Below are 52,554 nucleotides of genomic sequence, written 5' to 3'. Positions count from 1 at the left end.
CCTAATTTCACCGTAACGATGGACAAAGGAAATGTTATCGTCTCACCCGGCATGGTAAAAATAGATAAAGATAATAACTTGGTGCCTGATACGGCGAAGTCCGATCAAGCGAAACAAAAATGATACTGATCTATTCGGCCGCCTTTTTTCTCGCCGCTTCCATTGTCTCCTTTTTCAATCTTTACGATGACAGGCGCCGGCGCGGCGAAAATTGGATCAAGGGAAGAAGCCGCTGCGAATCCTGCGGCTGCAGTATTCCCTGGCCCTATTTAATTCCCGTCATCGGCTTCGGTCTCTGTCGGGGAAGATGTACTTGCGGTGAAAAAATTTCCCAATTCCATCCGCTGAGCGAGGGGATCGGGGGTGCACTCGCTGTCTTTTGCTTACACTACATGGGGGTGGCGACAAATTCTATATCGTTTGTCGTCGCCCTATTTGCCATGTACCTTTTGGCGCTGGAAGACATTCGCCATCGGGATGTGTTTACAAAAGACCTCGTCGCCTGCGGCATGATTTTTGTTTCGGTTCTGATTTTCAACGGATCCTTTCACCCCTTAAGCGGCGCATTTATGCTTTGCCTCATAGGTGCCCTTTATTTACTTTTTCCCAAGGCGGTGGGGGAGGGGGACATCTATTACGCCGCCATGCTCGCTTCGGGCATCCACGGAATTTGGAGAAGCTATTTATTTTTTACCACAAGCTTCGTTTCGGCTGCCCTCATCGGCGGCGGACTCTATTTTTTAAATATCTGCAGGCAAAAGGCCGTGCCCATGTTTCCCTTTTTCCTATGGGCTTTTTTACTTGTCGTACTGTTGTTGTAAAGAAAAAACTTTAAATTACATAAAAATTACGCATTCGTGGGATATAATGCCGTTAGGAGGGCGAAATGAAATTATTTAATAAGCGCGAAACGATAATTTACTTCGAAGATCGACGCTGCTATATAGCAAATTTAGACGAAAACAAAACAATAAGCGAGCTTCATTCTTTTGACATTCCGATGAATGTCGTAAGCAATGGCGAGATTTTAGACAGTGCACAATTACATTATCTCTTAAAAAAGACCTTGGAAGAAAATGAGCTGACCAAGAGCCACGCTTTGTTTGTCATTAATTCCGATTTGGCAGTTAATCGCACCATGCACGTGCCGTCGATGACGGATAAGGAAAGGGCGTCGCTGATCGAGAACGAATGCCCGTCTCTTTTTCCTCAGGATTTAGAGGAATACACCTTGGACTCGGTGGATTTAAAAACCGACGATGACATTCATCATTTATTGATTACCATATGTCCCGACGAAATCCTTGACGGCTACAGAGATTTGGCGAAAAAATGCGAAATCAAGTTTCGCGGCGTAATTCCCTTTTCCACCCTTTGTTTGGAATATGCCCATTGGATGGGTGGTGCAAGGGTGAATTTCGTCGGCACCGGCCATTTGGGCTTTTACTACGGCCATGAAAATCGCTTCTTTGACCGCACGGAGATTAACGATTCCGTCTTGGATTTCATGAACAGAAATGAGCTGGAAGCGGAAGATGTCCTGCGGATCAACGACGATCATTTTGACGAGCGCATGAGCGATGTGGATCCCGCCACCATCAAAAGAGAGATGCAATCGGCCTATTACGAAGCCTTGGGCCATGTCGAACACATGGGTGGCGATTTCGCTCTGGACGACAGGCAATTAATCGCAGGTTCCTTTGTAGAAAGCGGCCTTTTCGCCGCATTGATGGACGAAGAAGTCTATAAGCCCCTGGCTTTAAAAGATCTTTTCGCCGTCGTGGCGGAACATGGCGATGTCACCGCCCTGTTTACGAAAGGCAATCGCACCGTCGGTATCGACAAAAATTATTATCTGCCCATTGCAGCTGTTGTGGCGGCCTTTGCCATTCTCATCGGCTCCTTTGTCTACGGTGAAAAAATAAAACAACAAAACCGCGATCTCATCGTCAAGACCCACGAACAGGAAATGGCGCAAGAGGACTCGAATACCTCCGATGACAGCAGTGGGGCACAAGTGAGCGCCGACATTGCCAATGCCATTACGAAAGTGAAATCTTCGGCCCCCGACACCTTGACGGTAACGGGAATAGACTACCAAGGAGGCACCTTATCCATTCGCGGGGAAACGAAAGATGCCGAAGTGGTAAAGACCTGGTGCAGTCAATTGGAAGATGTATTGAATGTGAAAGTTGAAGAAGAGCCCACGGCAACGGTGGCCGATGTGGTTTATTTCCAATTAACGGCCCACTTAACCGGCGAGGATACAAGCGACGATGCGTCCGCATCCGGCGAAACCGAAGGGGCTAATAATGCTGCGGAAAGCGGCAACGCGGCCAACAGCACCGCCGGCAACGGCGCCAGCATATAGGAGTCATTCATGAAAGTTTACAAGGATGTAGGAAAACTGTCCAACGAAGAATTAGATGCATTGATCCTTTCTAAAATAAAATCGAAGCGAAAAGAAGTCCTGGGCGCCTCTTCCATCGGCGAAGACACGGCCATGCTGGACTTCGGCGGAGATTTAATCGTCTTAAGCAGCGATCCCATTACCGGTGCGGCGGAAAACTTAGGTGCACTGGCCATTCATATCAGCGTCAACGATGTGGCCACGAAATCCGCTGATGCCGTAGGGGTTCTGCTCACCTTACTCCTTCCCGTCAACACCACGTCGGAAGACATTGAAACCATTATGGCCGATGCGCAAAAGGCCGCCGATGCGGTCAATATGGATATTATTGGCGGCCACACGGAGATTACCGACACGGTGTCAAAACCCATTATGATTTCCACCGTCGTCGGGCGCGTCAGCAAAGACAAAGTGCCCGATCCGTCGAAAGTGCGTATCGGCGATGTGGTAGCCATGAGCAAGTATGCCGGGCTGGAAGGCACGGCGATCCTCACCACGGATTGTGCCGACGCCCTGAAAGACATCGGTGAGGCGCTGCTTCGAGAAGGGCAGGCGCTGGTGGATCAACTCAGTGTTCAGGCGGAAGGCGAAGTGGCAGCGGATTTTTCCATTCGTGCCATGCACGATGTCACTGAAGGCGGGGTAGAAGGTGCGATTTGGGAAATGGCACAGGCCCTGAAGGTGGGCATGGCCATCGACAAAGAGGCGATTCCCGTATTAGAATCCACAAAAGCCGTGGCAAAAAAGGCCGAAGTGGATTTGTACCGGCTTATTTCCAGCGGATCCATGCTGGTTGTCTTAGCCAAAGACGACTTTGAAGCCATGGAAAAGAAATTGCATGATCGAGGCATTTTATTTACGAAAATCGGCGAAGTCACGGAAGGTGACAGAGTGGTTTATAAAAACAGCCGCGGAGGCGAAGAAGAAATTGCCGCACCCGGGCCCGATGCCCTTTACGGCGCCTTGGTAAAATTACAGTAAAATTACAAAGACGCTGGAGCGTTTGACTTTTAAGAGGTCGGGAACCATAATATTAGTGACAAAGTGTTACCAATTTGAAGGAGGTTCCCTTGAAACGTTTATTACAAAGTTTCGCCCTATGCTTTTCATTCCTTTTCATACTTACAGGTTATTCGGAAGCGGCCGGCGCGACGATGCGCGTAAAAACCAACGGAAGCAATCGAAATGTCAGTGTCGCCAATGTAAAAGTAAATGGCTTTGACTTATACAGTGACTATAAACCCTATGTGGACAACGGCCGCACCTTCGTTCCCATTCGAGAACTCACGGAGCTTATGGGCGCCAATGTCACTTGGAATCAAAAGACCCAATCGGTAAGCATCTCCATGATGGACAAAGACGTGAAGCTGAAGATTAACAGCTCCGTCGTCTACGTGAACGGAAAGAAAATGCGAATCGACGCGGCCTCCGTTCCCAGATTGACGCAATACGTGGCTCAAAACAACGACAGCAAGACCATGGTACCTCTTCGTTTCCTGTCGGAGTCCTTGGGTTTCAGTGTGAAATGGGAACAAGATAAAAGGCTGGCCATGATCGACAACGGCCTGGCACGGGCACCGCAGCCCTTGGAAAAGGCAAAGCCTGTTCAAGAGGCGAAGAAGCCTGCGGAAAAAACGAAAGCGCCCATGCCTTCGCCGAAAGTCAATGAAGCGAAGCCGCAGCCCATGGAGCCGGGTCAAAAGAAAAACCTGACCATCGTTTTAGACCCTGGTCACGGCGGTAAAGATTCCGGTGCCGTCGCCGAAGATAAAACCACGGAAAAATCACTGACACTTCGCTTGGCACCCAGAGTAGAAGCCATGCTTAGGGCGAAAGGTTATAATGTCATTATGACCCGCACCACCGATGAATTTATCGCATTAAGTGAGCGGGCGGACATTGCCAATCGTAACAATGCGGATCTGTTCGTGAGCATGCATTTTAACTCTGCAGGCGGCCCTTCGGCCTACGGTATCGAAGTGCTTTATGCATCGGAAAATGATGTCGCGCTGAAAAAAGATTGCGGCGATCAAACGAAACTGGCTAGAGAAATTTTAAACGCCGTGCTGAAGGAAACCGGTGCAAACAGTCGCGGCATTAAAAATCGTCCCGAACTGGCCGTGCTTCGTCGCACGAATATGACAGCCTGCTTAATCGAAGGCGGTTTTATGTCCAATCCCGACGAGCTCGAACAAATAAAAAGCGACAGCTATTTGGACAAATTGGCCAATGGCATCGTCAAGGGAATCGAAAACTACAATCGCAAATACATGTAAGGAAGGCGGGAGCCTTCCTTTTTTAAAGGAGAACGCATGAACATCATCCTATCCACAGACAACGCACACAAGCTAAAAGAAATCCGCGAATTGGTCGACGGGAAGTTTCGCGTTTTAACAAAGACCGAGGCCGGGTACGGCGACATTCATCCCGTGGAAGACGGCGATACCCTTCAAGCCAATGCCATGAAAAAAATTGAGTCCTTGGAAGGTGAAATCGTCATTGGCGACGACACGGGCCTATTCGTGAGCGCTCTTCAAGGGCGCCCCGGCGTCTATTCCGCCCGCTACGCCGGTGAAGAGGGAAATGACGAAAAAAATCGCGAGAAACTCTTGCGGGAAATGGAAGGAAAAATCGATCGCAGCGCTTATTTTAAAACCGTTATCGCCGTAAAAAGAGGCGATGAAATCTATACGGTGGAAGGAATCTGTCCGGGACATATCACCGAGTCGCCTCGAGGCGAGGGCGGATTCGGCTACGATCCCCTCTTTATTCCCGAAGGTTACGACAAAACCTTCGCAGAAATGGCCGATGCCGAGAAGAATGCCGTCAGTCACCGCGGTCGGGCTTTGCGGGCATTTGTCGAAACCTTAAAAAGCTAAAAAACATTTGACATGGGTATTAAATGATGTTAATATGTATCCATCGTCAAATTTTGTGGTGGGTATGGCCTAGTCGGTTAAGGCGCCAGATTGTGGTCCTGGAGATCGTGGGTTCGATTCCCACTATCCACCCCATAATCCTTCGGGATTTCAACTCGCTTTGCGAGTATGCGGGAATGGCGGAATTGGCAGACGCGCTAGACTTAGGATCTAGTGTCAACGACGTGGGGGTTCAAGTCCTCTTTCCCGCACCATCCCTATTCCCATTGGATAAGATTTCCGGATTAATCATCCGCATCTTAATCTGTATAGAGGAATGACGATAAACGATACTTTCTATGAACATGGAGAGTATCGTTTTTTGTTTTTCGGGGGAGAAGTCCTCGATGGAAGAATGGCTGTTGAGGAAGTCCTCAATTTGCTTTCTTAGAACTTTATCTTGATCTTCATAAGAAATGATCTTTTCCATGTCGCTTAATAAAGCGGCTTTTTTATTTTCAAGGTCTTTTAGCTTCTCGTACATTGCCGGGGTAGAAGCACCGTTGGCGATGGCATCGACGATACGGTTAATTTGGTTTGTCGTTGTGAGCAATTCGGCGTTATAGTCTACCTTGTTCTTATTGGCGTCGCTGTCTCTGTAAATTCGGCTGTATTGTTCGATGGCTTCGGCCACGATCTTTTTGTTATGTTCGGTGAAAATGGCCCGATCAAAGCGTTTTTTCACCGCCGTTTCGATCTTGTCGGCATTTACGGAAGAACAGTAATCAGTCTTCCTGTTCGATGTGCAGCGGTAGTAGTAGTATTCACGCCCCGTGGATGACCGTCTCATGCATCCGGACATTTTCTCGCCGCAAGAATCGCATACGAGAATCCCGGACAATATATACGTTCTTTTCGCTTTAAGGCCTCCGCCAACGTGTTTGTTTTTTTCTCTTCTCATTTGTACAATCTCCCATGCATCCTTAGAAATAATTGACGGTATCTTTCCTTCCAGTACGATCATATCTTTTCGATCACGTTCAGCATGATTGTTTCTTTTCTTCGCAAAGCCGTCGTAATCCTCCCGGCGATAAACATAGTTGCCAATGTATTTTTCGTTGCGTAAGATCTCATAGAGTGAGTTTCTTCCGAAAGGGCGTCCTTTTTTCGTCTTATAACCATCATGGTTTAGTTTCTTTATAATGTCGTTATAAGAGTGCCCGTTTCCGTACATCTCGAAGATGATTCGAATGGCCCGTGCTTCCCATTCGTTGATGATGTAATCCCCGGCATGGTCAATATCATAACCTAATGGGGGAGTACCGCCGTTGAATTTTCCTTTGTAGGCATTTTCGCTCATTCCCTTTTTAACTTCACGGGAAAGGTTCCTGGAGTAATATTCACTCATGCCTTCTAGCACAGATTCCAATATAAGGCTCTCAGGGCTATCGTCCAGGTTTTCAAGCACAGATAGGACTCGTACCCCGTTTTCTTTCAATCGGCGCTTGTAAATGGCGCTGTCGTACTTAGAACGTGTAAAGCGATCCAGCTTATGGACGACAACGTAATCAAAAGCGTGCGCGTCGCTTGCATCAATCATGGATTGGAATTCCGGACGTTCATCAGACGTGCCGGAAATACCCTCATCTTTGTATTTGTGTATAAGTAAAATGTCGTTACGGTAGCAGTAATCCTCGATAGCCCTAAATTGAGCATCGATCGATTCTTCCCGCTGCATATCCGTCGAATATCTGGCGTATGCCACGGCTTTCTTCATCATTGCCTCCTACTTGAGGCCATGGTATAATATAACCATCTGCGGGCTTACCATAGCCTGATCTACGACCCCTGTTCTCATGCCCGAGAGCGGGGGTTTTGTTATTTAATCTTCATCTGCGTAGTCGCCACTATCGTCCGGCCATTCTACTTCATCAAAAAGCCCCATATCGTTTAGCTTGTCTTCCTCTTCTTGAACCATGCTGTAACAATCTTCAAATCGACGATCTTGTTTTTCATAGTTAGCATACGAATCCATGTGTATCAATTGGAAGCCCTCGTCATTGACGACTGATCGATCCTTACCGTATACATAAAACGCATGGCAAAACGTCATGTAATCAAAGTAGGCCTTTTTAAGGGCGTCGATGGATTCCGTATTCAGCTGAATAGCCTTTTCAAATTCTTCAGATTGAATTTCCTCGGTGTATTCCTCTGCGCTCTCTAGCATGTTGAAAAAGATTTGGTGCATACTTCCGCCGCTATCGTCCTCAAAATCAATTCCGTTCGTATTTATCGGACGTTCAAGCATGGCATAGTACTCTTCCGTTGCTTGATTAATGTAGGATTTCATGTAGATATAGGATTGAGCATCTTTCTTCAGCTTGGCTTCATGGCCGATCTCGCATCCGGTTAGAGCGAATAAAGAAAGAAGAATCACTAGGGTATAGACCATGCGCCTAATTGTTTTATTCATACATACCTCCATTTACAAGCCCTCGAATGTTTGTTCTGTTCCGCTTAAAAAAATTTAAAAGAATGGCTTCATCAATTCCTGACAATGCGCTGATTTGCTTTATGTTTAGGTGTTCAATTTCCCCTCGGTCGAATGACAGCAGCTTTAATGCACACGCAAAGTCATCGGCTTCATTTTCATACCTATTTACAACTTGTGATGTGTTGTTCAGAAGAAAGATTGCATTGTCGTCATGACCGCAAACAATATGTCCAATCTCATGCAGACAAGTAAAATCTTGTTCATTTTTGCTATAGAGATCATTTATATAAATGACCGGCATTCTATATTTCTTCAAAGTAAACCCTTTGAGCTGGCATGGCATCTTTTTGCGTACGATTACATAGTCTTTATATTCGGCAATAAGAAGCGGATCAGCCGAACCGCACTCTCTAAATATTTTATTTGCCTTTTTTAAAGCTATTCCCATGGCACGCTCACTTAAATTTTTTAGGCGTAAACTTTTCTTTAGATTTAATCTTCGCCAATGTTAGAGTGTTTTCGATTTGATCTAAAATAAATTCCTTTACTTCATCAGTGATTTCTTCGCCGTCAAGGGACATTCTCAAAGATCCGTTTTCCAGGCTCTGTTTCATTTCTTCAACATTGCGAGCAATGTCTCTTTCGTTGGTGCGCGTTAACATTGGATTTGAAGAGCGCCCAATAAGATAATCAGCGCTCACGTTGAGTTGCTTTGCGATTTCTCTTAATTCGTCATCTCTGACGGCCCTATCGCCTTTTTCAATACGGCTCATAACACTTTTATTGATATTCGCCATCTTAGCTAGGTCTGCCTGGAAAATTCCTTTGCTTTCTCTAGCGTCACGTATTCTGTGACCAGTACACATAAATCTACACCTCCACGAAATAAAACCTTACTTGTTGTTTTTCGGAGTAAATTTACCCTTGACCTTGATTTCCGCAATAATTAAAGTATTCTCCAATTGGTCAAGTATGAATTCTTTTACTTCTTCGCTAATTTCTTCTCCATCCAAAGTTATTCGTAGCATCTCGCTTTCTAGCTTGTTGCGAATATCCCTAAATTCAGAAGCTACATCGATCTCGTTGCTGGTTTTCAATCGTGTCGTATTACTTCCTCCCAATAGGTAATCAACAGATACGTCATATAGATCCGCTAAAAATACAAGGGTTTTAGCATTTGGTATCGTCTTTCCTTGTTCATAGAATCCATAGGCACTTGTAGATATGCCTAGCTTTATAGCGATGTCTTCCTGTGAAAATCTATTTAAGCGTCGGAGTTCTCTCATTCTGTTAGGTAGCTTCATAGTCGACCACCCCTCGACGTTCTTAGAGACATCTGTTTCATCCTTACGGTTGAGTGACGGGTTCGAAGATCTTCCTTGAAGATAGTCGATAGTGACGCCATAGAAATCTGCGAATAGTGACATTGTGGCGAGGTCCGGTGTCCGAGTCCCCTGTTCATAGTTCCCTAAAGTTGATCTCGAAAACCCGAGCGTATCTGCGACGGCTTGTTGAGATAAGTCTTCCTTGGCTCGTAGTTTTTTAAGAGTATACGGTAATCCAGATGCCATTATAACCCCCTAAAATTTTAGCCTCGCCTCTATAACCTTCCCAATAATTTGTACGGGAAGGTTTTTTATATCATTATTAGTGTAAAAGTGCGGAGGATATACCGTCGGGTTAAACGCAATAAGCGTTATACCATCAGGTCCTTTCTGAACCTTTTTAAACGTAGCCTCATCGCCGTTTATAAGCACAATAGCAAGTTCTCCGTTATTAACGTCATTTTGTTTCTTCACGATCACTACGTCGCCTTCGGAGATCCGCGGCTCCATGCTTGATCCTTTTACACGTAGACCATAAAAAACGCCATGATTTTCCCATTTTTTTGGGAGTTCTTCCCATTCGATAATATCTTCCATGGCAATAAGTGGATTCCCGGCAGAAACAGATCCAAATACTGGTACTTTAAAAGAATTTTTTTCGCCGTCAGAAATAATCGACTCGACAGTCGTTTCGAGAGCGGTTGCTATGTCGTTCAGTGTTTCAAGGCTGGGGTTATAACGCCCCCTTTCGACGTCGGCAAAATATGTTCTTGATATCTTGGCCCTTTTTGCCGTTTCGGCCTGCGTTAGTTTTAGATTGTTTCTAATCGTTTTAATTCGTTGGCCTATCACATTCGTCACAGGGCACCTCCTAAAAGTACGGTCATACCGTCCTTGTGGGTATATTATACCCCAACATTCTTCAAAATGTCGGAAATACTTTGAAAAAGTGCTTGACGATGTGACGGTTATACACTACAATGTAATTAAGTTTGAAAGGGGGGATAGAATGACATTGGGAGAAGCTATAAAAGAAAAACGCATTCAAAAGGGAATGACGCAACTCGAATTGTCGCAGGAAATTGACGTTTCAAGGACATTTCTTGGAGATTTAGAATGCGACAGATATACGCCGAGTTATAAAACACTTAAAAAATTAGCGTTAACACTAGATTTGGACGTAAATTTTTTATTAAGAAATGACGGAAATACAATTCATGATTAAACGCAAGCGGTGTCGAAAGTGAGAGTGAAATCATGCAAGTTGAAGTAATCAACGCCGGATTGATTGATTCGGACGCGTTCAAAGGCTTTATTCGGTTGATCGGGATTGAATTCGAAAACTGGAAGGAGAAAAGAAATGAGACGGAAGAAGAGACTGATTTGTAGGAGCTTCTACTATAACGATCCGGAAGCGGTCGCTAATCGAATCGCACTTATAGCCGCCATATTAGTAATCACGTTTCTTGCTGGCATGGCCGCTGGAAGTAAAGCGGACGTTTATGCAGATAGCGTGAGTATGCAACCCGTTAAAAAAGCAGAATGGGCTGTGGAATATAGCAAAGAAAATGGAGAATATCCATTCCAATAAAAAAGCCCCACGACAAGGCAACTGTCATGGGACTGCGAAATGTAACACCATCATTATACCACATACCACAAAAGGAGATCAAAGATGGATTTAACCAGAATAACAACTCAATTGCACGGATGTGCAGCAGATATCAACCGTTGCATGGAAAAGATCGAATCTGGAAAGAAGGCTGAAGCAACACTTCCGGATTTAATAAACAAACAAGCAACACTAATATTGAGTCTTAAATACGTGACAGACATGGAGTCCGACAATCCGATGCCATTCGACGAATTCGTTGAGAACATCCGTGAAACGCTGAAAAGGGGAGTATAAAAATGACTGAATTACAAGCCGTTGAACAACAAGCACCAGAGCAAAACGAAGCGTGGAAAATTCGCTCACTTGAAGATGCAGATTGGGCAATTAGAACAATCCGAGATGCAGAAAAGAACAGAGACCAAAAACTCGAATACATCAAGCGTGAAAAAGAACGCTTGAAAGCCTTCGAGGACAAAGTGAAAAAAGACGAAATCGAAGAGACAGCCTTTCTTCGAACTTGCCTATCCGATTATATCGCCGAACAAAAGGAAGAAAATCCGAAATTCAAACTTCAAACGCTGAACGGATCCGCCAGCGTACGGACAACAAAGAGATGGACGTACGACGACGATGCCGTAATGGCGTCACTAAAGAAAGATGATGACTTGAAGTCTTATATCCGGATCAAGGAAGAGATTAACAAGGCACAGATGAAGAAGGATTTTGTCGTCACCGGATCAGGAGCCGTGGCAACAAAGGATGGCGAGGTAATTGACGGAATCACCGTAACATTGGAAAAATCCCTGTCGCTGAAATACACAGATTGATAGGGGTACTACATGTACCCCTCTAAAACCTTGAAAGGTGGCTATTATGTGGAACATCAGACCATTACGAGCCGATGAGATAGAGGTTCGGGCTCAAATAGTAAATGCTAACGGATTTTCAGTCCTTCTGTATAAAAACGCAAGGGCTGATATGAATGTCTTAGATGAGACGTTCGGGCCTTCCAACTGGCAACGTCGCCATTTAGTTGTCAAAAATAACTTATTCTGTTCCGTCCTAATTTGGGACGACGAAAAGAAAGAATGGATTGAGAAACAGGATGTAGGAAAGCCCTCCAATGCAGAGGCAGAGAAGGGCGAGGCTTCCGACTCCTTTAAGCGGGCATGTACCAACATCGGCATCGGCAGGGAACTATACACGGCACCCTTTATATGGATTAGATCCTTGAAAGACGAAATTGATTCCAGCAGCGGGAAACCCAGACTAAGTTACAAGGTTAAGATCCATGTTCACAGAATAGAGTATTCAGAAAAGAAGATTTCGTTCTTACAACTTGCAGATGAGGCCGGAAACATTCGGTTTACCTATCCACAAGGCAGTGGAGGAAATGCTCCACAAGAGCCTCAAACGCAAAATCAAGGGCAGCACAACACAAAGCAAGGGCAACAGCGTGAAGGCGTCTTAAGTGAGATCGTAGACTTTGTAAATGCAAAAAAAATCCCACCGCAAGCCGTTAGCGAGATGGTTCACCAAAAATTTAAAAAACAATCGACGGATGCGCTTAATGTTGGAGAACTGAAGGCATTGTTAAACGCCTTGAGACAAGCCTACGGAAGTAGGTGAGTCTGTCGAAAAAAGAATCATCTTTCCTAAAGAAGAGCACGTTTCTAAATTAAGATCACTAATCATTGAATATAAAGAGGAGAATCATGACACAAAACATTAATCAGACTATGAACGATTATCCAGAAGATGAATTCAAACCAATGGCATCCGCTTTTTCTATCCTTCCGGATGCCATTGTAAACGACGAAAGGCTATCTGATGGAGAGATCATTCTATTCGCAAGATTAATGTCGCTCGTCAAAAAAGAAGGCTATTGTTGGGCCACGAATGAATACCTTTCACAGAAATGTAGGAAGTCGAAGAAGACAATCAGCCGGTACTTAACTCACTTAGAAGAATGCGGACACATAAAAAGAGATGTTGTCCGCAACGGAAACAGCGAGGTAGTCATACGTAAAATATTCATTATCACATTCTTTTCTGCACCGACAAATGAGGATCAATCAAAAGATTCAAACATCGCAAATGAAGAAAAAATTCAAACCACTCAATCTGAAAATGGAGAAATTGATGGACAGGCGTGCGGAGAGGTATGGACACCAGCGGGGGGAGGTATGGACACAGACGAGAACCCCCTCTCCCCAAATATGAGGAGAGGTATGGACACAGAGGTTAAAGAGAATAATATAAAAGAATATATAACTGAATATATAAATAATAACTCTTTACACCCGAATGTGCGTGAGGCCCTTCTGGAATTTTGTGCCATGCGATTTGAGATGGAGAAGGGAGATAAAAGTAAGCCGTTCACAGTAAGAGCATTTAAGTTAATCATAAACAGACTGAATGAACTTGCTCAGGATAACGAAACAAAGGTCAAGATATTGAATAACAGCATCATGAACAATTGGCAAGGCGTTTTTCCGCTTCGCGGAAACTATTCAGAGAAAGGGAAAGAAACAGAAGGTATGCGAAATGGAACGTACGACGCCTATTTCAATTCGGCCATAAGCAATTAAGCCTTGCAGAGAGGAGAACGAATGAACGAGTTTCTGAAACGCCTCCAAGAAGAGGAGGAAGCAATAGCGAAAGGAAGGTACCACGAGGCATCGGACATTGCACCTAATTGCGATTTAAACAGTCTAAGCGATGTTGGGAAGAAGTGTACATTCACCATTTTCGGAGGGGAATACACCATCGAAGCAAGTTCGCCACGTCAGCAAGAAATCAATCGCCGACAACGCGAAAAGGATAAAGAGGACGAGATCAGAAGACGTAAGGAATCCCTTAGGCGAAGGGCTTTCACTGATGTGTACAACTATGGATTTTTCAACTTCGAGATTGACGAAGGCAACAAGATGTATCACGAATACGCTCTAAGCTACGTTCGGAATTTCAAAGCAAATAAAGACGAGAACATCGGAATGATTTTCTTCGGAAAGCCGGGGACAGGGAAGAGCCACCTAGCTTTCAGCATCGCAAACAATTTACTGGAATTCGGTTATCACGTCATTGTGTTAAGCCAAACGGGTTTAATGCAAGAAATTAAGCGTGTTTCAAAATTTGGAACGCAAGGGGAAGTAGAATTCTTTGATGAAATTTCGAGGTGTGACTTGCTTGTCCTGGACGACTTAGGTGTTGGTGGCCGAAGCGAATGGGAGCTATCGCAAATATACAAAGCCATCGATGATCGCTATAGGTCAAATCTCCCGACAATTGTCACAACGAATTTAACCATGGCTGAATTATGCAGATATCTAAGCTATGACGGCGTGGATCGGACGTTTGATCGACTTATGGAAATGTGCCCGGTACCTGTTGAATTTACGAATAAACCTAGACGTGTAGGCGCGGCGAAGAAGAAGAGAGATAGCTTCCTGCGGAGGGTCAAAAATGAAAGTAACAGCATCTAAACATAGCCAATATCAAGATCAAGACGGCATCGGCTACATCACCTTCCGTGTAGATAACTTCGGACACTATAAAAAACTTGAAGGGATCGAGGGGAGCGACAAGCTAAGCCTTGATATTGAAAAGGCACGAGGCCATCGAAGCCTGGATCAAAACCGTAAAATGTGGGCACTCATACGAGACATTGACAAGGCGACAAATGGCCATTTATCGAATGACCAAATGACGATATACGCCAATGCACTAAGACAAGCCGGCGTAAAAAGTGAACAGATCATCGTGGACTTAAAAGCGGAAAAGGATCTTCGGAGACTGTTTCGAGCGGTGGAATTCATACAGCCTTATGACAACGAGAAGGCCGTGTTCCGGTGCTACTACGGTTCTTCCACGTTCACCACGAAAGAAATGTCGGACTTGATAGAGGTACTACTCATCATGGCAAGCGAAGCGGGCCTAGATACGGGCTATTGGAGGGCGGTATTCGGGTGAAATTTACGCAAGACGAGAAAGACTTCATGGCCATGATCGGCCATAGCGCAGAGCGAGCGGTGCGGTGTAGGGACTTACCCATCACGCCACGTGAGGCACGGCTTTTAACGGCATCGTTGAGAGAGAAGGGCGTGCCGGTTGTTACAGGGGACAATGGGTACTGGATCGCCACGAAACAGGCAGAGATTGATCGTACCGTGGCTGTGTTGAGGGCAAAAGGAATCAAGACCTTAGCCGCAGCAGAGAATCTAAAGGCATGTAGAATCTCATGACCTATGAAGATGCGAAGAAGGCGTTCAATGACCGCTCTAAGGTGAGACATAAAGGGATCGAGTACCAGCAGATTAACGCCATTATCTTTCGCCGGATTGACGGCGAGAAAGTAATTCAACTGGAATTACAAGATACGAAAGCCAAGTCTGTAACCATTGCAAGACTAGAAGGGGTGAGTTTATGAGTTGCTACTTTTGCGGGAATCCGCAGACGGAGACACACCACCTAATTTTCGGCCGCGGGTTACGAAAATTAAGCGATCTCTATGGATTGGTGATCCAGCTTTGCCGGGCCTGTCATAGGGAACTACACAAAAACCCGAGCATGATGGCATGGAGCAGGGCCGAGGGTCAACGACGATTTGAAGCAGAACACGGTCACGAAGAATACATGAAGATCTTCGGGCGAAATTACCTATAGGGGGAAACATGGAGCCAATTCACATAACACTACGAGGGCGGCCAATCACGAAAAAGAACTCTCAAAGGATCGTGCGAGCTGGTGGGTTTAAAAAAATTATACCGAGCGAGCAGTTTGAAAGGTACGAAGAACAATGCGTGTATCAGCTCATGAGAGTTAAAAAGGTGAAAAATAAGCCACTGAATATGCAGTGTGTTTATTACATGCCGACGAGGCACCGCGTAGACCTCGTGAACCTACTTGAAGCAACATGCGACATATTAGTTTCGGCGAACATAATCGAGGACGATAATTGCAAGATCATTGCCGGGCACGACGGTTCAAGGGTGTTGTACGACAAAGAGGATCCGAGAGTAGAGATAACACTGACGGAGGTAAGCGATGAAGGCTAACGATTTTCTGAAGCTTGATACATGGGTGTTGGTTGAAAAAGAATGGCTTAATCCAACAAATGGAAAATTAAGAAATACGGGAAAAGTCTTAGGGCCATTTGCAAGCGGCGGAGAAGCATTAAGCTACGCAATGGGATTAGGCGGAGGATCGGCATTTTGGCAAGGCGATAACGGAGAGGGTCGGATAGCATACTTAGACAGAAATCAAGCGTTGGAAAACAAAGATTTTGAAGAGGAAGGGTTTCCCGGCTATGCGCGTTATTTTTGGCTCCATGAAAAGCTTGAAAGATAGCTAGATTAAAGAATTGAGGCATCGAAATGAAAGAGAAGATTTCAATGATTCTTCAGATTTTTGTCGGATACATGAAATCTGAAAATCTTGGGCTTGCAATCTTTAAAGACGGAAGCCTTGTGTTTGTGGATCAAGACACCAATGAGCAGTGGAGGATAACGCCTGAAAACTTACAGAGACTTTACGATGATTATGAGGCTTGGATATGAAAGAAACGCTTTATGACCGTGTTTTAAGACTGGCGACTGAAAGCAGAATGACCATAGCGGATGTGGAAAAAGAAGCGAAATTAGGAAACGGATCCATTAGGAGATGGAAAAAATCTATACCATCGGCAGACAAGCTGCATAGAGTATCCAATCTTTTCGGAGTTAGCATGGAAGCGCTTTTAGGCTATGAAGAAACGCCATTACACGATTATCGTACTACGGTTGTTGTCATTGATAAATTCACCTATATGGTAACGGCAGAAAGTGAAGAAAAAGCACAAACAAAAGCGGTTAAGAGGTTTTCACAACTATATCCCGATAACACGGTCTTTTGTATCGAAATAAACAGGTTAGATGACCCGAAATAAATGCGGAGGAGATAACGGATGCTGATTAAGGATTTAATCCACGAATTAAGCTATTTTCCGCCGGATTACGAGATATCCGTTTTTGGATATGTAGACGGCGAAGAGTACGAGTTTGAGATCGACGAGGTTGACGGGGACATAATTCCAATGATTATTATGCACGGAGGGAAAGTTTGAACTACTGGAATAAAAAAATGTATTACTTAATGACTGAAAGCGATGCAAAAGAGCCGAAGTATGGCACCGAAGATTCAGCAGGTGTCGATATTTATTACAACGGAAGCGTACCGGTGACAATCGGCCCCGGTTCATTGGCAGAGCTGGAGACCCACCTGGCGGTTGAAATTCCGCACGGTTGTTTTGGGATGCTGGTCGTGCGGTCGGGCTACGGTTGGCGCGGATTATCGATGTTAAATTCCGTCGGGATAATCGATTGCGATTATCGCGGAGAGATCGGGATTAAGTTGGTTAATCACGGGCATGAAATTATAACCATTGAACCGGGTGTAAGGGTGGCGCAAATGATCGTTATTCCATATTTGCGGGTGGACTTAGAACGTGTTGGAGAGCTTGGAGAGACAGAACGAGGCACCGGCGGCTTTGGGAGTACGGGGGTGCGGTGATGGACAAAGAAAAATTGAGAGCGATCTTAAAAAAACACAAAAAGTGGATTGATTATGATGATGGCGGGGAGCGTGCAGATCTAAGTGATACAGATCTAAGTGGTGAAAATTTAAGTGGTGCAGATTTAAGACATGCAAATTTAGAAGAAGCAGATCTAACACAAGCAGATTTAAGATATGCAAATTTAAGACATGCCATAACAGAACAGATGGTGGGCAAAAGTGTCATATCTGTGCAAGTAGATACATCAAGACCAAATAACACCATTTCTTATTGGGTAGATTTGGGCATTTGGACGACGGGGTGTTTCCAAGGATCACTAGATGAATTAAAAGAAAAAATAGAAGAAACACACAAAGATAATGCGTTTTTAAGAGAACGATACTATCGTGTAATTCACTTTATTTTGCAAGAAGCCGATGAAGATAATGGAAGAATCGAGGGAAAATGATGAGTGATTATTATTTCTTAAATGAATGCCAAGAATTAAAAAAACTGATTGCGGAGAATCCGGACTTACCGCTGATGTTTTTTGCCGAAGACACAGGGTATGACAATGCTTATGTTTATATGTCATGTAGTTTAGTCAAAGCAGAAAAGGGTGAGGTTTTGGACTGCTATCAAGACATAAATGACGAAAAGTTATTTGCAAGTCGTGATGAATTTGAAGAAGAAGTAGAATATGCTTTAGCGTGGATGGATGGAACTAAAGATCTTAGTGATAAAGAGTTTGATGAACTTGTAAAAAGTGAGATTGCTAAATACGACGACAAGTGGAAAGACTGCATAATCGTTTATGTGGGGAATTGAGATAAAGGAGAAAAAATGACAGAATTATCCGACTTAATCAGTCGCAAGAGAATCCGATACGAACTCGGAGAATCGACCATGCCAAAAAAATATAGAGATTTTTGTTTGCGAGTAATTGATGATGTAAGTTTGACACCATCAATAAATATAAACACGCCAAAAGAAGATTTTAGAGATTGGATTATAGATAATTGGACTACCACAGTTTATGACGGTATTGATTACGGATTAGAAACAATGGTGGTCAACGCTAAAAAAGACATGAACGACGTGGTGGATAGAGATGAAACAGTAGATTATATATCAGAAATATTAAAAGAGGGGTTGTTAAATGTGCTAGATACTTATGAGGCGGAATTATGGTGAGGTTTAAAGAAGAAACTAAAATCCAATTAAAAAAGATAATGTGGGATCTTGATTATGAAGCATCTGAATATGATTGGGGAAGTGAAGAATATGAATTTTTATTAGATATTGTATGTGAAATTGAAGATGAAATGAGGAAGAGTAAATGAAAGAATTTAGAATAACATTATTTTTTTGAAACTGATGACGATTGGACTGAAAAAGATGTAAAGGAAATGATCGAAAGAGTTATAGATCCTATATATCATTTAGGCGATGTAAGTATCGGCGAACTAAAAGTGGAAGAAAGAGAGGTGGAAGGACGAAAGTTTTTATAGTGATGGACACAACAGAAAAGACTGGTCGAGAATCAATCATTGGTGTTTTTGAATCATTAAAAGAGGCAAGAGAAGCCCTTGCTGATCATGTTTTAAACACAAAAGCGGATAGAATAGAGCCTTGTTATGTGGATATATTTGAAGAGGAGTTAAAGTAATGAAGACACTAAAACTTAAAGCATTTCACAAAGTTAGAAAAGAAATATATCATGTATCATTCATGAACTTCGACCATAACACAGTTATTTTGGTATGTGAAAAGACGGCTAATGGGGAGTGTTATGAAGTAGAATCTTTAAAGAATGTTGTGATAATGATGTGCACAAATTTAAAGGACAATGAGGGCACAGACATTTATGAGGGCAATGTTGTAGAACATTTTGATGGAGAATACTATTTTACTGGCGTTGTGACATATAGCCCATTTGGTTGGTATGTAAAATCTAAATATGACAACATCTCTTTTGAGCATTTCGCCGACGAAACTAGCGAGACGGCGGACTGCAAGGTAATCGGAAATATATACGAGACGGAAAAAGAGGAAGGAAGCGACAGCTCCGAAGTTTACGCCGATGGATGGCCTGGCCGGGACAGAGAAAAAATTGAAGCGGATAGGCGTGAATTGCGCCAAGCATTTGAAATGATAAAAAAAGGACTTCATATATTCCATGAGCTTGAACATAGCGAAGTTAGCGAAATAGATACGGATTGAATTAGTACTTGACGAAGGGAGAGCGGTCAAGAGTAGCTGACACCAATTAAGAGAAAGGGGTTGGAAATGAAAAAGAAAACTAAACCGATAAAAATAAAAAAGGTGGTCAAGGGACTGATGACCACTGACACAGGGTTCATCGAACATGAATTTTGGGTGCAGCTTACCAAAGACGAAGTTGGCGTGAGTCTTAGCATTGATGATTACACGATCCCGCTGGAACCTTTAGGAATTGATGTTGAGGAAATACGATGAGGTTTTCAGATGGGTTCATCGGAATTGGTGGATTGTAGAAAGACTTCGAGATGAAGAATGAATGTTACGAATGCAAAAATCGGAAGGTAGGATGCCATTCAGATTGTGCCGAATATAAGCAGTATAAAAAGGTTCAAGAATTGGCGAACAAGAAGAGAATAGCTGAAAACATTAATACAGGATACAGCGTTGAAAGTAGAGAAAGAATGAGAAAGAAGGGGATGCTCAAGTGAAAAGTGGAGAAACACCGTCGCATTATGTACTGGAAGGGCTTGACGTAAAGAGCATTGACGTTATTCGGTCAGTGTTAGGCCAGTACGGGTTCATTAAATTTTGCTTAGGGTGTGCGATGAAGTATTTGATTCGTGCCGGGAAGAAAGATTCGTTTTATAAGGACATTGAAAAGGCAGTAAATTTCCTTAACTACATATTGGAGACGAGGGGAGAAGAAGATGCGGAAAGTCATAATATATCACCTGGTCAACGGAAGCACATTTTATGACATTCTTGAAATACCGGAGAGATTATCAAGGTGGTATTCCAATGTAGTATCAAAAAACTTGCACAATTTCACTGATGAAAAAATCATAAGTGCCTATAAACACATTTTTCCATTAAGTGAACCGGCAATAATAAATGCCGATGAAGTTGAATTTGTTGTAATTGAAGATCTGAATGATGAACGAGAAGATCAACAATTCGAGAAAGGCGTGACTTATAGATGAACGGCCATTATGGATTATTCACTTATAACATCTACACGGATAACGAGATAGACCATTATGTTGACAGATACCTATACGGATCCATCGACGGTAGATATCCGGAAAATAACTTGTTAAGAGAATTAGACGAGGAAGAAAGAAATCTACATGCAAGAGAAAGCATTAAAGAAAACCCGCTTCAAATACCGATTGACGTGAGGAAAGTGCTTTTCTATACGAAGGAACTGAACGATGAAGACCTAGAAGGCTATGACATGGTTCTATTGGCGAAGATAGGCGAACCCGTATACGTCGGGTAAGTCGGAAGCAAGGGGAAAATAATGGAGAAGGAACAATTACAGAAAGCTTTGGAAAATCACAAAAAATGGTTAGACAGTGAGTGGAAAGAAGGGGAACCTCTACACTTAATCGGGGAAGATCTAAGGGGTTTAGATTTAAGCAATCTAAACTTGGAGCATGCTTGCTTTGAATGCTCTGATTTAACCGGTGCGAATTTTAAAAACACGAATTTAGCAATCGCGAGTTTAAGTGCTGCATATTTATCGCAGGCAAATTTGAGTGGTGCGAACCTACTTGGTGCAGAATTAATGGAAGCAGATTTGGAAGGGGCAGATTTAAGCGGTGCGTGTTTAGAAGTGGCTTTTATGGAATCAGCAAACCTAAGAAATGCTAATTTAACAGGCGCAAAATTAACAGATGCCGACCTATCGTTTTCTGATTTAAGAGGTGCGGATTTAACAGATACCGACTTAACAGATGCGGATTTTACAAGTGCCGACCTAACAGGTGCGGAACTAAGAAAAAAGAATCATGGGAAAAAGGGGGAACTATGAAATTTGTAGAACAACAGGTGGAATTGCTGAATCACCTTGATTATAAAGAGATGCTAAATAACATCGAAATGGCCGGAAGAATATGCTATCAATCGAAATCAGATTACAGCGTTGAGTCGGGCGAAAAGTTTGTCCGGATGATTATTAAAAGAGGCCATGAGTCCGTTTTAGAACATGGTTCATTAACATTCAAGATTAAAACAAATAGAGCAATTGCCAACGAGATTGTTCGTCATCGATTGGCGAGTTACAGTCAAGAATCCACCAGATACGTTAAGTATGACGACATTGAATTCATCTTAAGGGAAGGTAAGCCATCTGATTTATTTAACGCCATGAACATATTGAAGCAAATAGAAGAGCAATACAAGGCATTCATAGAAAATGGCTATAGGCCCGAAGATGCAAGGGACATTCTTCCGTTATGCACGGCAACAACGTTGGCCATGACAATGAACCTTAGGGAATTAAGACACTTTCTAAAATTAAGACTTGATAAAGCGGCGCACCCTCAAATTAGGGAACTATCAGAAAAGGTCTTAGAAATAGCAAAAAAGGAATTCCCGGTGTTTGTGGAAGATATCAACGAGTAAGAAGGGCGTGAATAGTATGGCGAAGGTAAAGCCTCTAAAGTGCGAGTTATACCGTGACAACTTTCAAAACTACAAGCGTTACGGTATCCCTAAAGCGCAATTAGTTATAGCCGATATACCGTACAGAATCGGCGATGCTGCTTATGCGAGTAATCCGAGCTGGTATAAAGGCGGAGACAATCGAAACGGCGAAAGCAAGTTGGCAAAGTCCTCATTCTTTAAAACCGATGAAACGTTTAGAATCGCAGAATTCATGCACTTTTGTAGCAAGATGCTTGTGAAGGAACCTAAAGAGAGAAACAAGGCTCCGGCGATGATTGTATTCTGTTCCTTTCAACAAATGCCGATGGTAGCGGAGTACGGAAAGAAACATGGATTCAAGAATTCTTATCCGCTTTTCTTTACAAAGAACTATTCGAGCCAGGTTCTAAAAGCGAACATGCGAATTGTAGGGGCCACAGAATTTGCAATGGTGCTTTATCGGGACAAGCTTCCGAAGTTTAATAACGGGAAGGCGGAGACCGGGAAAGGCCGTATGATCTTCAATCATTTTGAATGGCGGAGAGACAACGGAAAAAACTACCCTAAGATCCATCCGACACAAAAACCTATCGGGCTATTAAAAGAACTAATCCAGATTTTCACCGATGAAGGCGATGTTGTGATTGATCCGGTGGCAGGTAGTGGATCAACACTTAGAGCAGCCTATGAACTTAACAAGCCATCTTATGGCTTCGAGGTGGAAAAACAGTTTTATGAAGATGCAGTAGAAAAAATGCTGAAACCAACGATGCAAATTGAATTTCTACGATCAGGCACTTAATGAAAAAGGCGATAACCATGATGTGTAGACGGCTAACGACGTGGGAGGAAATATGTTATTTATTTACGGCATGAGGAATAGACCATTCAGCTTAGGGACTTTTCCGAAAGAAGGTTTTGAACGAGTGGAGCATTTAACAGAATCATCCGACAAAACTTTCGGGGAAAGATACCACGATATTTTAGTTTATACGAGAAAGCTGACAGATCAGGAACTTGACGACTTCGAATTTGATTATATCGGTGGCGTGTGATGGAAGAATGGAGAAGAAGCTATTAGGAGTGGTGAGGAAATGATTCTGGATGCTTGTTGCGGAAGTCAATTATTCTACTTTGACAAAAGCCGAGACGACATAATTACAATGGACATCCGCAAAGAAAAAAACGAAATCCACGGAAAGAAAGTAAATGTAAGCCCGAATATCGTCGGAGATTTTCGAAATATGCCATTCGAAAACGAGACCTTCCACCATGTGATATTCGATCAGCCGCATTTAAAATCTCCCGGAAAGAATTCAATCATGTACGCCCAATATGGCGGGTTAGACAGAAACACATGGGAAGAAGATTTATCCAAAGGATTTTCTGAATGTTGGCGGGTCTTAAAGACGAACGGAACATTAGTCTTTAAATGGTCGGATCACGATGCGAGAGTAGGTGACGTTTTAAAACTGTTTGAAGAGAAACCAATTTATGGCCATCGACGAGGGAAGACAGTATGGGTTGTTTTTGTAAAGCGGGAAGACAACAAATGAAGAAAAAGAAGGTACCCACCTATAACATGACGTGGGATCAGATAGAAAAGATGAAACAGGACGCGAAGACGGAAGGCATCGAGACGGCGGTTGACATGGTTATTGTTCTTTCAATGTTAGTTTTGCGCGATCACTTTGGTTATGGCCGTTTGCGCACCGAACGCTTCGCCGAGCATCTATCCGAACTTATAGAAGACGTAGGGGCGAATAGGCTGAACCTGGACGACATCGCCGATACATTAAGTGAGGAAATGGGAATCGAATTCGAGTGGAGGAAGTAATATTGATTGAAATAAGCGAAAGGAACATATACGAAGTCTTAAGACCGGACCTATTCATTCCAGGTACGAAGCTACTTGGAAAATATCAACTTTGGAGAAATACAGCGGTAACTCCCAATCTTATTTGCTTTAGAAAAGACTTTCACTCGTATGACAGTAACGGCTTCGATCACGGGAATGATGTGTGGTTTGGATTTAATCCAGAAGAAAACACATTAAGACTTAGTTGTTCATCTATGGGTGGAATGTGCGGATTCGTTTTTTCGGAAGAGGATCTAGAAGACAAGCATACAGACTTAGATAGGCAATGTATGGGATTTGCCATAAACCTGGTAAAAGAGTTGATCGAAGAAGGCGTCATAAAAGATAGCAGATCATAGTGCAAGCAGGGAGGCAATAATGGACTACGCAAAGGTTGCAAAGTTACTTAACGAACTGGCTTCGGTCAGTGGTGTAAATATTGACTACTACGGAGATATCAACGGAACGGTTCATTACGGATATTTCACATCTAACTCCGAGGAAATTCCGGAGCAAGCGAATATAAATTACTTCGATATTACAGTGTTTGCAAATTGTAAGCTATGTAATCTTGAAATTTACGATTATAAGACGGTAGGTTTCAGGCTTGACATAACGGACGACGAAGAGATTACGGAAGGTTATTACAGTGAACGGCACTTACTTGAAGCAAGAGATAAATGCGTATCGATTATGAGAAAATTTACGGCCGACAATTTTGAGGCAATCCTATATCGGAGCGAGGAAGAGGGCGGAAAATGACAATAGGGAAGGTTTATTACTTAGCGTGTGTATTTGAAAAAATAAATAAGATGTCGTCCACGATCACTCTTATTTTGTCGGTAGTAGTGCCAATGTTGCTGATTTCACTCTGTTGTTTAAAGTTTGATGAAAGAAAAGGCAAGGTTAACTCTCATGACGTATTGACTGCCACCAAGTACACAAAGTATTCAGTTGTATTGCTTGTTGTAAGTGTTGCTCTAAACGTATTTGTGCCAAGTCGTTCTGATTTTATGATTATAGCAATGACAAAAGATTGCAAGCCAGAACAGATATACAACATGACGAAAGAAGAACTCAAAGGCGGAATTGATTACATTGTAAAGAGCATTGAAGAAGTTAAAAAATATCAGAGGTAAGGCATGAAAGTAATTAACGATAAAGACTTTTTAAAGATAGACTGCTCAAAATACTGGTGGCCATACTGTGCGCTACTAGAGCCTGATATAGCTGAACAATGGTTATAGATGGAGGGATGAAAAATGAGAATAAGTTGCTTTTACAGACTTGAGGACAACGATAATGACAAAAAGGCGGGGCGGCTAGTAGGTTTCGGTACAGAAAGCGAAAAATGCTCAAAAGGAATATTGCATTATAATGTTGCCATTATCGAAACTATTTTGGGAGAACTAAAAACGGTACCTCTTAATTTGGTAGAGACACAGAAGGCTTACCGAATACATCTGAAAGAAAACACAGACTACTTGTTAATCTATAACAAGGAGACAAAACAATATGAAACGGTTGACCGTTTTTCCTTAAACTTATCGTTTGCATTTGGACTCGAATTTGAGCCCGAAGATGCAACGAAGAGATCTGTTTTTAATAATGAACAGCTTAGAATATTGATAAGTGATGGTACGATCGATTTAGAAAAATATACCTTGAAAGAGCTGGGAGTTTAGTAAAACAAACTGAAGTTACGTAAGTTATTATGAGTTGAAAGGAAAGTAGATCATGCAAACGGTAGAACTAGAGAAACTTATTAAGGGATTAGGACTAGACGCTGAATATAAGAGTGACATCGACGATGACGACGAAGAAACTGAAATGATATGTGCGATGAATGGCGACGAATTGGTTGCTCTTGCATATATAGACCATGAGGGATTGTGGGAGTGTAAAGAAAGTGAACTGGAACGCCTAGAAACATATAAACGTCACGCTCTAATTGACGGATTCATTGAGTATGCACAGACGCCGACAAGTGAAAGATGGGTGCCTAAGAAGTACTACCTTAAACATAAATGGATCCTGAAGAACTATGGCGGCTATTTAAGCATCCGGGAAGATACGGGAGAGGTGTTCCTACTGGGTAGCAACTGGGATGACAATGTATATGCGATGACCTTTACGAAAGAGGAGATCGAGAATATCAAAAGAAAGTACGAAACAGACTTGAAAGAGTTTGAAATGATCGAAGCCTAAATGCGAAACGGCGATTATTTGAAATTAGGAGATAAAAAAATCCGTGTAACGAACGAGGAAGAACGTTCCCGGTTAGTGGATTCTATATCTGAATATTCAAAAACGCCAACAGAAAACAGGGATTTTGGTTTAAAAAAGGTAGAAGTAGAAGAATGAAATCGAACAAAAGAAAAACGGTAACTAAACAAGGCGCAATGCTTCTTCTTGAAATGATCACAGAGGATATCTACGACTTAAAAAGACAAATACCAGATCAATTGTGTAACTTTGTTGACGACACTTGTTATGGGCTTGGTGCAATTGCCAAATATGTTGATAGGTATGGCATTGAAGCAAAAGAAGGGGTAGCGAAAAACCTACGCTTAGGAAATCAAGACCTTCAACTGTTATTCATCGCATCCTTCCGGTATGCACTTGGCAGAAGAAGTTATATTACATCGGCAATATCAGACATCATCCAGAACAACGTAGAAGTGTTAACAGACAATACGGTAAAGCTAATGATCAAAGAAATACAAGAATGCGAAAACCTTGGGATGGATTGCGACAAAGAGGTATGGCAGTATCTTGCAGAGTTTTTAGAAGAAAGGGTTTAGATTCGGCATGAGAAGAGAATGCGAATACAGATTAAATTTCGAAGATACAGAGACAAAGACTGGCCACTTGCTAGGATTCTTTGATAGAGATGACGGCACATATGGAATCGTAGAAGATACATTTGGATGCCTTGAAGAGGTGCCGATAAGCTTTATTAAGATAGTAAAGCAATTTCGAATATACAACGCAAAGAATCCGGATCTCATCATGGTCTACGATAACAAAACTTACGATTACAAACTTGTAAAAGAAAGTGGACTCGATATCAAGTCTGAAATTGGTTTAAGTGGTGCACGGATGAAAGTATTATTTGGAGCAAATGAAGTTAGAAGCATGATGGATCGGGAAATCATAGATTTTCAATCATACCTATTAATTGAAATACCGAACGTTTAATTAAAAAAATGCCAATTTCGAGATTTACAGCGAGGAAATGGAGTTGTAATTTCAAAAAAGTCGCATTTTTTAAAATAAGGAAGGAAATTGATGTCTGTAATTTGCGAAAAGTGGCTTTTTCGAGAATAAGGAGAGTGAAGAATGAATTTAGTTGTACTTTACGGGAGATTGACGAGAGATCCGGAACTACGTTATAGCCAAAGCGGCACAGCGAACACCTTCACAACAATTGCCGTTGATAGAGGGTTAAGCAAAGAGAAGCGTCAAGAGGCACAGGCTAATGGACATCCCACAGCCGACTTCATAGGCATTAAAGCGTTTGGAAAGACGGCGGAGATGTTAGGAAACTACTTCCACAAAGGGAATCGTATTGCGGTAGAGGGGAAGATCTCTACCGGGAGTTACGACAAAAACGGCCAGACGATTTATACCACCGATGTAATAGTAAACCGCATCCATTTCATTGAGAGTGCAAAAGAAAATGGAGGCGGAAACAACATGGGCGGTCAAGGGTTTGGTCCGCAAGGATCCGATGCCGGTTATTATCCGGTCAATAATGACGATGTTCCGTTTTAAACCATTTTCCCGACGTCAGGAAAATGGCATATAACAAACACTTTCACGGAGGAAATCTTGAATAAAGAGAAACAAAGAATTAACGCTGAATTAGAAAGAATGAGAGATGCAGGTATTACGAGAAAAGATATTTCGGACGGTTACCATACCTTTGGAGAACTCTGCTATCACAGAATGATTCTCTTTTCGGTGATTCTGAATAAAAATGCAGAAATCGCCTGGAAGGCAAGAAAACACCACGATGGAACAATGTTCGATGGTGATTTTATCTGCGGAATAGAGACGCCACAGGGGCAGTACACCTATCATTATGGGATTGAGTATTGGGGGTTATTTAGGGTTAAAGAATTGGAGTTTGCGCCGGAGTATGACGGCCACAAGCCGGGAGACGTAGTCCGCCTATTGAGTTTATAGCGTTAACGACGGGAGGCACAAAATGTATTCGTATGAATGGGATGATGAAACAGGTGGGCTATTTCTTAACAGCACGCCATTATCTTTCAGCAAAGAGCCGCGGCCGGTCTATTACAAAGAGCTAGATCTGCTAGGTTTCGATAAGTATTGGAATTACGAGAAAGACGATACTTATCCATACATGTGGGCAGAATCAAATAACTACTGGTATCGCGGGCGTAAAGTAGCGAGGACAAAGGGCGGGTCGGTCTATTGTGCTCCGGAAGTAACCATTCTGGAAGAGCCGGAACCGGACAACGCACCGCTGCGATTTGTGGACGTTCCACGCATGGTAGAGAAAAACAAAGACCTATTAGATAGCTTGGTGCAAAATACCATTGCGAGCGTATTCGAGACTTACGCTAAAAACAAAGACAAGATCGACGCATTTTACGTTGCCTTCAGCGGCGGCAAAGACAGCATGGTAACTTTTGATATCGTTCAAAAAACATTGCCCCACGATAAATTCAAGGTGCTTTTCGGCGACACAGGAATGGAGTTTCCGGACACCTACAAAACCGTGGAAGTGGTGGAAGAAATATGCCGCAAGAAAGGAATTGAGTTTATCCGGGCGGCATCGGATTATACGCCGGAAGAAACATGGAAACTATTCGGCCCTCCGGCAAGTGTAATTCGGTGGTGTTGCGGGGTACACAAAACGGCGCCGCAGGTCCTATCGCTAAGAAAGGTGACGGGAAAGACGAATTTTACGGGCATGGCCTTTATCGGGATACGGGCAAGCGAGAGCCTATCTCGTAGCAACTACGATTATTTAAGTGTGGGAACAAAGCACAAAGGGCAATATGCTTGTAATCCAATATTGGAATGGAATTCCGCCGAGCTGTATCTATATATTTTTGCCGAGGATCTTTATCTAAACGAGGCATACAAAAAAGGAAGTAGCCGGGCGGGATGTCTTGTTTGCCCGAAGGCCTCGCAAAAAAGCGGCTACATGACGCGAGCCAACTATACGGAAGAATTTGATGCCTACATCGACACGTTAAAAGAAGCCTATAAAAATAGATTTGAATCGGATAACAAACTGAAAGAATTTATCGACAACGGTGGATGGAAAGCACGGAAGAGCGGGCGAGACATCGACGTGCCATTGAACTACATTGAGATATTAGACGAGGGCCTGCACACGATCAAAATAACTGAGCCGAGAACAAGTTGGAAAGAATGGATAAAGACCATCGGTGTGTTACTGAATGAGGAATCGCCGTACAAGATCCTATTTAGGGGCAAGGTCCATGAGGTAGAGATCGAGGAAATCGGCGATACAATCGAAGTGACATTTGACGAAACGACGAGAAGGAAAAATGCGTCATTTTATAAATTGTTGAAAAATGTTTTTCGGAAGGCCGCTTGTTGTGTTCAGTGCCATGAATGCGAAGCGGATTGCCACAACGGGTGTATGACGATGGAGGGCGGGAGAGTAGAAATTAGCAACGACTGCGTGCACTGCTCTCAATGCCACAATGTTCAAAAAGGATGCTTGGTCTATAAATCGCTAGAGAAGCCGAAGGGATTTTATAAAAAACAAAGCGATAATCAGGAGGTAGAAAATGAATGAAGTATTAGAAAATTTAGCATTTACCACAAACATTATATGCACTGGTGCTATTATTGCTTGCTATATCAAGACAATAAAAAACGAAAGGCGCAGATCAAAGCTGCTCGATGAATTGAAAAAAGAAAGAGAAGAACAAGAAGCGACATACAAGAAATGGAAAGAGATTGTCCAAAACGACATAATAGCCCGAGGCCAAGGCACAGATTGAGAGATATAGAATGAGAAGCTACGAAATCTATATTCTTTACAGGGCAGTTGAAGATTTGATAGATAACAAATCTCGCTCAAAACTTGAATCGATCTACCTAAAAGATGCAGTGGCTTATATCTTTAGGTATTTATCGAACAAGGATTGCGGGGAATTGGAATCGGCACAAATGAGCCTAAAAGGCTTAGTCGAAGATACGATAAGAGAACCAGACGGACGCACAGATGATGTATGAGAATAAAGATGGACAACGATATTTCAGCCCGTGGGAATACATCAAACCCATTTTAGAAGAGAAAACAGAGACAGAAGAGGACTTCCGAAATGGAATGGGCTTAAGTCGATTAAACTTCGATATGTTCAAATGGGGGCTTTACCGCATCACTGATGACATGGCACGGCGCCTGGAAGAATGGTCCGGAGTAGAAAGCAAAACGTGGAAGGATATCCAACGTTATTACGACAAAAGATAGTTAAGCTATTGGTAGTGCTGCGGTGGTTGCTTCGCCTTTAAATGTAGTATCGAATGTAAGGTTCAACATATTAGCAGTGGGAAAGCGTGGTGGTGGGGCCACGTTACATAGAAAGGAATCGGCGTGGAAAGAGAAACGCTCGCACAGTATCGTGATCTAAAAAGAGAAATCGAACACCTGGAACAACGCATACAACGCTTAAAGACAACAGTCATAGATAGTGTTCGGGCGTCAAATGCCGAGTTCCCTTATCAAGAGATACATGTCACCATTGAGGGAGAAGTGTCTCCGAAGAAAGAATTAGAAAACATATTAGCACTCAGATCGAGACAGTGCCAAGCGATGGCGCTAAGCATTGAGCGCTTTATAGCTGATATAGATGACAGCAGAATAAGACAAATATTCGAGTTACGTTATATTGAGGGATGGACATGGGAGAAAATAAGTGAACGCTTGGGTGCTACGAATGAAAGCTACGCGAGAAAGCTCCATAATAAGTTTCTGGAAGAAAGAGAGGGCGAAGATGAAATTCGTTAAGATAGCCTTGCCGTATGATTACTTAACGACGGTCTTAGATTGTATGGAAGAGGCCTTAAGAAACTGCAAGACTGATGAAGAGAAGGAAAAACGAAGATATGCCTATCACGCCTTATTGACGGTGTGGGGAGAGAACGCAGGAATAGTTAAAGATGACTGAAAAAAGGGCGAATTTTCCGATTTTTCCGTGGTATAATATTAATGTGGATGGTTGTGCAAAGGCGCAACTATCTTTTTTTATTGGTGGCGTCGTGATAAAAAATGACTGATACGTTATGTTGAGTGCCAAAGCGGGGTACATGGGGCATAGCACTAAATTACATGTGACATACACGACGAGGGACGCGGTACACGGTATCTATATAGACGCGTGGGGCGGGTATAACGCCGTGTGAACATAGATTAGTCGGAGGTAATAGCCTTCGGCTTTTTTAATATTGAAAACGTCGGAAAGGGCCAATATGTCCTTAAACAAAAAGTTTTTTTGAATATTCACTATAAAAAAGCCTAAATGAGAAACGAGGTGAGGGTATGGGAAGAAAATCAGTCGATTTAACACAGGGCGAAGAGCACGAATTAACCATTGTAAAGAATAAGAGAAAAGCGACGGTAGATGACTATTTACCGCCTTACACTTTCGAATACGATGAGATCGAAAAAGACAAAGAAGCTGACGCCATGTATCAATCGCTAAAGGCATTCATAGAAGAAAATGCCAATTTGGTATTAGAAGACTATGAGAGCAAAAGTGAAGATGCAATTAGAGAAGGCTTCCAACGCGCCATTGCCATCGTCGATTTATTCTTTACCACCATCTACTTAACGGGTGGTATGGATGACCAATAAAAAGATACCGCCCAAAGTAAGAGACCTGATGCGAAACAAAACGTTGTGCAACATGACCGATGCCATGATTGACAACAAGGTACCTTACGAGAACATATCCAAAGCACTTGAAGAGAAGGGTTTTAAAATATCTTCCGCTTATATTACCAAGTACAAACAACTTCGGAATCAAGTGGCGGCGGAACAAAAACATATCAATGAAGCCTTAGAGAATAACAACGTTATCGACGTTATAAAGAATGCCGAAAACAAAATCAATCTCACATCGAGGGGAAAGATCAAACGGGATCTTGACTACATCGACATCGTCATTCAAGAAGGGGCGAAGCAGTTGAAAGACCGGCTGGCCTCCGGCGAACAAGAGATCAGCGTGAAAGATGTGTTTGATGCGATCAAGCTAAAAGAAGCCATTACCGAAGGCTCCTACGGCGGTATGACTGAATACGGCATTGAGCACTTACAACGAATGACCGAAGAGAAGTACAAGCTACTAATCAAAGCCATGTTTAGCCGGATCCCCGAAGTAGACAGGAAAGAAGCCCTTGAAGAGTTGAAGCGGGTAGAGGAAAGCTTCTACAAGGAAACGGACTACTACGAGGATTATTTGCGCAGCATAGGTAAAAGCGACATAGAAATTGGAGAAGCCATTGAAAGTCAACACCATTGATCTAATCCTTCGAGATGAAATGACACCTGATGAAAACATCGATGCGGCTATTGAAGGCTTATTGGTTCAATTCAAGCACGACGTGTTAGCCGGTGATATTCGAATCGATTCAGTGGATAAATTCCAGAAGGTGATCCAGTCGTTCATTCTTATGGACGAATACAGGCGACGGAACCCGAACGAAAGCACCGAATCCTTTAAGCTTTCCGAACTCATTGACAGTGAAGACGAAACAGTTAAATCCCTTTACGATAAGCTATTTAATTCCTACAACACAAGTAACGACGAGGTGAACAGGGGGAACGGATGACCTACGATGAAGCCTTGGCCATGCTGAAAAGCGACAATCAATTAATCATGGACTTTGAAGAATATGTTCTTATCGGCAATAAGCCATACATGGCCTTGGAAATCACCGATGCCGTCGTGTTGAGGTACATCGACGAGCGACAAGAGCTTTCTTCGGACGAGATAAGAGATCTGTATGGGGACGATGCAAACATCGCTATTTGCTATATGTATCCTTATTTGCGTATCGTCGTGGATTGCGACGGCGAAAAGGCGGTCATTCACTTGAACAAGGCCTATTTTACATCCGGGCTTCAAAAAATAAACCTAAGACGACAAACATTCGAAGAAGGGGAAGGTGTTAAGCCGTGGTTTGGGATCGCACAGAGGACATAGAGCACTTCGAGAAGAAGGATACGGCGAATGCCATCGAGCGGGCGATGCTGATGCGTTACCCGGCACTATGGGCCTTAAAGTACAAGCCGATTAAGTCAAAGCCTATGACCTTTCGTTCGTCACATAATCCATTCGCCCATAGACCATGGCAAGAAGCCATTCTAAATGACGGTCACCCGAATAAGGTCATTCAAAAGTCGAGACAGTTGGGGATGAGTGAATTGGCCACGGCAGAGGTGCTATGGTTCGCAGACAACCACGAGAATGTAAATATCATGTATACCTTCCCGACCATCGCACAAATGGCCGACTTCTCAAGAACAAGGGTAAGCCCGGTGATAAATAGCAGTCCGAAGTTGTTGGCGAAAGTGGGGAAAGACCTTAACAACGTCAGTACAAAATCCATAGGCTCTTCCAATATCTTTATGCGGACATCGGGCGACGGATCCCAAGGGGAAGGTGCGGACATCGACATGTATTGCGCCGACGAGTATGACCGGATGCGGATAGGCGCCGAATATGCCTTCAGTGAATCCATGAGTTCTTCGAAGTATGGCCTTATGCGCAGATGGTCAACACCTACCATTCCCGGCGTGGGGATCAATGAACTGTTTCTGAAAAGCGATCAACGACACTATCTCCATAAATGCGATCATTGCGGACAGTGGCAAGAAATAACCATCGATTCAATCGTTCAAGTTAAAGACGGTGTCAATCCGATCACCGAAGAAATCGAAGACGGTACATACGAATATCAATGCGTTCATTGCCATAGACCGCTGAACCGGTGGACACCAGGCGAATGGGTGGCGAAACATCCGGGCAGACACGATATTCGGGGATATTACATTTCACAGTTAAATGCCGTTCACATTTCGGCGGACAGCATTAAGCGCAGAGAAATCGCCTACCCATTCAAACAGATCTTCTACAACTACGTTATCGGCCTTCCCTATGCCAATACGGGGATCATGGTCACAGACGAGGACGTAAAGAACCATATCGCCATGGAAAAAGAGAGCCTAAGCCTTTCAGATGACTTCATCGGTTATGTAGCGGGGATTGATTGGGGCGAACCGTCGTGGGTGCTTGTCATTGGTATACGCCCGAACCTCTCTCTTCAAATCGTCTCTATGCGTCAATTCTTTAGGAGCGAGACACAGCCCCTATATGATGTGAAGCAAGTGATATCTCACTTAAAGCCTTACAAGCCGAATCTAATCGTAGCCGATGCGGGCTATGGTGCAGACAAGAACACGGAACTCTACCGGGCCTTCCCTGAAGCGGCCTATTCCTGTACGTGGAAAACCATCACCGGGCCCTACAGTGCCGTAAACTTCGTGGATCAATGGAACGAAAGCCGGCGAATGGTCACCGTGGATAAAACATCGAAGATGCAGCGGACACTCCAAAGCGTGAAGCAAGGCTACATTGGTTTCTACGGGTGGCAAGATGACATGACAAAGACAGTGACAAAACACTTGAAGAACGTACAAATCCTGGACAAGGAAAAAGACGGCATGGTGTATCAAGTGGCCACGAGAAAAGGCCCCGATCACTTAGCGTGCTGTTTGTCCTATGCCCTTATTGGCGTGGATAGGTTAACGCAATACGGGCTGAACGTCAGTCGAGGTTACAGAATGGACGTGGTCTCAATTGTATAAAGTAAGAATGAAGAATATCGACGATCCGGAAGAGGTCTTAATCAAGGCACTACAAAGCATACAAGCCGACCGAAAAGGCGGAGAGATTCAAGACGATTACTTGAAATACTTAGCCGACTATGCCGATGCCATATATTCCAAGGTCACCGATGCAATGATTAAAGACATTCTGGACGTAATGTTCGAAACGGATAATACAAAGAAATCTATACGCAGTGTGCGAATCGATCTAAACGACATCAGAGAAAACCTATGAAGTTAAGTATTAAGTACACCGAAAACTTAGAGCGCCCATGGCTATTGAAGCGTGAGAACGGAACCTATGAGCAACACGCCCATTTCTTTACGAAGAAAGAGGCTGAATTGTGCCGTCACATCATCGACATTGGCAAATACCCTCACTGCAAGAAATACAAGATAGCCATTCAACGCTTATTGACCGAAGAAGAATTCAAGCAGCTGAAAAAGAAACAGCGTTACTTCAATTCACAAAAAGGGGTTAGAAAAAAATAAACCGTCCGGCATGACGTTAAACTGCAACAGGCCCTGAAGAGACTCCTGGACATGTTTTCCTTCTTAAAACCCTAGACCCCTTTTTTTCATAGACCATCTTTTCTGCACAGGGCCTGTTTCCGTGGGTATGTAGCTTAGTTAGGCAAAGCAACGGTAACCAATACCGTGATCGGAGGTTCAAATCCTTCCGTACCCACCAAAACAGAAAAAACTTAAAACGTGCGGAGCATTACATAAAAGAGGTGAGCATGAGCAAATACACAGACATTCAAAAGATAATTGAATACTACAAAAAGATCTTGCGCCTCTTGCCGACAGGCGGGAAGATCAAACGGTCTACCGCCATGAAAATCGGCATCCCCGAAGAGATTCTCCCGATTCTTGAACACGCCTATAAGAAAGGCGGCATGAAACCAAGTGACTTCGACGGCATGAGCCACGAGCGTATCAAGGAAGCGCTAAAGAAAGCCCCTAGAATCAAAAATAAGGGCTTTTACCTGGACAGCGATGTAGTTACTAATGACTTAGATAAAGCGGCCGCAAAGCTGGAAGGCACGCTTACACGGGCGGTTATCGAAGAGTTGAAGAAAGACTACGCCATAACCAATCGACTGAATCCGGAGAAGCGAACAAGGGCACAAATGGAATCGATCTTGCGACGAGCGACAGGCGACAGCAAGACGGACTGGAACCGAATTGTCCGAAGCGAGATTGTAAACAACATGAATCAAGGGTTCGCCGACGCAATTCTGGAACATAAGAGCGTCTTCTCAAAAGACGGCGGCGAGACACTGGTCTTTAAACGCCCGGCGCCGAATGCTTGTCCTCATTGCAAAAAACATTACTTAGAGCGAGACGGAAGAACACCGAAGCTATTCAAGTTATCGGAGCTGATGGCCAACGGCACCAACTACGGGAAGAAAACATCCGAATGGCAGCCGACATTAGGAGTACTTCATCCTCACTGCGCGTGTGTTCTAGAGGTTATGCCGAAAGGTGCGCATTTTGAAGATGGAATGATTGTGAAGGGGGGTGACAGATGAAAGTTGGAAAGATGAAGATCAAAGCCAAGGGCGGGACATTCAACAGTGACCAGTTTATTAAGAGGGCGGGCATTGTACCGAAAGCAGAGTCCCAAGACCTTTCATTCGGGACGGTGTCCTTCGGCGCAGAATACAAGGACAGGTATGCTTCCCTTTCGTTTGAAGCCCTGAAAGAGGTAGCCGTGAAGGTTGCCCCTATTGGTGCCATTATCGGAACACGTGTCGATCAAGTGGGAAACTTCACATCACGGGCACGATACAGCGACAAGAACATTGGCTATCGGGTGAAGCTAAGGGATAGAACAGCGGCGCCTACCGAAGAGCAAGAACAAGAGATCAAACGAATCGAAGACTTTATCTACCAATGCGGTTCCACGAAAGACCATTCGAGAGACAACTTCGATACCTTCCTACGAAAGACCGTGCGGGATTCCCTTATATGCGATCAAATGAATTTTGAGATTACGAGGGACAGCCAAGGCAAGCTGAACGCCTTCTATGCGGTGGACGCACAGACAATTAAGCCCGTACCGGACGATGATAGAGACGATGAAACAGCCTTTGTTCAAGTTATCGCCGGGAAGGTGGTAGCCTCATTCACTGATAGAGAAATGGCCTTCGCCGTGCGGAACCCACGCACCGATGTGAACCTACAGCCTTACGGCCTATCCGAAATTGAAATCATTGTACGGCAATTGACTTCCTACCTTGAAGCCGAAGATTACAACATGCGGTTCTTCCGACAAGGTGGGATGACAAAAGGCATACTGAACATCAAGGAAGACCCCTCGGGCCTCGGGAACCGAAATACCCTTGAATCCTTTAAAAGGCAATGGCGAACCCAAGTCACCGGGCAAAAGGGAGCGTGGAAGATTCCCGTGTTCCAGTTGCCGGGGGAATTAGAATTCATCAACATTCAACAGTCCGGCGGCGAAATGGTGTTTGAAAAGTGGGTCAACTACTTAATCAACATCGCCACAGCCGTGTATAAGATTGACCCCGCTGAAATCAACTTCCCTAATAATGGAGGCGTAGGCGGGAAGGGATCCAGTCTTTTCTCGGGCGAAGAAGGCAAATATAACCAATCGAAAGATAAAGGCTTATACCCGCTACTACAATTCATCGAGAACACCATTAACAAGTACATTGTTTCAGAATTTTCAGATGATTATGTATTCGTCTTTGAAGGCGTCAATGAAAAGTCCGAAGAAGCGAAGTTGGACATCGACAAGAAGCGAGTGGAAACCTTTATGACAGTCAATGAAATCAGAGCCGAACGTGGCCTTGAACCCATTGAAGGCGGCGACATTATTGAAAACGCGTACTTCATGCAGTCGAAGATGCAAGCGGGCGGTGGAGGAGATGACGGCGGATTCGACTTCGATTTCGGAGACGACGACATAGAAAAAGCAATAACCATTGAACAAATTTGAAAGGATAGGGCATGAAGGTAAAGTTAGTAAAAAAAGAAAACCTCATGAAGGCCGCCAATCGTGCGAACCTTGTAAAGGTGGCCGTGCAAGTTAACGGCCGGACAGGACAGTATTCTTCCCACAGATGGAAGAACCCCGGCGCCGCATTAAATGTACTTAAAGAGACCATGAAGCGTGCCGGTGTAAAGACGACAGATGAATTAGAATTCAAGGATAGAAAATCTAAAAAGACCTTGAATGAAGACGAATTGATTAAACAGTACAAGGAATCCAAGACGACGGATACGCTTCAAGGTTTTGTGAAGAAGAATTACACAGTTTCTAAGGCGAAGGATGAAAAGGTAAAAGAGAAAAAGCCAAAAGAAAACATTAAAAAAGTAACCGCTGCAGAAGAGAAACCAAAGCAGGAAAAACAAGCAGATACGAAACTAGAAGAAGCAATTGAAACCCTCAAAGGCCGGGCCGGCAAGAAAAACATTAAGATAGAAAGAGAAAATGGGCGCACATATGTCTTTGCCTCGCCACATGACAAAGAGTTTAATGAGCAAGTTAAAAAGATTGGTGGAAAATGGGACAGAGAACGATTACAATGGAGTGTTCGCCAAGATAGAGAAAATGAACTTCGAGACTTAATTGCCGAATATTACGGTTGGGACGAAAGAGAAAACGAATATGTAGTCGTCAAATATGGAGCACCGACACTAGCGAGCCATAACAAAGCCAACAGGCTTGGTGACATTGTCGTTGCCCGTCGGAGGAGGAACGATGAACCCGTTGACTTGTCGAATGACACAGTCGTGCTTAAAGGCGAGTTTCCAGAAACAAGCCCCTCTAACAAATTCCCGATGGTCGATGCGGATTTTGATATGGAATTTGCCACGATTATACCGAAAAAAGTATACGATTCTTTCGATGGTCCTCTCCAACGTTCAATGAAAGTAGTTTGGAAAGGAGAAATTGGCGAGAAGAAAGATATTGAAGAACCACCCAAAGGAGAAGGACCTTGGTTCGAGAACATTACACTTGAAGGGTCGGAGAAACAAAAGAAATGGGCGGCAGATATTCGTGATGAGTTTTACGAAAGCTATAAAAAAATCTTAGAGAAGACGAAAAACATTACGCCTAAAGATTCGGCGGCAGAAAGAAAACTCACGAATTATGCCAGATATATGCTAAGCAACACTTCAAGCCGTGAATGGATAGACAATAGAAACAACATGTCGCCTGAAAAGATCCTTCAAAGTGTGTATGAGATTACGGCGCTTGAGTCACTATCGCACGATAAAGAGTTTGGCAACTTAAAAGAAAAACTACCGAACGTTGAAGGTATGAGCGAATACACGGCGGATTTAAGAACAAGAATTGTTGAAAATGCATTGTCGAATTGCTACGAAATCCTGACATGGATTACTCAAAGACCTGAAACGTTTGAATATGATAAAGAAACAAATGGTTTTATAGAGAACACGCTGAACGCCCTATCAAATTCGGATCCCGATTATTGGGCTGGCGCGGTGGCGTTCTTCTTTAATATTGACCTACACAGGGCCGGGGAAAAACCACCCATTAGTGATTTTAGCCATCAAATTGAAAGTTTCTTCAACTCAAAAAACGAATTAGAGCCTAAGCTGTTTGGATATGCCGGAGCTGCTTCACCTGAAGAAGCAACAGAGAAGAAACAGGAAGCATTAAAGACACGTTCCGGTCTGGCAGCTAAACTATTGAGAGCCGAAGCGCTGATGGGCAACAAAGAAAAATCGGAAGCGGAAGGCAGAAGCGTTGATAGCAACAAGTATAATGAGATCGACGGTCTAACAAGAGAATCATTAGAGACTGCACGGAAGATATTCGAAACAGAGGTCACTTCGAATTTCTGGTATGACGTTAAAAGTATAGGTTCAATTCAAGAATTAGTAAAAGAAGTCACCAGAAAAGACGACGACGATGATTCTATGTGGATTTCATCCGAAGACCTATTCCCCAAAAGGATGAGGTACCTAAGAAGGTTTGGAACGAAAAAGATAGAATCAAAGAATGAATACGCAAAGGCCGATAGCTACGACGACTTCAATTCAAAGCTATCAAAACTTAAAGATTCTCACACCGACACCGTGGCCCGTGCTGCAATGGATATGCTCGGATTAGATGTTCCCCTATATGTTAAACGAAACGGGAAAAGCATTAAGCTAGGACGCAGACAGTTAGCAGGCTATTGTTCGATACTAACAGATCCGAAGAAGGACAACCCTGTTTTAGAAATCGCAGTCGTAGATTATCCGGAAAGCCGTCAAAGTTCATACAAAACAACAATACATGAGTGCATGCACGGCGTCTTTGGAAATTTGAAGAAGAGCGATGGGACGAACCTTTCAAGTATGACTTCTGTTTTTAATGAGGGTATGGTTGAAATCATGGGTCAAGCTGCAACACGCAAGGCCTATGGCAAGGACTATTACGACAGGTTCCCATCTTACCTTCCTTTCGTTACAGAAACGACCATTCGTTTAAAAGAAATGCCGGAGTTCAAGGGTAAGACAGTCCACGAAATTGGAGATATACTGTGCGAAAAAATGGTGGCAAAGGACTCGGAGTTCATGAGCAATGTTGTAGAACATCTGGAATCTAGTAGAAAGAAAGATCGAAGATTAGAAAATGCCAATGTGGATAGATATGTAGAGAATATAGATCATGTTGAAAAGGTTGTTAGGGAACGAACCGAAAAACAAGGCCAGACCTATGAAAAGTCCGAAATGGGAAAACTAGTAGAGCAGATCAAGGCAGGTCTAATCTCCCTACAAGGTGCCATGAACAGTTTTCAATACAGAGAAGTTGCAACGGCTCTCTTATATCGATTACTGGAAGAAGATGAGGAAGCGGCTGAAACACTATCGGCTTTCCAATAGGAGGGAATTATGAACGAAAATATGTGGATTGACTATTTACCCGATGCCATTTACCAATTAAATGACCCGAAGAATGAAGATGCCGTGACAGACATTTTCGAAGAGCTTGATACAGACATCATCATTGAAGGCGAAGATCCTCTATACAACGCCATGAAGAAGCTAGAGGAGTTAGGCGAGAAAGACATTGCCTTCCACTGGATTTACCCCGTATATAAGAGCCGTGAAGAAGAGCTCAAAAAGGTTGAAGTGGGAGAATCCGAAGAATAACAAAAAGATTGAATAATCAAGTACCTATGCAAAATCGCATGGGTGCTTTTTTATTGCCATTAAAGGGGGTGATTGCCTCGAAACTTTAACAGGAAAGGAGATGAAACATGGAAGACATCAAAGTATACGTTCCGATTGACTCAATGACGAAATCGGAGAAAGACAACGGCGTATTAGGCCGCATTAAAGGTGTAGCCTCCACGCCTGACCTCGACAGAGACGGTGAAAAGGTCATGCAAGAAGGGCTGGACATTAGCTATTTCTTGGAGCGGGGTTTCTTCAACTGGGATCACGACAATTCGAAAATCGTCGGATACCCGGACAAAGAAAATACACAGATTACAAAAGACGGCCTGTATGTAGAAGGCTACATACTCAACACTGACGACGGAAAAAGAGTATGGGATACGGCAATCGCCCTACAAAAGAGCAACACACCGCGCAGGCTTGGATTCTCTATTGAAGGACAAGTCTTAAAGCGTGGATTGAATGGCCGGATTGAAAAGGCCAGGGTGAACAACATCGCTTTAACCTCCACGCCCGTGAACACAAAAACGTCGTGGAGCGCACTCGTGAAGAGCATGACTGGGGAAAGGCCGTTCGAAGTAAGTCCCCTGGTGAAACAAAGCCTGGAGCACGTCAAAGTCGCCTGTGATTCCGCCTTAAGTGGCGATGAAGAGGCATTGAAGTGCATGGACTACCTTGTCACTCGATCCAATGAGGACACCTCGGAAAAGGGCGTACGAGCGTTTTTGAGACTGTTTAGAGGCGTAGAGGGAGAAGAACTCGACACCTACACGAATGAAGTCTTAAAAGCGATGCCTGAAAGGAAAGGACTGTAGATGAAAAAAAGATTTAAAGGGATTCAAGATGCACTGGATGCATTGATGAAATCCAAAGACTACGATCCCCTCGATGACGAGAGGGAAGACGACGAAGAAGAAGTCGTTGATACAGAAAACGAAAATGTAGATGTTGGCAGCGACGATGTTGTCGATGAAGACATTGAAGAAGCCGCCGAAAAGGTAGACGACGATGTAGAAAAATCCGAAGGCGGCGAAGAGCCCGAAGAAGAGCCTGAAGAAGACGAAGAAGAACCCGTCGAAAAGTCTGAAGAGGACGAAGAAATCGGAGAAGAAGAGGAAGAAGAAGGCGAAACCGTTGAACTGGACTTCGAAGAATTAGTTGACAGTGTCGCCGAAAAAGTGGCTCAAAGCTTCAACGACCGAATCGACCGCCTAGAAGAAAATCTGAATCGTCTTGTTGACGTGGCCGACAAACAAAACAAGGCCATGGAAGAAGTCGATGACGAAAACGCAAAGGCTCAAGAAGAGGTTCAAAAGTCGATTAAAAACCTTGAATTGAAGCTGGAACAACAATCGGCAATGCGCAAAAGCGTTTCGAACAGCCGATATGTAGACAAATTCGAAGAAAGCAAATCAATTGACGACCTTTCAAAGTCGGAAAAAGCAAGCATTTTAGCTAAAGAGATCGAAGCCGGTAACCGCAGCATTAAAGCAAGCGACGTAACCATGGCCGAATTAGGCGGCACGATTTCCGACAGCGCACGCAAAGTACTCGAAAGACACTTAGGATAATGGAGGACATGATGAATCAAAGAGAAATTGTAGACCTTTACAAAGCATTAAGCACCAACGACTTTCAACAAATTAAAGGCCCCGGCAATCAAACAGGCGGCGCAGCCCTTATTCCCGAATCCCTTGAACAATCCCTCAAGGTATTAACCTATGACGAAACCAATCTCAAATTGTGGAGAGACATTCCCAAAGTAAAAGCCTTCTCCACCGTTGAAGAATACAACACCATTACCGATTACGGCGAAGACCTCTCCGGCTTCCAACGTGAAGGTATCGCAGGCGTGGACACCACCGCAAGCATTGAACGTAACTTTGAGTTGATTAAATGCCTGAACACCACCAGAAGCATTACCGATCTTCAAACCTTGGTCACCAACGTTACTGAACCCGAAGCATTGGAAACTCAAAACGGTATGCGCTATATCTTAGGTCAAGCCGAAAGAGCCTTGTTCTACGGCGATAGCACCCTTTCCGCAGACGGTAAGGAAGGTATCGAATGGAACGGTATCATCAAGCAAGCCGAAGCAAACAACACCATCGACTTGAAGGGCGAATACCTCACGGATAAAGTCCTGAACAACAGTGCTGAAACCGTATTGAACAACTATGGCCAAGCGACCAAAGTTTATATGCCGATCAATGTGAGCCGTGTATTCAGTGAACAATACTATCCGAATCAACGTGCCCTTATGAACGTTGAGGCAGGCAATGTAGTAGCAGGTACCACCGTCACCCAATTCAATTCCGTCGGCGGCACTATGGACGTTGTACCGAACGTATTTATGCGCCGTGGTATCACCGCTTTGGATCCGAAGCAAGCGGCCGCAGGCCAAAATCCGCCGTCCGCTCCTACCGTTAAGGCTGAGGTTTACGCAGAGGGCGAAGGCGACGCCATGGACAAAGGAACCTACCGCTATGCAGTCGTAGCCTACAACGAAAACGGCCGTTCCGTTGCCGTGGAAGCCGCACCTATAGCACTGACCGAAAATCAAGCCAAGGGCATTAAGCTGACGATCAAAAACTCCGATGCTCAACTCTTCGCCCCTGAATATTTCGTTATCTACCGCACCGAAAAAGATAAAACCGACTACTACGAAATCGCACGTGTAGGCGCTAAAACCTCTCAAAAGGGCGGCGAAACCGAATTCATTGACAAGAACGAAACCCTTCCGAACACCGCCATGGCAGTCGTAGGTGACTTTAGAGAACAAAACATCGTATTCAAGCAATTGGCCCCGATGTTCAAACTTCCCTACGCAATGGTAGGCCCCGTTCGTCGTTTCGGTGTATTCCTTTACGGTACCCCGATTGTTTACGCACCGAAGCGTTTCGTCGTCATCAAGAACATTAAAGTTAAATAGGTGATACTATGAAAATTAAAAACTTTCAGTTAAAAGGTCTCGACTTGTCCTATATGGGCGAGTCGATTCCTTTTAATGAATTAGGGGAAGCCGATGTTGAAAATGACGTCGGCGAAGCCCTACTACAATTACCCAACTACAAAGAAGTGAACGAAAAAAAAGAACCCTCAACAGACTACGAGGACATGAGCGTTCAAGAGATCAAAAAGGAACTGGAAAAGCGTAACATTAAATACGATCCCAAGGCGAAAAAAGCAGAATTGATTGAACTGTTATAAGGCGGTGAACCATGCGCAAATACATTGAAGGCTGCATGATTGAAAACCCGTCGTCGGCCCTTGAACCGGAGAAGCCGAAAGAGCCTTTCGTGCTACCGCCCGACGAGGAAGCCGAAAAACAAATCGTCATTCAAGATATGCGCACCGATGAATTACTGGATGCCTGTTTTATCGGGATTGACCTGGTCACCTATGACGGCAAGCCGTTCTCTCGGACGATGCTTGTTCAATCCATTAACAGTGCCGTCGATGCAGCGGAGCAGATGTTTGATATTTCCATTCGCACCCGTGTCGTGGAAGACGAGATCCACGACTATGAAGGCGAAAGCATGTGGAATTTCCAATACACACCGCTTTACCATCGGCCCATTCAAGAAATTTCGAAGATGGAATACTTCATCGGGAATCGAAAGATCCTTTCGGTACCTGAAGACTGGATCCAAGTAGATAAGCGCATGGGAGAAATCACCATTTTCCCGACCTCGGGAAGCATGCAACTTATTTCCCCGGACATTGGAACGGTACTTCCGTTTTTCGTCTATCGAAACTACATGCCCATGGGAATCAAAGTCTCCTATGTGGCCGGAATGAAGAAAGAGCAGATTCCGAAGAACCTGCTGGACTGGATCTATAAAAAAGCCGCCATTTCCATCTTTGAGGTATGGGGCGATCAGATCATCGGCGCCGGTATTGCTTCTTCGTCCATCTCCATCGACGGGTTAAGTCAATCCATCGGAACGACGCAATCGGCAATGTACGGCGGCGCAAGTGCCCGTATCCTTGAATACCGCAAGGACTTAGACGAGTTAACCACGATCATTAGAAAACACTTTGCACGGTTCGATGCCGTCGTCTTGTAAGGGGGGTGAACCATGGCAGCTGGCGCAAGCTTTATACCAGAAAACTTCGATGCACTAATTGAAAAACACGGATACAAAGCCATATGGAAACCTGCGATCGTTTGTGAGTGCATGGAAGAAGGGCAGCCCTACATTCATTGCCCTTTATGCCATGGAAGCGGCTATCGTTACCTTGCAAAGAAGCGAATCCGCGTCGTGTCCTCATCGTTTACGAATGAACAGGCCTTGACGATCCAGGGGATCAACGAACCCGGACAAGCCTATATAACGCCTGAACGTGGCGTTATTTTAGGTTACAGAGACAAACTGGACTTCTACGAAACGACCTGTAAGCATTCACAGACCTTAACCATGGGAAGGAAACAGACATCATCGACCTATCGGCCTATTGTGCAAGTTTCCTACGTTATGGAAGGCGAACACATCTATGAAGAGAACGTCGATTTTGTAATCGACGAGGGGAGGCACCGCTTAAACTGGATTGACGACGCCACAAAGCCACGTGAAGGCGATAAGATCAGTATTTTATACATCACTTCGCCTGAATACGTCATTACAGACATGATGCACGAATTCCGAAGTGTTAGAAATAACAGAGGGACGACAACGCCCTATGCCGTTGAGATGCCAAAACAATACTTGGCGAAGCGTCTTGAATTTGTCTATGGCGAAACCGTCAATAGAAAAAAGGAAGAGACGAAAGAGGAAGAGACGAAAGAGGAATTGTCCTATGAGTAATGAATTTGAAGCCGTCGTTCAAGAGGCGGTCATGAATACTCTTGCCTTCGCTCGATCCGAAATATTAAGAGATGCACAAAGCAAGCTACACGGCACTTTTACAAGCTATGCAATGGGTGTAAGCGGCGTAAAGATGACCGGCAAGACAAGCGGGGAAATTGTCTTGCGTGGCCGCTTTCCCCTCATGCTTGAAAATGGTTCCCCGCCATTCGACATGAAGCAAGGATTCAGCAAATCGCCGAATGTTCGGCAAGGGAAAAACGGATGGTACATGACCATTCCCCTTCGCCATAGAACAAGCGGACATTACCAAATGCCGAAAGACATACTGAAACATGCCAGAAAGCTGAACAGTGGCGAACGATTGAAAGAAGCACTGGTTAGAGAGTTAGGTTATGGCCCTGAAACGTCACATGCCGGGTATCGGTGGAAAAACTCAAAGTATGACAGTATGCAACGCATTGTTCAAACGTCGCAACCGTCCGGGAAGCAAAGTGGCCAATACATGACTTTCCGTAGAGTGTCACAGAACAGCGATCCGAAATCGTGGCAACACCCCGGATTAAGAGGTGTAAAGGCCTTTGAAAACGTAGCAGAGAAGGCCGCCAGGTACCTTGAAAGCGAGTTGAATATCTGATGATACCTCTAATTGACTTATACGTGAAACGCCTCTTAGAACACGGCATAGAGCGCCTACGAACCTATGACCTAGAGAAGTACTTTGAGTATGCAAGCCCAAAGACGATTCAAAGCATGGATACGTTGTTAAGTGACTACAGGATCAACGTTTTATGCGGATATCCTCGTGAACCGGCGCAACTTCCCTGCATTGTGGTAACAGTTGCCGGAGAAGACGAAGTTGATTATGGCCTTAGCGGCGGTATCGACGAAGGCTATGAAGAACTCGGCGACAACTACCTACGATGGGAAAAAGGATTCCACGATATTGTGGGAAACGCTCAAATGCGCATACAGCTGAAAATGGAAGTGTGGTCAGACAATGCGATCATAACGTCATTTTTATACAGCGTCGTAAAGTATATTCTTTTAGCCGCTCGTAAAGAGATGGAAGAAGAAGGCTTTTTATTATCTACCGTGAGTGGCGGAGACCTTGAACCGGCTCCCGACTACTTCACGGTTTTTGTTTACAGAAAAGCAGTCATTCTCTCACTTGAATATACCGTTCGTTACCACGTCGGCGAAATGTTCGCAGGCAAAGACGACTCTATGGCAGAAATAGGAACAACAATTGATGAAGTTGACATTAGATTGGAGGGATTAAATGGAAAAGGAAGTAAAGCGGACGACTGAAAAAGAAGTTGAAAAGAAAGAACACAAGCCCGAAAAATCCAAGCGGCTTGTACATTTCGACGAATTTTTCATTGGAAAAGATATTCGACCGGAGGCAAAAGCGGCAATCAAGATGAAGCTGGACGGCGAGATCTACAAAACCGAAAGCGAATGGAAAGAGCTCGTAAAAGATTACCTATAAGGAGGAAATATGGCTTTTAGAAAAGGGCAAACCTTTCATGGTATCCACAGACGTACACCGGGTGTTTACAGTTATGTGGAAAGCAAAATGCGCGAGGATAAAACCAATGGCGCAAAAAATATCGCCTTTATTGGCGAATCTAAAGGTGGTGTCCCCGGTGAAATCACCTTCATTGAAGACCCTGAAACCGCAAAAGAATTGTTAAAGGGCGGCCCATTATTAGATGCCTGCCTTAAAGCGTATAACCCGGTTGTATCGACAAAAGACACCTTACAACTTGGCGGGGCAGACTCTATTTTCGCCATTCGTGCAAATAACGCAACGAAAGCGAAAACAGCAGTATACCAGGCAAAAGAAGTAGACAGCACGATTCAGCGCGTCACCGAAACAAAACACGCCAATTCCACAGGCGGAGTGACCGCTTCCGGGAAATATACCGGAGAAGTGAACAAGACCTTTAAAATCACCATCACGTCAGAGGGAACGAAAGACATCGGTCAATGCGAATACATGTATTGCTTGGCGTCGGATGATGTGCCCATTGCTGAACAACTTAGCTTATCCGAAACATCGAACGCAACAGACAAAGAACTGGCAGACGGCGTAAAGGTAACGTTCAACAGCGGCACCTATACCCACGGCGACACGTTCCTGATTCCCTGTACGGCAAAGGTAACGGAAAGCGAATTTGTTTATACGCTTGAATCGAAAGACTATGGCGACCAATGCAACCACATTGCTCACAAGCTTGAAGACGGTACTGTAGCCGGAACGAAAAAGCTTACAGTCTATGACGGAATTTCCGATGAATATGAAGTATTCGATAACCTTGGCGGTGCATTTACCATCACTTACAAAGGGAAGGAAAAGTATGCGGCAATTTCCATTGTTCCCAATGGCGAAGGCGATGCGATTAAGCTTCAAACCTTTGTAGGCGAAAGTGCTGAAAAAGCCATTATCGACTTGGATATTGACCTAACAGTAGGGCAATTCAAATCGATTCGAAACCTGGCTATGTTCCTTGCAGGCTATGAAAATTATGAAGTTGAAACGGTTCCCACGATTAACGCGGAATTAAACGTCCATGACCTTGATTTCCTTGAAAAGGAAGACATCAAGGAAACGAAATCAATTACAGCCGTGTTGCGAGATCTGAAAAAGACATGTGCGTTCCAATCTGAATTTGTTGTTGCGGCGATCATCAACCGTGAAGTTAGCAACTACAACGACTATCCGTTCACCAATTTAACGGGCGGCACGGAAGGGAGACTGGCACGGTCTTTTATTCCCTTGCTTGATCTGATCGGGAAGTATGACATCGACTATGTTGTTCCGTTAACGGATGACATGAGCCTTATCGCTGAAACGAAAGAACACGTTATTCAAATGAGCGAACGCCACAATAAAGAGCGTCGTTTAATTTGCGGCACTTCAAACGGCATTACGGCAGGCGTGATGCTTCAAAATGCGAAGAAACTAGCCCACGAGCGTGTTCAATACGTCGGCCCCGGCTTCTATGCTGACGGAAAGCTGTATCCGCCTTACATCACGGCAGCTATGATTGCCGGGCGTGTGGCCTTTTTAGGTGTTGAATCGGCAACGGCAGATTGCTTCAACTTCGATAAGCCTGAAATGACGTTTAAAGAAAGAGATCGTAACAAGCTGATCGATGCGGGTGTTATGTTCTTTGACCAAGTTGTTAGCGACTATAACCATAAACTGTTTTATAGCCGACTTGTATGGGACTACACGACTTTCTCGGAATACAACGATACGTTGAAGGTAGAACGGTCTACAGGTGCCATTGCGGATCAATTATCCAAGGAACTTAGAAAAGCACTGGATAAGATGCTTACCGGTAAATTAACGCCTGTGGCAGTACTTGAAAGTGCAAAGAACAGAACCATTAGCATTTTAAAAGACTACATCAAGCGTGGAATTATTGTGGAATATCAAACGCCGGTCATTAAAAAACACAGGGATCGTGTGGATGTTTCCGTTGCAATTGCACCGGTAACCCCGACGAACTTCACGATGATCGACATGACCTTCTACGATAAAGACATTGAAATTTAAAGGGGGGATTTTGAATGGCAAGTGAAGCGAAACAAACAGTTGTAACTGGTGCGACAGTCCTATTGAAAATCGACGGCGCTACCGTTGGCCGTGCTCAATCCATTGACCCTCGTGTCACGTTCGGCACGGAAGGTGTCTATGAAATCGGGTCCATTATGCCTCAAGAACACGTTCAAAACAGATATGAAGGGACGTTTACCCTTGAACGGTACATGTTGAGAGAAACTGACTTGGCACATGCAGGCTATATCGGTCTTGGCGAAGATATTCTTCAAAAAGACATCATCGACATCGAAGTTATTAACAAGCTGGATAACAAGACGTTGCGTGTATATCGTGGATGCACTTTCAGCGATTACACCAATACAATCAGAGCAAACGCCATTGCAGGCGAGAACGCCACAGTACAGTATTTAAGCTGTGACATGGGGAAATAATCTATGAAAGAATTGCTATTAGTCAACGAACGGAAGCATACATTCACTATCGAAGGTGTAGTACAGGGTGAAGCGGTAAGCGGTGAGTTTACCGCCCACTACCCTTCTCTAAAAGATGAAATCAGAATCCAAAGTGCCTTATCTCAATTGATTTCCGGCGCAGATCTTGAATACTTCCCGGCGCGTGTCTATGACTTCGCCTACAGTATCGCCTATTTAAGCGTCGTATTAGATGAGACACCTGAATGGTTCGTGATTGATAAAATCGACGATCAACAAGTGATTATCGACGTGTATAAGGAGGTAGTCGACTTCATCAATTCGTTTCGAAGAAAAGATGAAGATAGAAGCGCTGAAGGAACTGGCAGTCAAGCCGAAGATTCAGAGGCTGTGGAGGGCAAGTAAGCTATTAGGCGTTCCGATCTACAGTGAAAAGCTAAATGACATGAACGTCTTCGATATGGCGTTTATGGACTGGCTTATTTACTTTGAAGATCCGGAGAACGTAAGAAAGTACAAGAATTCGTTCTACGATCAAGATTTCGAAGATTACTTCAACGAGGAAGCACCGCCTGTAGATATGGCGGAATTCAATGTTAACAATGCCGATGAATGGGAGGAGGTGACCGATGAGTAAGGACGTAAGGATACGTGTTAGCGCCGATACAAATGCCGCAAAAAAAGAAATTGAAGATCTTAACAAGCGAATCAAGCAAGTTGGGAAGATGGCCGTAGGTTCTCAAAAAACCGTGGGAAAGATAGAGATGGTAAGCACAGAAGAAACAGATTTTTCCGAAGCGGTAGATCAATTAGGAACAGACATAAAAGGCCTTATACAGGCAATTGACAGGCTATCCAAGAATACAAAAGGGCCGGTAGGCGGCCATTCGACAGGACAGAACGCAAAAAGCACCTCACCGCCACTTAAAACCAAGGATTCTAAGGCAAATGTTCCGGAGAACAATTCAAAGTTTTTAGAAAAAATTGGGGCGGCTATCGGAGCGGCAAAATACGCTCAAAGCTATGCTTCGGCAGGTGCATCGCAAGCAAAGAGCCTTGATTCTGAATCCATGCGGCTTTATGGTCGCCTCAACTATTTCGGTTCGGACTTTACCACTCCAAGACGAGAACTTGGGAAGATCGGTCGTCGATATGGTTACGACTACGACGAATCCTTTGAAGCCCAAAGAAGCATTCTTCGAGGTGGTTTTAAAGACAATGAATCCCTTGCATTAGATACAGAATCCGCCATGCGGATGTCAAGGGCCTACGGCATTGATTCTTCGATCCTTGCCGAAGGCTTTAACGCACAAGTGAAGCGCGGAGCCTTTGGCCAAGGCAACATGAGTGAATACCTAAACATTCAAGCGGCCGCCACTGAAAAAAATGGCATGAAAGGCCGTGAAGAAGAACAGGTTAGGTCACTGAATCAAATCGCCGAAACCATTACAAGCGGGAAACTTGAAGTATCTTCTCAAGACTTTAAAGAGGCCGCTAATTTGCAAGCGGCACTTGCTAATATTAACCCCGCCTTAAAGGGAGACAAAGGCGCTGAAGTCGTGGGGCAACTACAAGGCCTGGCTAATCCCAATGATGAACAAACCATTCGAATGGTTGGGTATGGTAGCGAACTCGGATATGGGCCTGAAGGCCTAAAAAAGGCTCGTGAAAGAGCGGAAAATATAACCTCAAGTGAATCCTTAGAAGCTATTGGAAGAAACGCTAAAGCCTTTGGAATGGACGAAACAATGTTATCGCTATTCCTTGCGCAAAAAGGATTAAAGCAAGAGACGGCGAACATAGTATCCAAAGCGTTGTTAAATGGTGATTTTAAAAGTGCTCAAAACGCTGTAAGCGAAGAAGATGGCAAAAAAGCCATTGACGACAACTTCAAATATGTCGATAAGTCCAGGGCCATGAAGCAAGAGCGTTATGACGCCAACAAGGGAAACGCGCAAGCAGAAGCGGGCAATGCCTTAAATAGCGTTACATCGCCCCTAAAGGGCATTTACAATGCACTTCCCGTGCCTATCCAAAGTGGCGCATCCATTGCCATGGGCATGAGTGGATACGGTCTATTGGGCAAGGTTGGTGGCAAAATTTCTGGTAAGGTCATCGGTGGTGGCGGAAAACAAGCCGGTGCGGCCGCATCCGGAGGCGCTACCACAGGCGCAGGCATAATCAACACGGTAAAAAATGCGATGAAAGCAACTACCACGACGGCCAATAGCGCGGATGATATCGCAAACACCACAGCGGCAGTAGCAAATAACGCAGATGAAGCCGCAAACGTCATTGGAGCCGCCGGATCTCTCGGAAAAGCCGGTGAATTTTTAGGCAAGAACAGTAAAGTTATTGGAAAGGCCGGAGTTGGAATAACGGGTGCGGTTTACGGCGTGAAAGCTATTTCAAGTGCAGCCGAAGGCGACATGAAAGGTGCGGCAGGTGATGTAGGCGAAGGCCTCGGATCCATCGGTGGCGGTCTCGCCGGTGCCAAATTAGGTGCAGCCGCAGGTTCGGCTATTTTACCTGGTGCAGGAACAGCCGTCGGGGCGGTTGTTGGCGGTATTGGTGGTATCGCACTTGGTTTATTAGGCGGTAAAGCAGGAAGAAAATTAGGCGAAGGCGCTTATGACGCTTTTTCCACTGAAGGTGAAAAGGCTGATGATGGCCGAATTAGTGAAGCTAAAAAAGGCGAAGTTAAGAGTGAATCAAGCCTTCTGACAAGAAAAGAAAAGATCTTGAAGAAAGAGGAACTTCTTGTAGACAGGATGTTAGGTGGATTCCTTGGAGAAGACTTAACGGCGCCTGACGGAAGTGTTCGTCGGCTAGAAACCGGAGATAATAGAACCAACACGAATAGTGCGAATGCTCAAAGAGAACAGTTTGCGCAACAATATGCCAACGGCATGATGGGTGGCGTGG

84 protein-coding genes and 3 tRNA genes (2 of these 87 running past the window's edge) are annotated in these 52,554 nt (G+C 44.0%); 81 read left to right on the top strand and 6 right to left on the bottom strand.

All coding sequences use genetic code 11. The features are described 5' to 3' along the window. The 8 genes from WKT05_RS01430 to WKT05_RS01395 all read left to right on the top strand — a co-directional run. Nucleotides 1-123, top strand: partial view of a prepilin-type N-terminal cleavage/methylation domain-containing protein gene (locus WKT05_RS01430; RefSeq protein WP_340412615.1) — the 3' portion only. Its footprint begins 267 nt before the window's first position; the window shows 123 of its 390 coding nt (coding positions 268-390); the start codon falls outside the window, past its left edge; its stop codon occupies nt 121-123. Continuing rightward, nucleotides 120-821, top strand: coding sequence for a prepilin peptidase (locus tag WKT05_RS01425; protein ID WP_340412614.1), 702 nt, complete (start codon nt 120-122; stop codon nt 819-821). The genes WKT05_RS01430 and WKT05_RS01425 overlap by 4 nt, the downstream gene beginning before the upstream one ends. Nucleotides 822-886: 65 nt before the next feature. Further along, entirely contained in the window at nt 887-2,371 is a 1,485-nt protein-coding gene (locus tag WKT05_RS01420) for a hypothetical protein (protein ID WP_340412613.1), read from the top strand. Between the two features lie 9 nt (nt 2,372-2,380). After that, complete coding sequence (locus tag WKT05_RS01415) at nt 2,381-3,391, top strand: AIR synthase family protein (RefSeq protein WP_340412612.1); 1,011 nt, start codon at nt 2,381-2,383, stop codon at nt 3,389-3,391. A gap of 89 nt (nt 3,392-3,480) precedes the next feature. Next, on the top strand, nt 3,481-4,686 hold the full coding sequence (locus WKT05_RS01410; protein WP_340412611.1) for an N-acetylmuramoyl-L-alanine amidase: 1,206 nt from the start codon (nt 3,481-3,483) through the stop codon (nt 4,684-4,686). A gap of 36 nt (nt 4,687-4,722) precedes the next feature. Further along, nucleotides 4,723-5,289 (top strand): RdgB/HAM1 family non-canonical purine NTP pyrophosphatase, encoded by a 567-nt coding sequence (gene rdgB, locus WKT05_RS01405; protein ID WP_340412610.1) that lies wholly within the window; start codon nt 4,723-4,725, stop codon nt 5,287-5,289. A 58-nt stretch (nt 5,290-5,347) separates the two neighbouring features. After that, nucleotides 5,348-5,424 (top strand) — tRNA-His (locus tag WKT05_RS01400). 35 nt (nt 5,425-5,459) lie between these two features. After that, a tRNA-Leu gene (locus tag WKT05_RS01395) sits at nt 5,460-5,543 on the top strand. On the opposite strand, the gene WKT05_RS01390 is transcribed toward WKT05_RS01395, so the two are convergent. The 6 genes from WKT05_RS01390 to WKT05_RS01365 all read right to left on the bottom strand — a co-directional run bounded on the left by WKT05_RS01390 (nt 5,522) and on the right by WKT05_RS01365 (nt 9,948). Then, a complete protein-coding gene (locus WKT05_RS01390; RefSeq protein WP_340412609.1) occupies nt 5,522-7,048 on the bottom strand; it encodes a recombinase family protein in 1,527 nt (508 codons plus the stop codon). The two genes, WKT05_RS01395 and WKT05_RS01390, sit on opposite strands and share 22 nt — an antisense overlap. Before the next feature lie 102 nt (nt 7,049-7,150). Beyond that, nucleotides 7,151-7,741, bottom strand: coding sequence for a hypothetical protein (locus tag WKT05_RS01385; protein WP_340412608.1), 591 nt, complete (start codon nt 7,739-7,741; stop codon nt 7,151-7,153). Then, complete coding sequence (locus WKT05_RS01380) at nt 7,734-8,210, bottom strand: ImmA/IrrE family metallo-endopeptidase (protein ID WP_340412607.1); 477 nt, start codon at nt 8,208-8,210, stop codon at nt 7,734-7,736. The genes WKT05_RS01385 and WKT05_RS01380 overlap by 8 nt, the downstream gene beginning before the upstream one ends. Before the next feature lie 7 nt (nt 8,211-8,217). Continuing rightward, nucleotides 8,218-8,628, bottom strand: coding sequence for a helix-turn-helix domain-containing protein (locus WKT05_RS01375; RefSeq protein ID WP_340412606.1), 411 nt, complete (start codon nt 8,626-8,628; stop codon nt 8,218-8,220). Between the two features lie 27 nt (nt 8,629-8,655). Continuing rightward, entirely contained in the window at nt 8,656-9,333 is a 678-nt protein-coding gene (locus tag WKT05_RS01370) for a helix-turn-helix transcriptional regulator (RefSeq protein WP_340412605.1), read from the bottom strand. A gap of 9 nt (nt 9,334-9,342) precedes the next feature. Continuing rightward, a complete protein-coding gene (locus WKT05_RS01365; RefSeq protein ID WP_340412604.1) occupies nt 9,343-9,948 on the bottom strand; it encodes a LexA family protein in 606 nt (201 codons plus the stop codon). A 148-nt stretch (nt 9,949-10,096) separates the two neighbouring features. Here WKT05_RS01365 and WKT05_RS01360 point away from each other — a divergent pair, with 148 nt between their 5' ends. The 73 genes from WKT05_RS01360 to WKT05_RS01005 all read left to right on the top strand — a co-directional run. Next, nucleotides 10,097-10,312 (top strand): helix-turn-helix transcriptional regulator, encoded by a 216-nt coding sequence (locus tag WKT05_RS01360; RefSeq protein ID WP_340412603.1) that lies wholly within the window; start codon nt 10,097-10,099, stop codon nt 10,310-10,312. Nucleotides 10,313-10,447: 135 nt separating this feature from the next. After that, complete coding sequence (locus WKT05_RS01355; RefSeq protein WP_340412602.1) at nt 10,448-10,678, top strand: hypothetical protein; 231 nt, start codon at nt 10,448-10,450, stop codon at nt 10,676-10,678. 84 nt (nt 10,679-10,762) lie between these two features. After that, on the top strand, nt 10,763-10,996 hold the full coding sequence (locus tag WKT05_RS01350; RefSeq protein WP_340412601.1) for a hypothetical protein: 234 nt from the start codon (nt 10,763-10,765) through the stop codon (nt 10,994-10,996). Between the two features lie 2 nt (nt 10,997-10,998). Continuing rightward, nucleotides 10,999-11,529: a host-nuclease inhibitor Gam family protein gene (locus tag WKT05_RS01345; protein WP_340412600.1), complete on the top strand. Its 531-nt coding sequence runs from the start codon at nt 10,999-11,001 to the stop codon at nt 11,527-11,529. A 46-nt stretch (nt 11,530-11,575) separates the two neighbouring features. Next, nucleotides 11,576-12,331 carry a hypothetical protein gene (locus WKT05_RS01340; protein WP_340412599.1) on the top strand — a complete coding sequence of 252 codons (756 nt, stop codon included), beginning with the start codon at nt 11,576-11,578 and terminating at the stop codon, nt 12,329-12,331. Nucleotides 12,332-12,417: 86 nt separating this feature from the next. Beyond that, a complete protein-coding gene (locus WKT05_RS01335) occupies nt 12,418-13,293 on the top strand; it encodes a helix-turn-helix domain-containing protein (protein WP_340412598.1) in 876 nt (291 codons plus the stop codon). A 21-nt stretch (nt 13,294-13,314) separates the two neighbouring features. Then, nucleotides 13,315-14,187: an ATP-binding protein gene (locus tag WKT05_RS01330; protein ID WP_340412597.1), complete on the top strand. Its 873-nt coding sequence runs from the start codon at nt 13,315-13,317 to the stop codon at nt 14,185-14,187. After that, a complete protein-coding gene (locus WKT05_RS01325) occupies nt 14,168-14,674 on the top strand; it encodes a hypothetical protein (protein ID WP_340412596.1) in 507 nt (168 codons plus the stop codon). Before WKT05_RS01330 ends, WKT05_RS01325 begins: the two co-directional genes overlap by 20 nt. 268 nt (nt 14,675-14,942) lie before the next feature. Further along, nucleotides 14,943-15,131 carry a hypothetical protein gene (locus WKT05_RS01320; RefSeq protein ID WP_340412595.1) on the top strand — a complete coding sequence of 63 codons (189 nt, stop codon included), beginning with the start codon at nt 14,943-14,945 and terminating at the stop codon, nt 15,129-15,131. Beyond that, the gene (locus WKT05_RS01315) at nt 15,128-15,367 is read left to right on the top strand and encodes a DUF968 domain-containing protein (RefSeq protein WP_340412594.1); all 240 of its coding nucleotides are present in this window, start codon (nt 15,128-15,130) and stop codon (nt 15,365-15,367) included. Before WKT05_RS01320 ends, WKT05_RS01315 begins: the two co-directional genes overlap by 4 nt. 8 nt (nt 15,368-15,375) lie before the next feature. Then, nucleotides 15,376-15,759, top strand: coding sequence for a RusA family crossover junction endodeoxyribonuclease (locus tag WKT05_RS01310; protein ID WP_340412593.1), 384 nt, complete (start codon nt 15,376-15,378; stop codon nt 15,757-15,759). Continuing rightward, nucleotides 15,749-16,051 (top strand): hypothetical protein, encoded by a 303-nt coding sequence (locus tag WKT05_RS01305; RefSeq protein WP_340412592.1) that lies wholly within the window; start codon nt 15,749-15,751, stop codon nt 16,049-16,051. Before WKT05_RS01310 ends, WKT05_RS01305 begins: the two co-directional genes overlap by 11 nt. 26 nt (nt 16,052-16,077) lie before the next feature. After that, nucleotides 16,078-16,260, top strand: coding sequence for a hypothetical protein (locus tag WKT05_RS01300; protein ID WP_340412591.1), 183 nt, complete (start codon nt 16,078-16,080; stop codon nt 16,258-16,260). Then, nucleotides 16,257-16,628 carry a helix-turn-helix domain-containing protein gene (locus WKT05_RS01295; RefSeq protein WP_340412590.1) on the top strand — a complete coding sequence of 124 codons (372 nt, stop codon included), beginning with the start codon at nt 16,257-16,259 and terminating at the stop codon, nt 16,626-16,628. The genes WKT05_RS01300 and WKT05_RS01295 overlap by 4 nt, the downstream gene beginning before the upstream one ends. An 18-nt stretch (nt 16,629-16,646) precedes the next feature. Then, complete coding sequence (locus WKT05_RS01290; RefSeq protein ID WP_340412589.1) at nt 16,647-16,805, top strand: hypothetical protein; 159 nt, start codon at nt 16,647-16,649, stop codon at nt 16,803-16,805. Next, nucleotides 16,802-17,251: a dUTP diphosphatase gene (dut, locus tag WKT05_RS01285; protein WP_340412588.1), complete on the top strand. Its 450-nt coding sequence runs from the start codon at nt 16,802-16,804 to the stop codon at nt 17,249-17,251. The genes WKT05_RS01290 and dut overlap by 4 nt, the downstream gene beginning before the upstream one ends. Further along, nucleotides 17,251-17,703 (top strand): pentapeptide repeat-containing protein, encoded by a 453-nt coding sequence (locus WKT05_RS01280; protein WP_340412587.1) that lies wholly within the window; start codon nt 17,251-17,253, stop codon nt 17,701-17,703. Before dut ends, WKT05_RS01280 begins: the two co-directional genes overlap by 1 nt. Further along, nucleotides 17,700-18,062 (top strand): hypothetical protein, encoded by a 363-nt coding sequence (locus WKT05_RS01275; RefSeq protein WP_340412586.1) that lies wholly within the window; start codon nt 17,700-17,702, stop codon nt 18,060-18,062. Before WKT05_RS01280 ends, WKT05_RS01275 begins: the two co-directional genes overlap by 4 nt. A gap of 15 nt (nt 18,063-18,077) precedes the next feature. Continuing rightward, entirely contained in the window at nt 18,078-18,428 is a 351-nt protein-coding gene (locus tag WKT05_RS01270; RefSeq protein WP_340412585.1) for a hypothetical protein, read from the top strand. Further along, nucleotides 18,422-18,577, top strand: a complete 156-nt coding sequence (locus WKT05_RS01265) for a hypothetical protein (RefSeq protein WP_340412584.1) — start codon at nt 18,422-18,424, stop codon at nt 18,575-18,577. The genes WKT05_RS01270 and WKT05_RS01265 overlap by 7 nt, the downstream gene beginning before the upstream one ends. A 167-nt stretch (nt 18,578-18,744) precedes the next feature. Beyond that, complete coding sequence (locus tag WKT05_RS01260) at nt 18,745-18,903, top strand: hypothetical protein (RefSeq protein ID WP_340412583.1); 159 nt, start codon at nt 18,745-18,747, stop codon at nt 18,901-18,903. Then, on the top strand, nt 18,903-19,457 hold the full coding sequence (locus WKT05_RS01255) for a YopX family protein (RefSeq protein ID WP_340412582.1): 555 nt from the start codon (nt 18,903-18,905) through the stop codon (nt 19,455-19,457). Before WKT05_RS01260 ends, WKT05_RS01255 begins: the two co-directional genes overlap by 1 nt. Nucleotides 19,458-19,523: 66 nt before the next feature. Then, nucleotides 19,524-19,712, top strand: a complete 189-nt coding sequence (locus tag WKT05_RS01250; protein WP_340412581.1) for a hypothetical protein — start codon at nt 19,524-19,526, stop codon at nt 19,710-19,712. 229 nt (nt 19,713-19,941) lie between these two features. Next, complete coding sequence (locus WKT05_RS10610) at nt 19,942-20,214, top strand: DUF3310 domain-containing protein (protein ID WP_445323169.1); 273 nt, start codon at nt 19,942-19,944, stop codon at nt 20,212-20,214. Next, the gene (locus tag WKT05_RS01245; protein ID WP_340412580.1) at nt 20,165-20,437 is read left to right on the top strand and encodes a hypothetical protein; all 273 of its coding nucleotides are present in this window, start codon (nt 20,165-20,167) and stop codon (nt 20,435-20,437) included. Before WKT05_RS10610 ends, WKT05_RS01245 begins: the two co-directional genes overlap by 50 nt. Then, nucleotides 20,434-20,736, top strand: a complete 303-nt coding sequence (locus tag WKT05_RS01240) for a hypothetical protein (protein ID WP_340412579.1) — start codon at nt 20,434-20,436, stop codon at nt 20,734-20,736. The genes WKT05_RS01245 and WKT05_RS01240 overlap by 4 nt, the downstream gene beginning before the upstream one ends. Before the next feature lie 21 nt (nt 20,737-20,757). Continuing rightward, nucleotides 20,758-21,270 (top strand): pentapeptide repeat-containing protein, encoded by a 513-nt coding sequence (locus WKT05_RS01235; protein WP_340412578.1) that lies wholly within the window; start codon nt 20,758-20,760, stop codon nt 21,268-21,270. Then, nucleotides 21,267-21,863: an FAD-dependent thymidylate synthase gene (gene thyX, locus WKT05_RS01230; protein ID WP_340412577.1), complete on the top strand. Its 597-nt coding sequence runs from the start codon at nt 21,267-21,269 to the stop codon at nt 21,861-21,863. The genes WKT05_RS01235 and thyX overlap by 4 nt, the downstream gene beginning before the upstream one ends. 16 nt (nt 21,864-21,879) lie before the next feature. Then, nucleotides 21,880-22,686: a DNA-methyltransferase gene (locus tag WKT05_RS01225; protein ID WP_340412576.1), complete on the top strand. Its 807-nt coding sequence runs from the start codon at nt 21,880-21,882 to the stop codon at nt 22,684-22,686. 52 nt (nt 22,687-22,738) lie between these two features. Further along, entirely contained in the window at nt 22,739-22,939 is a 201-nt protein-coding gene (locus WKT05_RS01220; RefSeq protein WP_340412575.1) for a defense against restriction DarA-related protein, read from the top strand. A gap of 39 nt (nt 22,940-22,978) precedes the next feature. Continuing rightward, on the top strand, nt 22,979-23,440 hold the full coding sequence (locus WKT05_RS01215; protein ID WP_340412574.1) for a class I SAM-dependent methyltransferase: 462 nt from the start codon (nt 22,979-22,981) through the stop codon (nt 23,438-23,440). Then, nucleotides 23,437-23,721, top strand: coding sequence for a hypothetical protein (locus tag WKT05_RS01210; protein WP_340412573.1), 285 nt, complete (start codon nt 23,437-23,439; stop codon nt 23,719-23,721). The genes WKT05_RS01215 and WKT05_RS01210 overlap by 4 nt, the downstream gene beginning before the upstream one ends. A 2-nt stretch (nt 23,722-23,723) precedes the next feature. Further along, nucleotides 23,724-24,101, top strand: coding sequence for a hypothetical protein (locus WKT05_RS01205; RefSeq protein WP_340412572.1), 378 nt, complete (start codon nt 23,724-23,726; stop codon nt 24,099-24,101). 19 nt (nt 24,102-24,120) lie between these two features. After that, entirely contained in the window at nt 24,121-24,504 is a 384-nt protein-coding gene (locus WKT05_RS01200; RefSeq protein WP_340412571.1) for a hypothetical protein, read from the top strand. Further along, on the top strand, nt 24,501-24,881 hold the full coding sequence (locus WKT05_RS01195) for a hypothetical protein (protein WP_340412570.1): 381 nt from the start codon (nt 24,501-24,503) through the stop codon (nt 24,879-24,881). Before WKT05_RS01200 ends, WKT05_RS01195 begins: the two co-directional genes overlap by 4 nt. Before the next feature lie 123 nt (nt 24,882-25,004). Next, nucleotides 25,005-25,427, top strand: coding sequence for a hypothetical protein (locus tag WKT05_RS01190; protein ID WP_340412569.1), 423 nt, complete (start codon nt 25,005-25,007; stop codon nt 25,425-25,427). A 52-nt stretch (nt 25,428-25,479) separates the two neighbouring features. Next, nucleotides 25,480-25,950 (top strand): hypothetical protein, encoded by a 471-nt coding sequence (locus WKT05_RS01185; RefSeq protein WP_340412568.1) that lies wholly within the window; start codon nt 25,480-25,482, stop codon nt 25,948-25,950. A gap of 18 nt (nt 25,951-25,968) precedes the next feature. Next, the gene (locus tag WKT05_RS01180) at nt 25,969-26,106 is read left to right on the top strand and encodes a hypothetical protein (RefSeq protein WP_340412567.1); all 138 of its coding nucleotides are present in this window, start codon (nt 25,969-25,971) and stop codon (nt 26,104-26,106) included. Next, nucleotides 26,103-26,546, top strand: a complete 444-nt coding sequence (locus WKT05_RS01175; RefSeq protein WP_340412566.1) for a hypothetical protein — start codon at nt 26,103-26,105, stop codon at nt 26,544-26,546. The genes WKT05_RS01180 and WKT05_RS01175 overlap by 4 nt, the downstream gene beginning before the upstream one ends. Before the next feature lie 7 nt (nt 26,547-26,553). Then, complete coding sequence (locus WKT05_RS01170) at nt 26,554-26,943, top strand: hypothetical protein (protein WP_340412565.1); 390 nt, start codon at nt 26,554-26,556, stop codon at nt 26,941-26,943. 141 nt (nt 26,944-27,084) lie between these two features. Beyond that, nucleotides 27,085-27,519: a single-stranded DNA-binding protein gene (locus tag WKT05_RS01165; protein ID WP_340412564.1), complete on the top strand. Its 435-nt coding sequence runs from the start codon at nt 27,085-27,087 to the stop codon at nt 27,517-27,519. 57 nt (nt 27,520-27,576) lie between these two features. After that, a complete protein-coding gene (locus tag WKT05_RS01160; protein ID WP_340412563.1) occupies nt 27,577-27,933 on the top strand; it encodes a WDGH domain-containing protein in 357 nt (118 codons plus the stop codon). A gap of 22 nt (nt 27,934-27,955) precedes the next feature. Further along, entirely contained in the window at nt 27,956-29,548 is a 1,593-nt protein-coding gene (locus tag WKT05_RS01155; RefSeq protein WP_340412562.1) for a phosphoadenosine phosphosulfate reductase domain-containing protein, read from the top strand. Beyond that, entirely contained in the window at nt 29,541-29,756 is a 216-nt protein-coding gene (locus WKT05_RS01150; protein ID WP_340412561.1) for a hypothetical protein, read from the top strand. The genes WKT05_RS01155 and WKT05_RS01150 overlap by 8 nt, the downstream gene beginning before the upstream one ends. 224 nt (nt 29,757-29,980) lie before the next feature. Continuing rightward, on the top strand, nt 29,981-30,229 hold the full coding sequence (locus WKT05_RS01145; protein ID WP_340412560.1) for a hypothetical protein: 249 nt from the start codon (nt 29,981-29,983) through the stop codon (nt 30,227-30,229). A 123-nt stretch (nt 30,230-30,352) separates the two neighbouring features. Further along, nucleotides 30,353-30,766 (top strand): hypothetical protein, encoded by a 414-nt coding sequence (locus WKT05_RS01140; protein WP_340412559.1) that lies wholly within the window; start codon nt 30,353-30,355, stop codon nt 30,764-30,766. Then, entirely contained in the window at nt 30,753-30,926 is a 174-nt protein-coding gene (locus WKT05_RS01135; protein ID WP_340412558.1) for a hypothetical protein, read from the top strand. Before WKT05_RS01140 ends, WKT05_RS01135 begins: the two co-directional genes overlap by 14 nt. Before the next feature lie 371 nt (nt 30,927-31,297). Continuing rightward, nucleotides 31,298-31,612 (top strand): hypothetical protein, encoded by a 315-nt coding sequence (locus WKT05_RS01130; RefSeq protein ID WP_340412557.1) that lies wholly within the window; start codon nt 31,298-31,300, stop codon nt 31,610-31,612. Next, entirely contained in the window at nt 31,602-32,279 is a 678-nt protein-coding gene (locus tag WKT05_RS01125; protein ID WP_340412556.1) for a hypothetical protein, read from the top strand. The genes WKT05_RS01130 and WKT05_RS01125 overlap by 11 nt, the downstream gene beginning before the upstream one ends. After that, complete coding sequence (locus WKT05_RS01120; RefSeq protein WP_340412555.1) at nt 32,260-32,589, top strand: hypothetical protein; 330 nt, start codon at nt 32,260-32,262, stop codon at nt 32,587-32,589. The genes WKT05_RS01125 and WKT05_RS01120 overlap by 20 nt, the downstream gene beginning before the upstream one ends. Then, nucleotides 32,586-32,963 carry a hypothetical protein gene (locus WKT05_RS01115; protein ID WP_340412554.1) on the top strand — a complete coding sequence of 126 codons (378 nt, stop codon included), beginning with the start codon at nt 32,586-32,588 and terminating at the stop codon, nt 32,961-32,963. The genes WKT05_RS01120 and WKT05_RS01115 overlap by 4 nt, the downstream gene beginning before the upstream one ends. Then, the gene (locus WKT05_RS01110) at nt 32,936-34,627 is read left to right on the top strand and encodes a phage terminase large subunit family protein (RefSeq protein ID WP_340412553.1); all 1,692 of its coding nucleotides are present in this window, start codon (nt 32,936-32,938) and stop codon (nt 34,625-34,627) included. Before WKT05_RS01115 ends, WKT05_RS01110 begins: the two co-directional genes overlap by 28 nt. Then, nucleotides 34,620-34,883, top strand: a complete 264-nt coding sequence (locus WKT05_RS01105; protein WP_340412552.1) for a hypothetical protein — start codon at nt 34,620-34,622, stop codon at nt 34,881-34,883. Before WKT05_RS01110 ends, WKT05_RS01105 begins: the two co-directional genes overlap by 8 nt. Then, nucleotides 34,880-35,140: a hypothetical protein gene (locus tag WKT05_RS01100; protein ID WP_340412551.1), complete on the top strand. Its 261-nt coding sequence runs from the start codon at nt 34,880-34,882 to the stop codon at nt 35,138-35,140. Before WKT05_RS01105 ends, WKT05_RS01100 begins: the two co-directional genes overlap by 4 nt. 123 nt (nt 35,141-35,263) lie before the next feature. Further along, nucleotides 35,264-35,339: transfer RNA gene (locus tag WKT05_RS01095), tRNA-Trp, on the top strand. A gap of 49 nt (nt 35,340-35,388) precedes the next feature. Further along, a complete protein-coding gene (locus WKT05_RS01090; RefSeq protein WP_340412550.1) occupies nt 35,389-36,183 on the top strand; it encodes a hypothetical protein in 795 nt (264 codons plus the stop codon). Continuing rightward, a complete protein-coding gene (locus WKT05_RS01085; RefSeq protein ID WP_340412549.1) occupies nt 36,180-37,616 on the top strand; it encodes a phage portal protein in 1,437 nt (478 codons plus the stop codon). Before WKT05_RS01090 ends, WKT05_RS01085 begins: the two co-directional genes overlap by 4 nt. A gap of 11 nt (nt 37,617-37,627) precedes the next feature. Beyond that, complete coding sequence (locus WKT05_RS01080) at nt 37,628-40,519, top strand: hypothetical protein (protein WP_340412548.1); 2,892 nt, start codon at nt 37,628-37,630, stop codon at nt 40,517-40,519. 9 nt (nt 40,520-40,528) lie between these two features. Then, the gene (locus tag WKT05_RS01075; RefSeq protein ID WP_340412547.1) at nt 40,529-40,789 is read left to right on the top strand and encodes a hypothetical protein; all 261 of its coding nucleotides are present in this window, start codon (nt 40,529-40,531) and stop codon (nt 40,787-40,789) included. A 107-nt stretch (nt 40,790-40,896) separates the two neighbouring features. Next, nucleotides 40,897-41,631, top strand: a complete 735-nt coding sequence (locus tag WKT05_RS01070) for a hypothetical protein (protein ID WP_340412546.1) — start codon at nt 40,897-40,899, stop codon at nt 41,629-41,631. After that, nucleotides 41,632-42,387 (top strand): hypothetical protein, encoded by a 756-nt coding sequence (locus WKT05_RS01065; RefSeq protein WP_340412545.1) that lies wholly within the window; start codon nt 41,632-41,634, stop codon nt 42,385-42,387. A gap of 11 nt (nt 42,388-42,398) precedes the next feature. Beyond that, on the top strand, nt 42,399-43,748 hold the full coding sequence (locus tag WKT05_RS01060; protein WP_340412544.1) for an SU10 major capsid protein: 1,350 nt from the start codon (nt 42,399-42,401) through the stop codon (nt 43,746-43,748). A gap of 8 nt (nt 43,749-43,756) precedes the next feature. Then, nucleotides 43,757-44,026, top strand: a complete 270-nt coding sequence (locus WKT05_RS01055; protein ID WP_340412543.1) for a hypothetical protein — start codon at nt 43,757-43,759, stop codon at nt 44,024-44,026. 11 nt (nt 44,027-44,037) lie between these two features. Then, the gene (locus WKT05_RS01050; RefSeq protein ID WP_340412542.1) at nt 44,038-44,886 is read left to right on the top strand and encodes a hypothetical protein; all 849 of its coding nucleotides are present in this window, start codon (nt 44,038-44,040) and stop codon (nt 44,884-44,886) included. A 12-nt stretch (nt 44,887-44,898) separates the two neighbouring features. Then, nucleotides 44,899-45,624 carry a hypothetical protein gene (locus WKT05_RS01045; protein WP_340412541.1) on the top strand — a complete coding sequence of 242 codons (726 nt, stop codon included), beginning with the start codon at nt 44,899-44,901 and terminating at the stop codon, nt 45,622-45,624. Then, nucleotides 45,617-46,261 (top strand): hypothetical protein, encoded by a 645-nt coding sequence (locus WKT05_RS01040; protein ID WP_340412540.1) that lies wholly within the window; start codon nt 45,617-45,619, stop codon nt 46,259-46,261. The genes WKT05_RS01045 and WKT05_RS01040 overlap by 8 nt, the downstream gene beginning before the upstream one ends. Before the next feature lie 116 nt (nt 46,262-46,377). After that, nucleotides 46,378-46,935 (top strand): hypothetical protein, encoded by a 558-nt coding sequence (locus WKT05_RS01035; RefSeq protein WP_340412539.1) that lies wholly within the window; start codon nt 46,378-46,380, stop codon nt 46,933-46,935. Then, nucleotides 46,907-47,116: a hypothetical protein gene (locus WKT05_RS01030; protein ID WP_340412538.1), complete on the top strand. Its 210-nt coding sequence runs from the start codon at nt 46,907-46,909 to the stop codon at nt 47,114-47,116. Before WKT05_RS01035 ends, WKT05_RS01030 begins: the two co-directional genes overlap by 29 nt. Nucleotides 47,117-47,125: 9 nt before the next feature. After that, entirely contained in the window at nt 47,126-49,192 is a 2,067-nt protein-coding gene (locus tag WKT05_RS01025; RefSeq protein ID WP_340412537.1) for a hypothetical protein, read from the top strand. A gap of 14 nt (nt 49,193-49,206) precedes the next feature. Continuing rightward, on the top strand, nt 49,207-49,629 hold the full coding sequence (locus WKT05_RS01020) for a hypothetical protein (RefSeq protein ID WP_340412536.1): 423 nt from the start codon (nt 49,207-49,209) through the stop codon (nt 49,627-49,629). Nucleotides 49,630-49,632: 3 nt separating this feature from the next. Next, nucleotides 49,633-50,034: a hypothetical protein gene (locus WKT05_RS01015; protein ID WP_340412535.1), complete on the top strand. Its 402-nt coding sequence runs from the start codon at nt 49,633-49,635 to the stop codon at nt 50,032-50,034. Beyond that, nucleotides 49,967-50,266 (top strand): hypothetical protein, encoded by a 300-nt coding sequence (locus WKT05_RS01010; protein WP_340412534.1) that lies wholly within the window; start codon nt 49,967-49,969, stop codon nt 50,264-50,266. The genes WKT05_RS01015 and WKT05_RS01010 overlap by 68 nt, the downstream gene beginning before the upstream one ends. Next, nucleotides 50,259-52,554: the 5' portion of a phage tail tip lysozyme gene (locus WKT05_RS01005; RefSeq protein ID WP_340412533.1), read on the top strand. It continues 809 nt past the right edge of the window; 2,296 of the gene's 3,105 nt are visible here — the first part of the coding sequence; its start codon is at nt 50,259-50,261; its stop codon lies off the right edge, out of view. Before WKT05_RS01010 ends, WKT05_RS01005 begins: the two co-directional genes overlap by 8 nt.

Origin of the sequence: Peptoniphilus sp. HCN-40583, from assembly GCF_037892835.1 — a bacterium.
Classification (GTDB): domain Bacteria; phylum Bacillota; class Clostridia; order Tissierellales; family Peptoniphilaceae; genus Aedoeadaptatus; species Aedoeadaptatus rachelemmaiella.
The sequence above is the reverse complement of the archived record's forward strand: the minus strand, read 5'-3'. Positions and strand labels throughout refer to the sequence as shown.

Excerpts from the sequence above, each read along its gene's own strand:
- WKT05_RS01090 (WP_340412550.1), top strand. The coding sequence starts at position 35,389 with ATGAGCAAATACACAGACATTCAAAAGATAATTGAATACTACAAAAAG.
- WKT05_RS01065 (WP_340412545.1), top strand. The coding sequence starts at position 41,632 with ATGAAAAAAAGATTTAAAGGGATTCAAGATGCACTGGATGCATTGATG.
- WKT05_RS01375 (WP_340412606.1), bottom strand. The coding sequence starts at position 8,628 with ATGTGTACTGGTCACAGAATACGTGACGCTAGAGAAAGCAAAGGAATT.
- WKT05_RS01150 (WP_340412561.1), top strand. The coding sequence starts at position 29,541 with ATGAATGAAGTATTAGAAAATTTAGCATTTACCACAAACATTATATGC.
- WKT05_RS01080 (WP_340412548.1), top strand. The coding sequence starts at position 37,628 with ATGAAGGTAAAGTTAGTAAAAAAAGAAAACCTCATGAAGGCCGCCAAT.
- WKT05_RS01325 (WP_340412596.1), top strand. The coding sequence starts at position 14,168 with ATGAAAGTAACAGCATCTAAACATAGCCAATATCAAGATCAAGACGGC.
- WKT05_RS01225 (WP_340412576.1), top strand. The coding sequence starts at position 21,880 with ATGGCGAAGGTAAAGCCTCTAAAGTGCGAGTTATACCGTGACAACTTT.
- WKT05_RS01215 (WP_340412574.1), top strand. The coding sequence starts at position 22,979 with ATGATTCTGGATGCTTGTTGCGGAAGTCAATTATTCTACTTTGACAAA.
- WKT05_RS01380 (WP_340412607.1), bottom strand. The coding sequence starts at position 8,210 with ATGGGAATAGCTTTAAAAAAGGCAAATAAAATATTTAGAGAGTGCGGT.
- WKT05_RS01335 (WP_340412598.1), top strand. The coding sequence starts at position 12,418 with ATGACACAAAACATTAATCAGACTATGAACGATTATCCAGAAGATGAA.
- WKT05_RS01340 (WP_340412599.1), top strand. The coding sequence starts at position 11,576 with ATGTGGAACATCAGACCATTACGAGCCGATGAGATAGAGGTTCGGGCT.
- WKT05_RS01305 (WP_340412592.1), top strand. The coding sequence starts at position 15,749 with ATGAAGGCTAACGATTTTCTGAAGCTTGATACATGGGTGTTGGTTGAA.
- WKT05_RS01370 (WP_340412605.1), bottom strand. The coding sequence starts at position 9,333 with ATGGCATCTGGATTACCGTATACTCTTAAAAAACTACGAGCCAAGGAA.
- WKT05_RS01295 (WP_340412590.1), top strand. The coding sequence starts at position 16,257 with ATGAAAGAAACGCTTTATGACCGTGTTTTAAGACTGGCGACTGAAAGC.
- WKT05_RS01320 (WP_340412595.1), top strand. The coding sequence starts at position 14,943 with ATGACCTATGAAGATGCGAAGAAGGCGTTCAATGACCGCTCTAAGGTG.
- WKT05_RS01025 (WP_340412537.1), top strand. The coding sequence starts at position 47,126 with ATGGCTTTTAGAAAAGGGCAAACCTTTCATGGTATCCACAGACGTACA.
- WKT05_RS01165 (WP_340412564.1), top strand. The coding sequence starts at position 27,085 with ATGAATTTAGTTGTACTTTACGGGAGATTGACGAGAGATCCGGAACTA.
- WKT05_RS01290 (WP_340412589.1), top strand. The coding sequence starts at position 16,647 with ATGCTGATTAAGGATTTAATCCACGAATTAAGCTATTTTCCGCCGGAT.
- WKT05_RS01040 (WP_340412540.1), top strand. The coding sequence starts at position 45,617 with ATGAGTAATGAATTTGAAGCCGTCGTTCAAGAGGCGGTCATGAATACT.
- WKT05_RS01360 (WP_340412603.1), top strand. The coding sequence starts at position 10,097 with ATGACATTGGGAGAAGCTATAAAAGAAAAACGCATTCAAAAGGGAATG.
- WKT05_RS01125 (WP_340412556.1), top strand. The coding sequence starts at position 31,602 with ATGACCAATAAAAAGATACCGCCCAAAGTAAGAGACCTGATGCGAAAC.
- WKT05_RS01100 (WP_340412551.1), top strand. The coding sequence starts at position 34,880 with ATGAAGTTAAGTATTAAGTACACCGAAAACTTAGAGCGCCCATGGCTA.
- WKT05_RS01030 (WP_340412538.1), top strand. The coding sequence starts at position 46,907 with ATGGAAAAGGAAGTAAAGCGGACGACTGAAAAAGAAGTTGAAAAGAAA.
- WKT05_RS01050 (WP_340412542.1), top strand. The coding sequence starts at position 44,038 with ATGCGCAAATACATTGAAGGCTGCATGATTGAAAACCCGTCGTCGGCC.
- WKT05_RS01425 (WP_340412614.1), top strand. The coding sequence starts at position 120 with ATGATACTGATCTATTCGGCCGCCTTTTTTCTCGCCGCTTCCATTGTC.
- WKT05_RS01240 (WP_340412579.1), top strand. The coding sequence starts at position 20,434 with ATGAACGGCCATTATGGATTATTCACTTATAACATCTACACGGATAAC.
- WKT05_RS01115 (WP_340412554.1), top strand. The coding sequence starts at position 32,586 with ATGACCTACGATGAAGCCTTGGCCATGCTGAAAAGCGACAATCAATTA.
- WKT05_RS01015 (WP_340412535.1), top strand. The coding sequence starts at position 49,633 with ATGAAAGAATTGCTATTAGTCAACGAACGGAAGCATACATTCACTATC.
- WKT05_RS01310 (WP_340412593.1), top strand. The coding sequence starts at position 15,376 with ATGGAGCCAATTCACATAACACTACGAGGGCGGCCAATCACGAAAAAG.
- WKT05_RS01185 (WP_340412568.1), top strand. The coding sequence starts at position 25,480 with ATGCAAACGGTAGAACTAGAGAAACTTATTAAGGGATTAGGACTAGAC.
- WKT05_RS01190 (WP_340412569.1), top strand. The coding sequence starts at position 25,005 with ATGAGAATAAGTTGCTTTTACAGACTTGAGGACAACGATAATGACAAA.
- WKT05_RS01060 (WP_340412544.1), top strand. The coding sequence starts at position 42,399 with ATGAATCAAAGAGAAATTGTAGACCTTTACAAAGCATTAAGCACCAAC.
- WKT05_RS01350 (WP_340412601.1), top strand. The coding sequence starts at position 10,763 with ATGGATTTAACCAGAATAACAACTCAATTGCACGGATGTGCAGCAGAT.
- WKT05_RS01155 (WP_340412562.1), top strand. The coding sequence starts at position 27,956 with ATGTATTCGTATGAATGGGATGATGAAACAGGTGGGCTATTTCTTAAC.
- WKT05_RS01275 (WP_340412586.1), top strand. The coding sequence starts at position 17,700 with ATGATGAGTGATTATTATTTCTTAAATGAATGCCAAGAATTAAAAAAA.
- WKT05_RS01330 (WP_340412597.1), top strand. The coding sequence starts at position 13,315 with ATGAACGAGTTTCTGAAACGCCTCCAAGAAGAGGAGGAAGCAATAGCG.
- WKT05_RS01210 (WP_340412573.1), top strand. The coding sequence starts at position 23,437 with ATGAAGAAAAAGAAGGTACCCACCTATAACATGACGTGGGATCAGATA.
- WKT05_RS01300 (WP_340412591.1), top strand. The coding sequence starts at position 16,078 with ATGAAAGAGAAGATTTCAATGATTCTTCAGATTTTTGTCGGATACATG.
- WKT05_RS01385 (WP_340412608.1), bottom strand. The coding sequence starts at position 7,741 with ATGAATAAAACAATTAGGCGCATGGTCTATACCCTAGTGATTCTTCTT.
- rdgB (WP_340412610.1), top strand. The coding sequence starts at position 4,723 with ATGAACATCATCCTATCCACAGACAACGCACACAAGCTAAAAGAAATC.
- WKT05_RS01085 (WP_340412549.1), top strand. The coding sequence starts at position 36,180 with ATGAAAGTTGGAAAGATGAAGATCAAAGCCAAGGGCGGGACATTCAAC.
- WKT05_RS01175 (WP_340412566.1), top strand. The coding sequence starts at position 26,103 with ATGAAATCGAACAAAAGAAAAACGGTAACTAAACAAGGCGCAATGCTT.
- WKT05_RS01390 (WP_340412609.1), bottom strand. The coding sequence starts at position 7,048 with ATGATGAAGAAAGCCGTGGCATACGCCAGATATTCGACGGATATGCAG.
- WKT05_RS01020 (WP_340412536.1), top strand. The coding sequence starts at position 49,207 with ATGGCAAGTGAAGCGAAACAAACAGTTGTAACTGGTGCGACAGTCCTA.
- WKT05_RS01355 (WP_340412602.1), top strand. The coding sequence starts at position 10,448 with ATGAGACGGAAGAAGAGACTGATTTGTAGGAGCTTCTACTATAACGAT.
- WKT05_RS01235 (WP_340412578.1), top strand. The coding sequence starts at position 20,758 with ATGGAGAAGGAACAATTACAGAAAGCTTTGGAAAATCACAAAAAATGG.
- WKT05_RS01145 (WP_340412560.1), top strand. The coding sequence starts at position 29,981 with ATGATGTATGAGAATAAAGATGGACAACGATATTTCAGCCCGTGGGAA.
- WKT05_RS01415 (WP_340412612.1), top strand. The coding sequence starts at position 2,381 with ATGAAAGTTTACAAGGATGTAGGAAAACTGTCCAACGAAGAATTAGAT.
- WKT05_RS01345 (WP_340412600.1), top strand. The coding sequence starts at position 10,999 with ATGACTGAATTACAAGCCGTTGAACAACAAGCACCAGAGCAAAACGAA.
- WKT05_RS01270 (WP_340412585.1), top strand. The coding sequence starts at position 18,078 with ATGACAGAATTATCCGACTTAATCAGTCGCAAGAGAATCCGATACGAA.
- WKT05_RS01280 (WP_340412587.1), top strand. The coding sequence starts at position 17,251 with ATGGACAAAGAAAAATTGAGAGCGATCTTAAAAAAACACAAAAAGTGG.
- WKT05_RS01200 (WP_340412571.1), top strand. The coding sequence starts at position 24,121 with ATGGACTACGCAAAGGTTGCAAAGTTACTTAACGAACTGGCTTCGGTC.
- WKT05_RS01170 (WP_340412565.1), top strand. The coding sequence starts at position 26,554 with ATGAGAAGAGAATGCGAATACAGATTAAATTTCGAAGATACAGAGACA.
- WKT05_RS01195 (WP_340412570.1), top strand. The coding sequence starts at position 24,501 with ATGACAATAGGGAAGGTTTATTACTTAGCGTGTGTATTTGAAAAAATA.
- WKT05_RS01255 (WP_340412582.1), top strand. The coding sequence starts at position 18,903 with ATGAAGACACTAAAACTTAAAGCATTTCACAAAGTTAGAAAAGAAATA.
- WKT05_RS01250 (WP_340412581.1), top strand. The coding sequence starts at position 19,524 with ATGAAAAAGAAAACTAAACCGATAAAAATAAAAAAGGTGGTCAAGGGA.
- WKT05_RS01220 (WP_340412575.1), top strand. The coding sequence starts at position 22,739 with ATGTTATTTATTTACGGCATGAGGAATAGACCATTCAGCTTAGGGACT.
- WKT05_RS01045 (WP_340412541.1), top strand. The coding sequence starts at position 44,899 with ATGGCAGCTGGCGCAAGCTTTATACCAGAAAACTTCGATGCACTAATT.
- WKT05_RS01075 (WP_340412547.1), top strand. The coding sequence starts at position 40,529 with ATGAACGAAAATATGTGGATTGACTATTTACCCGATGCCATTTACCAA.
- WKT05_RS01420 (WP_340412613.1), top strand. The coding sequence starts at position 887 with ATGAAATTATTTAATAAGCGCGAAACGATAATTTACTTCGAAGATCGA.
- WKT05_RS01315 (WP_340412594.1), top strand. The coding sequence starts at position 15,128 with ATGAGTTGCTACTTTTGCGGGAATCCGCAGACGGAGACACACCACCTA.
- WKT05_RS01245 (WP_340412580.1), top strand. The coding sequence starts at position 20,165 with ATGCGGAAAGTCATAATATATCACCTGGTCAACGGAAGCACATTTTAT.
- WKT05_RS01055 (WP_340412543.1), top strand. The coding sequence starts at position 43,757 with ATGAAAATTAAAAACTTTCAGTTAAAAGGTCTCGACTTGTCCTATATG.
- WKT05_RS01265 (WP_340412584.1), top strand. The coding sequence starts at position 18,422 with ATGGTGAGGTTTAAAGAAGAAACTAAAATCCAATTAAAAAAGATAATG.
- WKT05_RS01010 (WP_340412534.1), top strand. The coding sequence starts at position 49,967 with ATGAAGATAGAAGCGCTGAAGGAACTGGCAGTCAAGCCGAAGATTCAG.
- thyX (WP_340412577.1), top strand. The coding sequence starts at position 21,267 with ATGAAATTTGTAGAACAACAGGTGGAATTGCTGAATCACCTTGATTAT.
- WKT05_RS01130 (WP_340412557.1), top strand. The coding sequence starts at position 31,298 with ATGGGAAGAAAATCAGTCGATTTAACACAGGGCGAAGAGCACGAATTA.
- WKT05_RS01070 (WP_340412546.1), top strand. The coding sequence starts at position 40,897 with ATGGAAGACATCAAAGTATACGTTCCGATTGACTCAATGACGAAATCG.
- WKT05_RS01135 (WP_340412558.1), top strand. The coding sequence starts at position 30,753 with ATGAAATTCGTTAAGATAGCCTTGCCGTATGATTACTTAACGACGGTC.
- WKT05_RS01035 (WP_340412539.1), top strand. The coding sequence starts at position 46,378 with ATGGATACGTTGTTAAGTGACTACAGGATCAACGTTTTATGCGGATAT.